The organism is Kitasatospora sp. NPDC057015, from assembly GCF_042673745.1.
GTDB lineage: Bacteria > Actinomycetota > Actinomycetes > Streptomycetales > Streptomycetaceae > Kitasatospora.
This window is the reverse complement of sequence record NZ_JBHUSG010000052.1, coordinates 1-57,671: the sequence shown is the minus strand read 5'-3', so window position 1 is coordinate 57,671 and position 57,671 is coordinate 1. Positions and strand designations below refer to the sequence as shown.

The window sequence follows — 57,671 nt, the reverse complement described above, 5'->3', positions numbered from 1 at the left end:
GGACCTCGACTTCGGTAGGTGCTTCGGGAGTGGGCGTCTCCGCACGATACGGACGAAACGGGCGGGAGCACGGGCGGCGCACAGTGCCGTCCGGGCGATTCGGGGCCGGGCCGTCGCCGCCGGGAGCGGCGGCGGTCCGACCCCGGGTCCGGGGCGGCTCCCGCTACAGGGCGCGGCGGGCCGCGGCGATGCCGCGCGGGTCCCAACCGGGCCGCGGGACGGAGTCCAGCAGCAGCCGGGTGTAGGGGTGCCGGGGGTTGGCGAGGACACTGGCGGTGGGCCCCGACTCGACGACGGCTCCGTGACGCATCACGATGACGTCCTCGGTCACGCAGCGCACCACCCCGAGGTCGTGGGTGATGAACAGGTACCCGATCCCGGTCTGCTCCCGGATGTCGGCGAGCAGGTTGAGGATCTGCGCCTGGACGGAGACGTCGAGCGCCGCGACCGCCTCGTCCAGTACCAGGACCGCCGGCTCCACCGCGAGCGCGCGGGCGATCGCGACGCGCTGGCGCTGGCCCCCGGACAGCTGGCGGGGCAGCGCGGTGGCCTCCCGCCGGCCGAGGCCGACCTGGTCGAGCAGTTCGGTGGTCCGCCGGGCGTGGTCGGTGCCGGGGAAGTGCAGCCGCAGGGTCTCGTGCAGCACGCTCTCCACGGTGGTGCGGGGGTCGAGGGAGAGGTACGGGTCCTGGAAGACCATCTGGACCTCGCGGGCCCGGGCCAGCCGTCGGGCGCGCCCGCGCCGCCGGTCGGTCCGGTCCTGCCGGTGGACCAGCACCCTGCCGGAGTCCGCGTCCTCCAGGCCGACGACGATGCGGGCGGTGGTGGTCTTGCCCGAGCCGGACTCGCCGACGATGCCCAGGGAGCCGCCCTCGGCGAGGGTGAACGAGACGTTGTCGACGGCCTGCACGCTCCCGTAGGCCCGGTGCAGGCCGAGGACCTCCAGCACGGTCTTCCTCACCGGTGGACTTCCCTTCGAGTTCTGCGCGCCGGCGGGCTCCCGCACGGTCCTAGGCATCGGCGGTCACCTCCGCGAGCCGGTCGCCGTGGTGGCAGGAGGCGAGGCGGAGCGGCTCGCCCGGTACCGGGAGCAGCGCCGGTGCCTGCTGGGTGCAGAGGAACGTCGCGAGCGCGCAGCGGGGGGCGAACGGGCAGCCGGTCAGCTCCTCGCGCAGGCTCGGCGGCTGTCCGTCGATGGCGGCGAGCCTGCCCCGGGGCGCGTCCAGGCGGGGGGTGGAGTTGAGCAGCGCGGCCGTGTACGGGTGGCGCGGCCGGCTGAACAGGGCTTCGGCGGGGCCGGTTTCGGCGATCCGTCCGGCGTACATCACGTAGACCCGGTCGCTGATGGCGGCGGCGAGGCCCAGGTCGTGGGTGACGAACAGCAGGCCGGTGCCGAAGCGTTCCTGGAGGTCGCCGAGGAGGGCGACCACCTCGGCCTGGGTGGTGACGTCGAGCGCCGTGGTGGGCTCGTCCGCGAGGAGCAGGGCCGGGTCCCCCATGAGTGCCGCGGCGATCATGACGCGTTGCAGCATGCCGCCGGAGAGCTGGGTCGGGTACTTCCGCAGGGCCGCCGGGGTGAGCCCGACGGCCTCCAGCAGGTCGCCGGCCCGCTCGGCGGCCGCCCCGGAGCCCATCGCCCCGTTGAGCCGCAGGCTCTCGGTGAGGAAGTCGCCGATCCGGCGCAGCGGGTTGACGGCGGCCCTGGGGTCCTGGAAGACCATGGCCGCGGTGGCGGTGCGCAGGCGGCGCAGCTGTTCGGGGGCCATGGTCAGGACGTCGTCGCCGTTGACCCGGACCGTCCCCTCGGTGCGGGCGCCGGCGGGCAGCAGGCCCAGCACGCTGCGGGAGGTCAGGCTCTTGCCGGAGCCGGACTCGCCGACCAGGGCGACGGTCTCCCCGGCGTCCACGGTGAGGTCGACGCCGCCCAGGACGGGCCTGGCGGTGTCGGGCAGGCGCAGCCGGTAGTTCTGGATGTCGAGGGCTCTCGGGCGGGCGGCGTTCATCGGTCCCTCCTGGCGACCTGGTCGGCCCAGCGCTCTCCGACGACGTTGAAGGCGACGACGGTCAGCACGATGGCGACGCAGGGAAGGATCGCCGACAGGGGGTAGCCGTGCTGGATGGCGGACTGGCCGTCGAAGACCATGCGGCCCCAGTCGGGGGTCAGCGCGGGGACGCCGAGCCCGAGGAAGGAGAGGCCTGCCAGGTCCATCAGGGCGTAGCCGAAGTTGATGGTGGACTGGGCGAGGACGATCGGGGCGATGCCCGGGATGACGTGGCGCAGGCAGATCTGCAGGCCGGAGTGGCCCTGTACCCGGTACGCCTCGACGTAGGGGCGTTGGCGTTCGGCGAGCACGAGCGAGCGGGTGAGTCGGCTGACGTAGGGGAGGTAGGCGATCGCGAGGGCGATCACCGGGGCGAGCAGGCCCTCCCCGTAGACGGCGACGATCAGGATCGCGAGCAGCATGCCGGGGAAGGCGAAGACGAGTTCGGTGCTGCGGGAGAGCACGGAGTCGAGCCAGCCGCCGCGCCAGGCGGCGGTGACGCCGACGGCGACGCCGGCGACGGTGGAGAAGGCCACCACGCCGAGCGGGCCCAGCAGCGAGGTACGGGCTCCGACGATCAGACGGGAGAGGGTGTCCCGCCCGGAGGCGTCGACGCCGAGCAGGTGGTCGGGGGACGGTCCGGCGAGCGCGTTGCCGAGGTCGACGGCGTTCGGGTCGGCGGGGGCGAGCCAGGGGGCGAGCACCGCGGTCAGGACGATCAGGGCCACGAAGGCGAGACAGAGCAGGTAGAGCGGTGCGCGGGTGGTGCGGATCCGCGCGAGGCCGGGCCGGCGCAGGGCGGTGAGGCTCATCCGCGCCTCGCGGTGATTCGCTCGTTTCGGTCGCTCATGCGGCGGACCTCCTCGATCCGAGGGTGACTCGTGGGTCGACCAGCGGGTGGAGCAGGTCGACGACGAGGTTCACCGTCATGAACAGCCCCACCATGATCAGGGAGATGGCCTGCACGGTCGGGAAGTCCTTGGTCGTGGTGGACAGTTCGAGGAGTTGGCCGATGCCGCCGACACTGAACGCGGACTCCACCAGGACGGTGCAGATCAGCAGGGTGGAGACGATCAGGCCGCCGGTGGTGAGCACGGTGCCGAGTGCGTTGCGGAACACGTGCCGGCTGATCACCCGGCGTTCGGCCACGCCGCGGCTGCGGGCCACCGTGACGTGCTCCTGGCCGAGGATCTCCAGCATCGCGGCGCGGGTGACCCGGGCGAGCATGCCGATCAGGTAGAGGGCCAGCGCGACGGCGGGCAGGGTGAGGTGCCAGATCATGTCGCCGAGGCCGTCACCGGTGCCGCTGGTGGGGAACCAGCCCAGCTTGACGGCGAACAGGCCCTGCAGCAGGACGGCGGCCACGAACGACGGGGTGCCGACGGCGAAGGTGGTGGTGACCAGGATCGTCGAGTCGACGGCGCCGCCGCGGACGGCGCCGATCCGGCCGAGCAGCAGACCGACGACGAGGACCAGGACGAGCGCCATGGCCACCAGCAGCAGGGTGCTGGGCAGTCGGTCGGCCAGCAGCCGGGAGACGTCGGTGCGGTAGGTGATCGAGCGGCCGAAGTCGCCGTGCAGTACCTGGCCGAGCCAGCGCAGGTACTGCACCACGAACGGGTCGTCCAGGTGGTACTGGTCGTTGATCGCCCTCAGGGCCTCGGGCGAGGCCGACCGCCCCGAGAGCAGGAAACTCGCCGGGTTGCCCGGCGCCAGGTACATCGCACCGAAGATCAGGAAGGAGGCGCCGAGCAGGGTGGCGGCCATCTCGGCCAGCCGTCGAGCGGCGAATCTCAGGAAGTTCACCGGGCCGCCCCGACATCGGCCGCCCACGGGTAGTACATGTAGGAGATGGTGGTCGGCGCGCCGGTGATCCTCTTGTTGAGGAAGACGGCGGTGGGCCACTCGGCGACCGGGATCCACAGCAGCTCGGTGGAGGCGATCTTCTGCAGCTGCGCCTCGATGGCCGTCCGCCGGGCCGGGTCGTAGGCGGTGGTGGCCTGCTTGACCAGGTCGTCGTAGGCCGGGTCGCTGAAGCCCGCGTAGTTCTGGAAGGCGCCGGTCTTGAAGTTGGCCAGCAGGTCCAGCGGGTCGGTGACGGAGTCGTAGTACGTCTCCGGGAACATGTCGATGCCCTCGCGCGCCTTGGCGTCGGTGAACAGCGAGGTGAAGGCGTTGGGCGCGATCGTCTTCAGCTCGACGTTCAGGCCTATCCTGGCGCCGGCCGCCTGCACGGCGGTGGCCAGCAGGGAGACGTCCTGGCCGATCGAGCTGGTCGCCACGGTGACGGTCTTTCCCGCGGCGCCGGCTTCCTTGATCAGGGCCTTCGCCGCCTCGACGTCCTGCGTGGTGGGGGTGAGGCCCTCGAAGGCGTCCTTCCTGACGTCGTCCGGGGCCGCCGCCCAGGCGGCGCGCGTGGTGAGGGATCCGGTGACGCTGCCCGCGCCGGCCAGGCCGGTCTTGACGAAGCCGGCGCGGTCGAGGGCGAGCGACAGCGCGCGGCGCACGCGGACGTCGCCGAGTACGCCCTGCATGTTGGTGACGTTCACGTTGACGGTGCTCAGGCCCTCACCGAAGTAGAGGGTGCCGGCGCCGCTGCTCCGCAGCCGGTCGTAGCTCTCGGTGGGGATGAGGTATCCGCCGTCGGCCTCGCCGGTGAGCAGGGCGTTGGTGCGGGCGGACGGGTCGGTGAGGAAGGTGAAGACGGCCTTCTTCGACTTGGCCCTGGTGCCCCAGTAGCCGTCGAACCGGTCCAGCTCGATCGACTGGCCCTTGTTCCAGGCGCCGAGCTTGAAGGGGCCGGTGCAGTCCAGGCCGCCGCTGGTGCCGTAGTCCTTGCCCGCGGCCTCCACCCCGGCCCGGGCGGCGACGACGCCGGCGGCGGTCGCCATGTACTGGGGGAACTGGGAGTCCGGCTGGGTCAGCTTGACGGTGACCTGGAGGGGCCCGGTCTTGGTGACGGTGCTGACGTTCTGGAACACCTGGGCCCAGGCGGCGCCGTTGTCCGGGTTCGTCTGCCGGCCGAGGCTGTACACGACGTCGTCGGCGGTCATCACGGTGCCGTCGTGGAAGTGCACGTCCGGGCGCAGGTCGTAGACCCAGGTGGTGGGGTCCGGGTTGGTGGCCTTCTGCGCCAGGCCCGGGGCGAGGGTCAGCTGCGGGGTCCACCGCATCAGGCTCTCGCAGACGTTGGAGAGCACGGTGTTCTGCGGGTAGTCGAAGGCGGCGATGTAGTCCAGCGTGGGGGGTTCGGCGTAGACGGCCCAGCTGAAGGAGTCGAGCTCGCCCTTGGCCGCGGGGGTGTCCGCGGAGAGCTTGACGGCGGCGTCCGCGCCGGTGCTCCCGGCTCCGGGGGGCCCGGAACAGGCCCCGACCAGGGCCAGGGCGGTGAGGGCCGCGAGGGGCAGGGCGTGTCGGCGGCGCGGGGATCTGCGGACACTGGGCCCGCGTGGGGTGGTGGGCATCGGTGCTCTCTCTTCCGTGGTCGAACGGGGGGTGTGACGGCGGGCCGGGGGCGGGCTACCCGACCGCGTCCGCGGACGGCTCCTGCCGGGTGGTGTCCGCGGAGGGCATCTGCTGGGTGATGCAGTGGACCCCGCCGCCGCCGTAGGCGATCACGCGGCTGCGGACGCCGACGACCTTGCGGCCGGGCAGCGCTGCGGCGATGACGGCGAGCGCGCCCTCGTCCTCGGGGATGTCGGCGACCGGCACGACGACCCCGCCGTTGGCGATGTAGAAGTTGAGGTAGCCCACCTCGGTCTTCCGGCCGTCCACCTCGACGAACGCGCTCTGCGGCAGGTCGAGGATCTCCAGCCTGCGTCCGCGGGCGTCGGTCGCCGCCTCCAGGACGGCGCGGTTCGCCCGCATCCGCTCGTAGTCGGGGTGGGCGGGGTCGCTCGGGAGCTGGACCACGACCTTGCCGGGGGCGACGAACGCGCAGACCCCGTCCACGTGCCCGTCGGTCTCGGTGTCCTCCAGGCCGCCGTAGGGCAGCCAGATGATCGTGGTGACCCCGAGCCGGGCGATCAGCTCGGCCTCGATCTCCTCCCGGCTCATCCCGGGGTTGCGGTTCGGGTGGAGCAGGCACTGCTCGGTGGTGATCAGCGTGCCCTCGCCGTCCACGGTGATCGCCCCGCCTTCGAGGATCATCCGGGAGTCGATGCGCTCGACGTCGAAGCGCTCCAGCAGGGCGGCGGCGATCTTGTCGTCGGTGTCGTAGGGGTGGTGCTTGCCGCCCCAGGCGTTGAAGCGGAAGTCCACGCCGGCACGCCGCCCGTCGGGCCCGAGGACGAAGATCGGCCCGGAGTCGCGGAACCACGAGTCGTCGATCGGCAGTTCCACCACCTCGACGCCGTCACCGCACAGGTCGCGTGCCTCCTCGCCCCGCCCGGGCAGCGCCACCATGGTGACCGGCTCGAACTCGGCGATCGCCCGGGCGACCAGCGCATACTCCCGCTTGATCTCCTCGAAGGTGGCACCCCACAGGTCGGGCCGGGTGGGCCAGGCCATCAGGCAGCGCTCGTGCTGGGTCCACTCGGCCGGCATGCGGTACGTCATGGGACATCCTCTTTCAGTGAAAATTCAGTCAGGGTGATGGGCCGGGGTCCGCCCGGACGCGGCAGCGGTCCGACCGGGGCCCTGGGCGTGCGCCCCGCCGCCCCACAGCGGCGGGGCACACACGGCGGGGGCCTCCCGGTCAGGCGGGTACGGCCGGCTGCGACTGCGTGGAGCAGTGGATGCCGCCACCACCGGCGGCGATGTTGTCGATGTCGATCTGGACGATGTCGCGGCCGGGGTACTCGGCCTGCAGGATCGTGTACGCCAGGCCGTCGGCGTAGCCGTCACCGAACTGCGGCACCAGCACGGCACCGTTGACGACGCAGTAGTTGGTGTAGCTGGACAGGAACTCCGTGCCGCGCCCGCGGATCTTGGCGCGATCGGGGTTGGGGAGCTCCGTGACGGTCAGCCGGCGACCCCGGGCGTCGGTGGCGCTCGCCAGCACCTTCTTCGCCTCGTCGTAGACCGCGACCCACTTGGGGTCGACGCCGGGGCCCGGCTTGTCCAGGAGGACCTGGCCGGGCGCGGTGAAACGGGCCAGGCAGTCGATGTGGCAGTCGGTGATGTCCTGGCCGGCCAGACCGGGCAGCCAGACGACCTTCTCGACGCCGAGCGCCGACTTCAACGCCTGCTCGACCTGGCCCTGGGACATCCCCGGATTGCGGTTGGCGTTCACCAGCGAGCTGACGGTGGCCAGCAGCGTACCCTGGCCGTCCGTCTCCAGGGCGCCGCCCTCCCCCGCGAACGAGGCCTGGACGCGGTCCACACCGTACTGGGAGAGGATCGTCGCGGCAGCCGCGGCGTCGTTGGCGAAGGGCTGGTAGTAGGGCGTTCCGGTCTTGCCCCAGCCGTTGAAGTTGGTGTCCACGCCGGCGATGGCGCCGGGGCCGACCACGAAGGTGGGGCCGAAGTCGCGGATCCAGAGGTCGTCGTTCTCGATCTCGACGACGGTGATGCCGTGGTAGGCGCCGCTGCCGCAGACGTAGCGCGCGTCGTCGGCCTGGTGGGCACGGGCGAGCATCACGACCGGCTCGTAGCGGGAGATCTCGTACGCGACCTTCGCGATGTCGCCTCGCACGGCGTCGAGCCGGCTGCCCCAGACGGACGACAGCGCCGGCCAGGCCATGAAGGTGCGGGTGTGGCGGTCGCCCTCCGCAGGCATCCGCAGCGTACCGGCGGCTTCGGCGGCCGTGGCGGCCGAAGCCGCCGTGGCCGCGGGCAGAGCCGCACCGAAGGCCATCAGGGGCAGGGCCGCCGCCCCGAACTTGAGCAGACCGCGTCGGGATGTGACTGGCATGTCCATATGACTCCCTAGTGAGGGACGGGGAGATGTGGTGTGCCCCGCATCTTTCACCGAACTGAAAATTCAGTCAAGGCTTCGCGGTCGGGAAACCCCCCGTTCACGCGGACGATCGCCAACCTGCCCGGGTCGGCTCTGTACGCACCGACCGCAGCCGACTCCGGACCAGCTGCTCAGCGGGCACGTCCGCACGGAGAGCGATGCGACCACCGGCTGATCTTTACGTCAGGAAATGCCCCCGCCGGCCCCCGGAGCCGGTAGAGTGACCGCTCGTGTCGGACCGTCGAACAGAGATACTCAGAGCCGCGACCCGCGTCATCGCGCGCCGCGGCGTGCGCGGACTGCGCGTGGGGGAGCTGGCGAGCGAGGCGGGGGTCTCCACCTCGCTGATCTACTACCACTTCACCGATCGCGCCGGGATCCTTCGCCAGACCCTGGAGTTCATCAGCGATCGCGCCGACCGCTACACCGCCGAACGGGACCCGGGGGCACAGCCGGCCGACCCGCGGAGCGACCTGGAGCAGGTCCTGCTCCTGGAGCTCCAGGACACCCCCGAGGTGCGGGAGAACAGCACGGCCTGGGGTGAGTTGCGAGCCAGCGCCGTCTTCGACCCGGATCTGCGCGAGGACCTCGCCAAGGCCACCCACACCTGGGTGCACGAGATCGCCGAGCTGCTCGGCCGCGCCCACCCCATGGGCACGGCACCCGCGCACGCGGCGTCCGCCGAACGCCTGACCGCCCTCCTCGAAGGCCTCAGCGTCCGCTGGCTCAGCGGCTCACTGCCCCTGGAACACGCGCGCCGGCTGCTCACGGACGCGATCGGTGCGGAGCTGCACCGCGCCTGAGCCCAGCCCGGCCACCGGTCGCGCCTCGACCCGCATTCCCTTCGCCCGTGATATTGACTGACTTTTTAGTCAGTGCGAGAGTGGAGCCTGCGGCGACCCGCCGCGGGGGGCCGAACACACCGGGAACGGAGACCCTCCGATGCTCTCTCCTGTGGTGAACACGCCCGACGCCGGCACGTCCGACTTCAGGTTCGACCTCCGCCCGGCCATGACGGCCGACGGGGTGGGAACCGTACGACGGCTGCTCCGTGACCGGCTCGTCGCCGGCGGGATCGACCCGGACACGCCGTGCCTCCTGCTCTCCGAACTGCTCACCAACGCGCTGCTGCACGGCCGCGGGGCAACGGTGCTCCTGGAGTTGCGCGCGGGCCGGCTGCTGATCGCGGTGGCGGACGGTTCACCGGGCCGGGTGGAGATCAAACCCGCCAGTGCGACCCGGACCACGGGCCGGGGCATGGTGCTGATCGAAGCCCTGGCCGACGACTGGGGGGTCACGCCCATCAGCCCGCACGGCAAAGCCGTGTGGGCTTCGGTCGCTGCCGTCGGCCCGGCACTCCCCGTGCGACCCGGGGCGGGGCCGGCCGACCTGCTCGGGCGGGCCAACCTCCTCGGGCGGGCCCGGCCTCGACGGACGGACCCGCCCGACATCGCCTCAGCCGCGAATCCGACGGGACCGACGCGACCGACCCGACCGACGAATCCGACTCATCTCACGAAGGAAGGTGGGACCACATGTTCCGCAACGGTCTGGAGCCCTGGCACGCCCTCATCATGCTGGCCGTCCTGATCCTGCTGTTCGGCTCGAAGAAACTGCCCGACATGGCCCGTGGACTGGGGAAGTCCATGCGCATCCTGAAGGCGGAGACCTCCGCCCTGCGCGAGGACGGCGCCGCGGCGGACGACGCGACTCCCCCGCCGGCCGAGTCGGCCCGGCCCGCGGTGACGCCCGCCGGTGCGCCGACGGCTCCCGCCCCGGCGGAGGGCTCGCACCGGTCCGCCCGGACCACCTGACCGGACCGGGCCGCCCGATCGCCGGTCGGCGCCGAGCAGTGCGGAGCAGAGCCGAGCGGCGGCGGACCGCAATCGCGCTAGTCCGCCGCCGCGCTCGCGGCTGCCACGGCGGCGGGCACGTTCCAGGTGCCGATCACGGGCTCGTCGTGCTCGGTGCCGAGCGTGCTGAGCGTCCCGGTGCCCGGGTGCCGGAGCAACCGCCCGGCCTCGGGCGGCAGGCCGAGCCACCGGGCGGCGAGCACCCGTTGCAGGTGCCCGTGCAGGACCAACGCCACATCGCCACCGGCCAGCAGTGGTCTGACGCGGTCCAGTACGGCGTCCACCCGCGCACCGACCTGGGCGACGCTCTCACCGGGGTACCCGGCCTCACCGGGGACGACGCCGTCGTGCCAGAGGTTCCAGCCGGGCCGGGCAGCCGAGATCTGCTGCTCGGTCAGACCCTCGTAGCCGCCGTAGTCCCACTCCCACAGGTCGGCGTCGGTGCGCACCTCGGCGAGGCCGATCAGGCTCGCGGTCTGCACCGCCCGGCCGGCCGGGCTGGTGAAGGCCGCGATCGGGCGCCGGGCCGAGAGCACGGGAGCCAGCCTGCGGGCGGCAGTCCGCCCGGCCTCCGTCATCGGCACATCGGTCCTGCCGGCGTACCGGCCGGTTCGGCTCCACTCGGTCTCGCCGTGCCTGACCAGTATCAGCTCCCCCATGGTCCGGCTCCGTACCAACGGCCTTCGAGCACCACCACGGTGGCGTCGAACCGCTCGGCCCGGTCACCGTCCGGAGCACCGGCACGGCGGGTGTCCCGGTGAGCACCCGAGGGATCAGGAGCACCGCCGGGTACGCCGACGGCGCCCGACACACTCGTGTCGGGCGCCGTCGTGCACCGGGTCGGTCGTGGCCCTGACCCGCCGTCGGGCCCGGCGGGTCAGGAGGCGGGTGTGCCCGGCTGGTCGTGGGTCGAGCAGTGGATCCCGCCGCCGCCGGAGGCGATGTTGTCGATCTTCAGCGGGACGATGTCCCGCCCGGGGAAGTGGTCGCGAAGGATCTGCTGGGCCCGTGCGTCGGCGTCGCCGTCACCGAAGCGGGGCACGAACAGCGCCTTGTTGGCGACGTAGAAGTTGATGTACGAGGAGACGAAGGCGTCGCCGCGGCCGGTGATCCGGTCGGGATCCGGCTGGGGGAGCTCGATGACCTCCAGCGGCCGGCCGTTGGCGTCGGTCGCGTCCCGGAGCACCTCCTTGGCCTGCGCGGCGGATCGCGACCACACGTCCTCGGGTGCTCCGGGGAAGGGCTGGTCCAGCAGCACGACACCCGGAGCGGCGAACCGGACCAGGCAGTCGACGTGCGCGTCGGTGATGTCCTGGTCGCGGACGCCCGCGAACCAGATCACCTTGGTCACGCCCAGCGCCTTCTTGAGCTCGCCCTCGATCTCGTCCCGGCTCCGGCCCGGGTTGCGGCGCTCGTTGACCACCGAGCTCTCGGTCACCAGCAGGGTGCCCTGACCGTCGGTCTCGAACGAGCCGCCCTCCGCGACGACCGGGGTGCCGATCCGCGGGATCCGGTGGCTCTCCAGGAGTGCGGCGGCGAGCCTGGTGTCGTTGCCGTGCTCCTTCTGCTTGTTGCCCCAGCCGCTGAAGTTGAAGTCGACGCCCTTGAGGGTGCCGGAGTCCTCGACGAACACCGGCACGGTGTCGCGGGCCCACAGGTCGTCGACGGCCAGCGGGACGACCTCGACCTGGGATCCGCAGGCCCGCTGCGCGGCCTCCGCCTGCTCGGGGCGGGCGAACAGGACGACCGGCTCGTAGCCGGCGACGGCGCGCGCCAGACCGGCGATGTCCTGGCGGACGTCCGGGAGTTGGCTGTCCCAGATGCCGGTCGAGGCGGGCCAGGCCATGAAGGTACGGGCGTGGCTCTCCCACTCGGCGCCGAACCGGCGCCCGGGCGTCGCGCCCTGCGGGGGCGGCTGCTCCGTCGGCTCGTCGTCGAACGGGGCGCACGCCGCGCCGCCGAGGGCCAGCAGGCCGACACCGGCCGCGGATCGCAGCACGGTTCGGCGGGAGGGGGAGAAGTCTGACACGGAACGCTCCGACGGAGGGTGGGTGGATGGTCGTCGCGGGGCGGGCACGCCCCGGCTCGTCCGGCCGGCGGGCAACCGAACCGCCGCACGGGTGCCGGCCTTTGCCGGCCTGCACGCCTTCGGGCGGGCCCGCCGGACCGCCGGCTACGGCAGCGGCTCGTGCATCGTGGAGCAGTGGATCCCGCCGCCGCCGGCCATCAGTCGGTCGACGTCGATCTGCACCACCTCGCGCCCCGGATAGGCCGCCGCCAGCGCCCGCGCGGCCTCGGCGTCCTTCGGCCGGTCGCCGAACTGCGCCGTGATCACCGCGCCGTTGACGACGTGGAAGTTGAGGTAGGAGTCGACGAAGTTCGCGTCCTTCGACCGGACGGTGTCCGGCCCCTCGACCCGGATCACCCGCAGGCGCCGGCCCCTGGCGTCGGTGGCCGCGGTCAGGAGGGCGAACTGCTCGCGGGCGTCGCGGGCCCAGACGTCGTCGCGGCCCGCCGGCGGCACCTGCACCATGACCACGCCCGGGCGGACGAACCGGGAGGTGACGTCGATGTGGTCGTCGGTGATGTCCTTGCCCTTGATGCCCGGCACCCAGATCATCTTGTCGGCGCCGTAGGCGTCCAGGACGGCGTCCTCGATCTCGGCCCGGCTCATCCCCCGGTTGCGGTTCTTGTTGACCAGGCTGCTCTCGGTGGCCATCACGGTGCCGTCGCCGTCCGTCTCGATCGCCCCGCCCTCGCCGACGAACTCCGTCGCGCTGAAGGACAGGCCCTCGCGGTCGGCGACGCCCCAGGCGACGTGGGCGTCGTCGCGGTGGGTCTGCTTCCCGCCCCAGCCGTTGAAGTTCAGGCCGATGGCGTCGCGCCCGCCCCGGCCGTCGCGCCGGAAGACGGGTGCGATGTCGCGCATCCAGAGGTCGTCGGTGGGGATCGAGGTGATCACGGTGACCCCGGGGCCGCACCAGGACCTGGCGGTCGCGGCGGTCTCCTGGTCCGGGGCGCACATGATCACCGGCTCGAAGCGGGCGATCGTCCGGGCGATCAGCGCGATGTCCTGCTGCACGCCGCTCAGCTGGCGGCCCCAGACGGACTTGCGGGAGGGCCAGGACATCCAGGTCCGCACGTGCGGCACGTCGTCCGTGTCCACCCACCAGCGCCGGGTCGCCGCACCCGCCGGCTGCGAGGAGCCCACGGCCGTCCCGAGCACCGCCCCCGCCACGCCGAGGCCGGCGGCGGCGAGGACGCCCCTGCGCGAGGGCCGGTCGCCGAACAGTCGGCTGCCGAGCGAGCGGCTGACACCGTACGAGTCACTCATGAGGGTCTCCAGATCGATTATCGCGCCGACGGGCTCCGGCCGGCTCGCGCGCCGTCACCGGCGGCACCCGGCCACTCGGACCTGGCCCGTCCCTGTCCACACTCTGACATTGACTGAAAATTCAGTCAAGGTGAGGGGCATGCGAGAGCCCGCCCGCGGAGTGCGCAGCTGCAGCACCCCGGCGGGCGGGCCTCGGCGACACCGACCGGTCGGGTCGTCGGATCAGGGGGACACGGGGTCCGGGGCGGACCGGAGCGTCCGATCCGCCCTCACCGCCCTACCCGCGAAGCCGCTCCAGCTCGGCGTCGACGGCCTCCGCCATCAGGTCGCGGGCGTGCGCGAGCGGCAGGCTGCCGCTGAGCCAGCGCACGCTCAGGCCCTCGACGAGCGCCGTGAGGCGCTCCGCGGAGCCGGCCAGCGCGGCGGCCCCGCCCATCGGCCGGACGCGTCCGAGCAGCTCGGCGACCTCCTGCACCCACACCAGCGTGGCCCGCGCCAGGTCCTCGCGGAGCTCGGGGTCGAAGACGGCGCTCGCCCGCAGCTCACCCCAGGCCGTGCTGTTCTCGCGCACCTCGGGGGTGTCCTGGAACTCCAGCAGCAGCGTCTGCCGCAGCTCGCCCAGGGCGTCCAGCGGCGGTTCGTCGGGGCCGCGTTCCGTGGTGTAGCGCCCGGCCCGGTCGTTGATGAACTCCAGCGTCGCGTGGAGGATCCCGGCGCGGTCCTTGAAGTGGTAGTAGATCAGCGCGGTGGACACGCCGGCCTCCGCCGCGAGCTCCTCCACGCGCAGGCCCCGGACTCCGCGGCGGGCGATGACCCGGGCGGCCGCTTCCATGATTGTCGTTCGACGGTCAGCCACAGGCCAACACCCTACCCGGGGATCGGTCGGGGACAGAACCCCGTTCCTGACTGAAACTACAGTCGGATAGGATCCGGTGCCATCCCGCCCAACAGGCCCGATCGCGCCGCCCGTGCCCACCACCAGCCGGGGCGGCCCCGCACCGTCCCCAATCGCCGGGAGAGCCACCATGACCACCGACCGTCCCGGCGCGCTCCTGGCCCCGACCTTCCAGCCGCTGTCGGCGGACGACCCCCGGGAGGTCGGGGGCTACCGCGTGTTCGCCCGGCTCGGCGTCGGCGGAATGGGGCGGGTCTACCTGTCGTACACCCCGGGCGGGCGGCCGGTGGCGCTCAAGGTCGTCCGGCCGGAGCTGGCGGAGGACACCGAGTTCCGCGAGCGGTTCGCCCAGGAGGTCGCCAGCGCCCGGCGCATCCACGGCCTCTACACGGCCCAGGTCGTCGACGCCGGGGTCGAGGCCGCGACCCCGTGGCTGGCCACCACCTACGTGGCCGGCCCCTCGCTGCACGAGGTCGTGCTGCGGCACGGCCCCCTGCCGCAGCAGACCGTGCTCCTGCTGACGGCCGGCATCGCCGAAGCCCTCCAGGCGATCCACGCCGCCGGTGTGGTGCACCGCGACCTCAAGCCCGCCAACGTACTGATCGCCGCCGACGGCCCGCGCGTCATCGACTTCGGCATCGCCCGCGCGGCGGACGCCAGCGCGCTCACCGCCGTCGGCCTGCGGATCGGATCGCCCGCCTTCATGGCACCCGAGCAGGCCCTGGGCCGGCCGACCTCGCCCGCCACCGACGTCTTCGCCCTGGGCGCGCTGGCCGTCCACGTCGCCACCGGGACGACGCCGTTCGGGACGGTCCCGCAGTCCGCCCTGTACCGGGTGGTGCACGAGGAGCCGGACCTCGACCGGGTGCCCGGGGAACTGCGGGCACTGCTCCGGCACTGTCTCGCCAAGGATCCCGAGCAGCGCCCCACCACCGCGCAGGTGATCGAGGCCGCGCACCACGCACTCGGCGGGCAGCTCCGCTTCGCCGAGGACTGGCTGCCGCAGCAGATCAGCACCGAGATCCACCGCCGCACCGAACTGCCCACCGCCCCGGCGGCGCCCCCGACCGTCCTCGACCCGGCGCCGGCGGCGACGGCCGACCTCCCCACGGTCCGCGTCCCCAGGGCGGCGCCGGCCGGGCAGCCGGAACCCCACCCGTACGGCCGTGCGGGGTCGAAGCGACCCGGCGCCCGGATGGCGTTGGCGGCCACCGCGGCCCTGCTGGCGGGCGCCGTGGGCGCCTACGTCCTGCTGGACCCCGGCGCCGACGACGGCGAGCAGACCGATGCCGGCGCCCGTCCGCCCGCCACCGGCCCGTCCGCCACCGCCCCCGCCTCGACCGGGCCGGCCACCCCGACGGGCGGCACGCCCGCCGCGCCGCCCGCCGCACCGCCCGGCTACACCGCCGTCTACACCGGCACCGAACTCACCTCCCCCGACCACTCCTACGAGTTCGACATCAAGGCCGGCAGCCTGGCGCCCCAGGACACCGCGGCCTGGTACGTGGGACGCAGCGCCACCGAGTTCTACGTCCCCGAGGACAGCGACGCGTTCATCGCGCCACCGGGCGGCCGGCTCGACCCCGCCGACTGCCTCCGGGGCGTCGAGAGCCGACCCGACGCCGCACTCCCCTTCACCACTCTGGGCCCCGGCCGGACGTTCTGCGTCCGGGCCCAGGGCAGCCGGGACCTCGCCGTCGTCCGCGTGCTCGCCACCAGCACGGGCGACGGGCCGGTCAAGGTGTCCGTCGACTTCTACCGCCACGACACCTGACGCCGCCCGCTCCGCCCCCGCCCTCGGCCCCGCTCCCGGCCCGGGCCCCGCTGCGCACCGCCCGGTGTCGGCGGCGGTGCGTAGGGTGTCGGCGTACCGCACCCCCTCCACCGATCGGCAGGCCGCCATGCAGGATCCGTACTCCGACGTCCCGGAGCTCAACCTGATCGCCGAGTTGGAGCGCGAACTGGACGGCTCCTACGCCGCCGAGGGCTTCGCGCTGACGGACTACCGCGACGACTCCGGCCTGACCGCCGGCTGGTCGGCCGACCCCGCCTTCCTGTCCCGACTGGTCCCGTTCGCCCAGGCCAACGGCTCGGGCTCGATCTACGCGCTCTGGCGGGTGGACGACCGTTCGGACCTGGCCGCCCTGCCGGTGGTGGTGTTCGGGGACGAGGGCGGGCAGCACGTGGTCGCGCGCGACCTGCGGGAGTTCCTGCGACTGCTCGGGTACGACACCGAGATCTCGGTGGACCACGACAGCGCGTACTTCCACCGCCTCGACGACCACGAGCCGAGCGACGGCCATCCGGCCTACCTGGCCTGGCTGGAGGAGCGGTTCGGGCTGGCGCCGGCCGACGATCCCGACGAGGTGGTCGCGGCGGCGCAGGCCGAGTTCGGCGGGCCGTTCGCCGACTGGGCCCGGCCGTTCCTGGCGCACTGGGGGTGACCTCGGGGCCGCCGCCTGCCGGGCCCCTCCTACGGCGGGCGCGCGGGCCTGCCCCGGCCGGGCCGCGCAACAGCCGTTCGCTACCCGCCCGGTGGCGGTGATGGCACCATGTCAGAGGTCGAAGGTGGCGTGGAACCGAGGAGGACGCATGCTCGCCGAGTCGTTGGTGGCGCTGGCCGGTGCGGGAGGTACGGCCCTGGTCGGGGCGATGGCCACCGATGCCTGGCAGTCCGTCAGGTCGGGTGCGGCCGGGCTCTTCGGGCGCGACGGTGAGGGCCGGCACCACGCCGTCGCGACCCGGCTGGACCACGACGCCGAGTTGGTCGTACGGGCCGCGGACCCGGACCGGGTACGCGGCGCCCTGGCGCCCGCCTGGCAGGTCGAGTTGGAGTCGCTGCTCACCGAGCGCCCCGAACTCGCGGAGGAACTGCGGGCGTTCGTGGCCCGTACCGTCGCCTCCCTCCCCCGGGCCGCGCAGCACTGGACCCTGAACGTGACCGCCCGGGACCACGGCCGGGCCTACGGATCGCTCGGCGGCAACGTGGTGGTGCACGAGTCGGGGCGGGCCGAGCCGCCCCGGCCGCCGTCACCCGAGGGGGCGGCCGAGGGGTCGTCGTGAGGATGCCGGGAGACTCCGGCCCGCCGGACGGGCCGCCGCAGCGGATGGACCAACGGGTGGTCGCGGAGGCCGGCTTCGCCTACGGCGCGATCGGCGCGGACATCCACGTCTTCGGCGACGGCACACCCGTCTACCTGCTGCAGAACTGGCACCCCGAGGATCCCCCGGACGGCGACTGGCTGCGGGAGCTGCCGAGCCGGATGCTCAACGCCCGCTGGGAGGTGGTCGGTTTCACCGGGCGGGACGAGGAGCTCGCCGGGTTGCGGACCTGGTGCGCGCAGGGCCCCCGGCTGGCCGTCCGGTGGCTGCACGCGCCCGGGGGGCAGGGCAAGACCCGGCTGGCCGCCCAGCTGGCCCGGGAGTTGGCCTCGGAGAGCTGGAAGATCGTCACCGCCACCGAGGGCCCGGGCACCGTCCTGCCGCCGCCGGGCAGCCAGGATCTGCGCCTGGACGGCGCCGCCGGCCTGCTGCTGCTCGTCGAGTACGCCGACCGGTGGCCGCTGTCCCACCTGACCTGGCTGCTCAGCAACGCGCTGCTGCACCACCCGTCCGTCCCGGCGCGGGTTCTGATGATCGCCCGCGACACCGGACCCTGGCCCGCGGTCCGCGCGGCGCTGGCGGACCACCGGGCCGGCACCTCGTCCCAGGCGCTCGCCGCGCTCGGCGAGGGGGACGACCCCGAGGGCCTGCGCGGCCGGATGTTCACGGCCGCCCGGGACGGCTTCGCCGCAAGGTACGGGGCCGCGCCGCCAGGGGGGCCGCCACCCTGGCTGGACGGACCGGAGTTCGGGCTGACCCTGGCCGTGCACATGGCGGCGCTGGTGTCCGTCGACGCCCGGTCGACGGGGCGGCGGACACCGACCGACCTGGCCGGGCTGACCCTCTACCTGCTGGACCGCGAACACCTGCACTGGGCCCGCCGGTACGGCGACGGCACCCACCGGCTCGGCGGCCGGACGTCACCCGGGGCGCCCTGGGCCACCCCGCCCGGGGTGATGAACCAGGTGGTGTTCACGGCCGCCCTCACCGGCCCCCTGACGCCGACGGCCGGTGAGCAGGTGATCGGACGCCTCGACCTGGCCCTCCCCGCGGAACGCGTGCTGGCCGACCACGCGAGCTGCTACCCACCCGCCGATCCGGCCCGCGCCACCGTGCTCGAACCGCTCTACCCCGACCGCCTCGCCGAGGACTTCGGCGCCCTCACCCTCCCCGGCCACCTCGCCGACTATCCGGCCGGCCCGTGGGCGCCGCGCACCCTCCACGTGCTCACCGAAGGGCTGCCGCCGCCCGGCTGGGCCCGGCGCACCGTCAACCTGCTGGCCGCGGCCGCCGACCGCTGGCCGCACGTCGGGGCCGGGCACCTCTTCCCGCTGCTGCGCGAGCGGCCCGAACTCGCCGTCGAGGCCGGCAGTTCCGCCCTCAGTGCGCTGGCCGCGCTGCCGGACGCCCCGCTGGACGTGCTGGAGGCCGTGGAGTCGCGCCTCCCCGCCCGCGACCGCACCGACCTGGCCCCCGGGGTGGCCGACCTGGCCTGCGCGCTGGCCCGGCGGCGGCTGGCCCGGACGGAGGACCCGGCGGCGCGGGCCGCGATCCACGCCCGCCTCGCGAGCGCCCTGGTCGGCGCGGGCCGCTACCGCGAGAACCTCACCGCCCTGGAGGAGGCGGTCAGGCTCTACCGACCGCTCGCGGAGGCGGATCCGCAGGCCTTCGAACCGCAGCTCGCCATGGTGCTGTCCAACCTCGGTACCCGCCTCGGGCGGTACGGCCGGCAGCAGGAGTCTCTCGCCGTCTCCCGCGAAGCCGTCGACATCGCCCGGCGGACCGGCTTGCTGGACGCCGACGCCCCGAAGTCGGCCGGCGGCGCGCTGCTGGTCAACCTCGCCAGCCGGCTGCGCGCCGCCGGCCGCACGGTGGAGGCCCTGGAGACCGAGCACCGGGCGTTGGAGATCTTCTGGCGGCTGTCCGCGACCGACCCGACCCAGGCCGTCCACCTGGCACCCTGCCTGGTCAATCTGGCCTCGCTGCTGCCGCTGAACTACCTCCGCGGCGGGGGCGCGCTCGCGGCCCTCGAACAGGCCGTCCGGCTGAACCGACGCCTCGCGGCGGACGATCCGCGCCAGCACGAGGCGGGCCTCGCGTACGCCCTGACGGTGCTGGCCGGCCGCACCGTCGGCTACCACAAGCTGGCCGAGGGGTTCGCCGCGGCGACGGCGGGCAGGGCCGGCGGCCCGCCCGTCACCCCCGGCTGGCGGCAGCGGGCGGTGGACCTCGCCGCGGAGGCGGTGGCCGTCGACCGGCGCCTGGTGCCCGCGAATCCGGCCGTCATGGAGCTCCAACTGGCCGACGGGCTGCAGGTGCTGTACAGCGCCTTGGTCGCCGCCGACCGACCCGCGGAGGCCGCCGCCGCGCTGGCGGAGAGCACCCTGGTGCGGTCCCGCCTCACCGAACCGGACTCGGCCACCGCCGAGGACCCGACCGCGGAGAACCCGACCGCCGAGTGGGAACCGGCGGACCACCGGGCGCACACGATGGCGGGCGTCCGCGCCGGCGTCACCCTCTTCGCCTACCTGGCGGAGACCGACCCGCAGACGTACCGTGACGGGCTGGCCGAGGCCCTCCAACAGGTCACCGCCGCCGCCACGTTCGACCGGGCGGGGCTGCCCGACCGGGAGGCCGTCCTCCCCCGCTGGCGGCAGCTCGCGGACGGGGACCTCACGGCGTACGGCCCGGGCCTCGTCCGCGCGCTGGCCGTGATCCGCTCCATCCAGCGCACCGCGGGCCTGCACGAGGCCGCCGCGCGGACCGCCGAGGAGTCCGAGCGGTGGGCGGCGCGGATCGCCGTCGTCGAGGAGGAGAAGGAGCGGCGGCGCCATGCCGACCGGATCCCCTGGGGGACGACCGAGGACGTCGACCGCGAGGCGCACCGCCTCACCACCGCCGGAGACCTCGCCGGGCTCTGGGCGCTGACCCTGGCCGTCCCGCTCGCGGACGGCATCCGGCTCGCCCGTACGCTCCTGCACCGCCTGCCCACGCCCGACGCCACCGCCCGGTCGCTGGCGGAGCGGCTGGCGGCGGCGCAACCACCCGCGTTCCCGCCGCCCGCCGGCGTCGCGGCGCCGCGCACGGCGCTGCCGCCCTACTACGGCAGCGGCACGGGCATCTCCTTCGCCCACGGCCGGCCCGCACTCACCCTGCACGGCGTCCAGTCGGACGGCGCCTGGGCGCTCAACGCCCTCGACCTCACCAACGGCCGACTGAAGCGGCTCCACCGCGGAGACCGGTACGAATGGACGTCGGTGGCCTGCCTGGGCCCGCGCCGCGCCGTCGCCCTGCGCAGCCTGCCGGATCCCCCCGACGAGGAACTCGTCCTGCTCGGTCGCGGCGGCGGGCAGCGGCTCGCCTGGGGGGACGCCCTGCGCGGTGCCCGCGTGGCGGCCACCGCGGACGGGTACGTCGTGGGCCTGCGCCTGATGCGTGCCGTCCTGGTCGGCACCGGCGAGGACTTCCCCGTGTCGATCCCGCTGGCCGACACCGGGCTGCACCGCTGCGACCGCATCGCCGTCGACCCCTCGGGCACCCGGATCGCCCTCGCGGACGGCCGGCGGATCGTGGTCGCCGCGCTGCCCGAGGCGCGGGTCGTCGCCGCCACCGAGGTGGACGGCCCGGCGGAGCCCCTCTTCCTCGGCACCGACGGGCTGCTCACCGCCGGCGCGAACGGCGGGCTGCGCCGGTGGGAGCTGCACGACGGGGAGCTGTCGCCCGCCGGCGAGGTGGCGACGCCGATCCTGGAGTCCCTGTTCTCGGTGCCCGCCTGGCGGGTGGTGGGCGGTTGGACGTTCGACCGGCCGCAGTTCTTCGACTCGCGGACGCTGCAGCCGGTGCCGGAGCCTCCGGCGACCGCCGGGTTCCAGGACCTGAGCACGACCTGGAAGGCCTCCGCCGACGGCCGGTTCGTCGCGCACGGCGGCTGGCCCCCGCAGTCCGAGGCCCAGGAGGGGCCGCGCACCGTGTGGTACGACCTGCGGCACCCGCTGGCCTGGCTCGCCCGGCCCGCGGCGGCGGTCACCCCGGCCGACCTGCCGGCCCTGGAGGATGCCGCCCACCGCGCCGACCGCCGGCTCCGGCCGCTGCTGCGGCTCCTGCGGGACGTCTGCGTCCACCGCTTCACGGCGGGTCGGCCCGCCGGCTGAGCCCGTCCGGCCGGAAGCCCGGGAGCCCGCGGTGCCGGGCCGAACACCGGTGCCGGGCCCGGCGATCGGGTGCCGGGCCCGGCGGCGAGGGTGAGCGTCCGGGCCCGCCGGTGCGACGGCGGGCCCGGCCTGCTGCACCGTCAGGCGAAGGTGAACCAGTTGAGGTTGACGAAGTCGGCGGGCTGCCCGCTGTCGAAGGTCAGGTAGACGTCGTGGACGCCGGTGGTGCGGGCGATGTCGGCCGGCACGGTGCGCCAGTTCTGCCAGCCGCCGGTGGAGGCGACGGCGAAGCTCCCGACCGGCTGCGCGGTGCGACTGCCCAGCCTGACCTGGACCAGGCCGCTGACGCCGGCCGCGGCGCCGGAGGCGACCCGCGCGTTGAGGCGGGTGGCGCCGGCGCTGCCGAAGTCGACCGCCGCGTACCTGAACCAGACACCGTTGGCCAGGCTCCCCATGTCGGTGCCGCCGCCGCTGTCCGAGCAGGGCTCGGCGCGCCCTCCGGAGCTCGCGCTGAAGGCCTCCGCCTGGATGGTGCTGAACGCCCCCACCCCGGTGCCGCCGCCGGTGCCCGGGGTGCCGGTGGCGGTCGGCGCGGGGGTGGCGGTCGCCGTCGGCGCCGGGGTGCTGCCGCCGGCCGCCGCGCCGCCCACGGAGATGGTGAACAGGCGGGGGCTCCCCGACTGCACCTTGCCCTCGAAGTCCACGCCGCCGGGATGCACGTCGTCGTACGGGAAGGCGTAGCCCAGCCCGTCGGGGGTCGTGGTGTGCAGGATCCGGGCGTAGTGGTTGGTGCGGGGGCGCGCGTAGAAGGCGGCCGGGTTCTCGGCGGTGGGCTGGTTCGGGTTGTCCAGCAGGGTGGTGCGGTTGAAAGCGGCGGCCAGCCGCGCGCTCAGGTTGCCCATGACGTCGTTGCCGGTCGTGAAGGGCGCGTCGCTGCACGAGAAGATGGCCCGGGTGGAGGGCCGGCCGAAGCTGCCGACCCCGGGGAAGGTCAGGGTGTCGCCGTTCACCCGGCCCGTCACGGCGCCCCAGGTGAACTGGGTGTCGATCCGCAAGTCGGTGGAGCGGTAGCGGTTCCACACGTCGTCGACGTAGCTGTCGAAGTAGCCCGCGAACAGCGACGTGTTGCCCCGGATCGCCAGGTTCGGGCTGAGCACCCGGAGGTCGGCGCCGTTCCTGGTCACGATCAGGCGGCTCCAGTCGCTGCCGTCGGCGGCGGACTGGGCGCGCAGCGCGGCGGCGACCCGGGCGATCCCGTCGCCGGGGAGGCCGCGAACCGTCTGGGTGGCCTCCCCGGTCTCCAGGCGGAAGGAGATCGGGAGGCCGACCATGTCGACGAAGGTGATGTTGGCGTACAACTGGTCGCTGTTGTAGGTGAACTCGCAGAAGTCGTGCCGGACGTCCACGTTCGGATCGGTGGGGTTGCTGACGGACGGCAGGGCCAGCCCGCCCCCGCGGTTCGTCAGGAAGGTGAGCTTGGCACCGACGGAGAAGTAGATCCGCCCGCTGTCCAGCCGGGGCAGGGTCACCCTGCGGGCGGCGGCCCCCGGCTTGTTGAGGGCGATCGCGCAGTCGACGCCCAGCGGCGTGCCGTCGTTCGCCGGGGCCGGCGGGTGGTGCAGGGTCGCCCCGTCGGACTGGATGAAGGCCCAGTTGCCGCCGGCCGAGGGATCGCGGCCCAGTACGTAGGCGTACACGGTGTCGCTGCCCGTGGTGCTGACCAGGTCGAGCGGGAGGGTGGTGAGTGTGGAGGCGGTGGCGGACGACTCGATCCACTTGGCGGCCGCGGGCACGGAGAGGGCCAGGGCGGCGGCGCCGGCGAGGAGCTTTCGGCGGGACAGCGGCCGATGGTGACGGGCGGTCATGGCAGGCGCTTCCTTAGGTCTGGGGGTCGGGCGCAGGGTGTCGGGCGCAGGGCGTGGAACCGCGGGCCACGCGGCGCCGGTGTGGGGTCCGGCGGCCGGGTGGTGCGCCTGGGCGATGCAGGTGAGGGCGGTGCGGACGGGGGCGGGCCGGCCGGGGCCGGCGCCGCCGGTGATCAGCCGAGTGTCCACTTCTGGTTGGCGCCGCCGGTGCACGTCCAGATCTGCAGCCGGGTGCCGTCCGCGGAGGAGTTGCCGCGGGCGTCCAGGCACTTGCCCGAGCCGGTGTTGGTGAGGTCGTGCGCGGCGGTGTACGTCCACTTCTGCGCGCCGGTGCCGTTGCAGGTGTAGAGCTGGACCGCAGCCCCGTCCGCCGTCGAACCGCCGTCCACGTCGAGGCACTTGCCGAGCGCGCGGACCGTTCCGTCGGTGCCGACGGTCCACTGCTGCGCCGGGTTGCCCGAGCAGCCGTGGAGCTGGACGGGTGTCCGGTCGGCGCTGGAGGCGCCGGCCACGTCGGCGCACATGCCGCCGATGCCGCGGATCGCACCCGTCCTCGCGGGCGCCGTCGAGGAGTTGTTCCAGGCGGAGGCTCGTACGTAGTCGACGGTCATGGTCTGCGGGAGCGAGGTCGAGCCGTCCGGGCTGCCGGGCCAGTCGCCGCCGACGGCCAGGTTGAGGACGAGGAAGAAGGGGTGGCCGAAGACCCAGGTGTGGCCCGCGGCGTCGGCCGGGGTGCGGGTCTCGTACGCGACGCCGTCCACCGACCAGGTGATGGCGGTGGGGCTCCAGTCGACGGCGAAGACGTGGAAGTCGTCGGCGAAGGCGCGGCCGTCGGGCAGGGTGTAGGCGGCGCCGAGGCCGCCCGCGCCGGAGTAGCCGGGCCCGTGGATCGTGCCGTGCACCGTCCCCGGCTCGCGGCCGATGTTCTCCATCACGTCGATCTCGCCGCTGTTCGGCCAGCCGGCGCTGCCGAGGTCGTCACCGAGCGCCCAGAAGGCCGGCCAGATCCCCTGCCCGCGCGGGATCTTGATGCGGGACTCGAACCGGCCGTAGGCCTGGGTGAAGGTCCGGGCGGTGTTCAGCCGGGCCGAGGTGTACGTGCACGGCCCGTACCAACAGGTCAGCCCGGAGTCGGAGTTGGGGCGTGCGGTGACCACCAGGTTGCCCCGGCCGTCGAGCGCGGCGTTGTCGGTGCGGTTGGTGTAGTACTGCAGTTCGTGGTTGCCGTTGCCCGAACCCCCGGTCTCCAGCGTCCACTTCGCGGAGTCGGGAGCCCGGCCGGCCGGGCCGTCGAACTCGTCGGACCAGGTCTGCGCGGTGGTGGCCGCGCCGGCCTGCGAGGTACCGGGGCTCGATGCGGAGTAGGCCCCCGCCAGCACCAGTGCGGAGGTCAGTGCAAGCACGACTCCCCCGAGCGACCATCGACGTGCACGATGAGCAGCCATGGCAGTGCGCACCCTTTCGTAGGGATTCGTCCAGGACGGTTCCGGGTGGGTCCACCGAGGGGGCAGGGAGCCGCCGCACAGGGACCGCCGCCGTGAGAGCGCTCTCTCATCGGCTCCACCCGTTCCGTGGGCCCAGATGCTACGCACGGCCGGTCGGCCGGGACAACGCCGACGTTCGCTGACGCATGGCCGCTGACCTGCGACGACACCGTTGAAACGCAGCCCGTTAAGGCGCCCTTAGGGCGGGCTTGACCCCTGCCGAAGGATCGGCGGCCCGCGATCGCGACGGCACGTGTACTGCCGAGTAGCCGAACGGGTGCACGAAGGGCCGCGCGCCGTCGGCGTGCGGCGATCACCGGGCCGTCGGATCACCTCGGGTGCACCGGCGAAGGATCCTGACGGTCCGTCGGCGGCCTTCGGCGACCCGGGGCCGGAGCGGGCCCGCCTGCCGGGCGGGAGGCCCGCCGCGGCATCCGCCACCCGCCGCGCGGGGCCTCGGGGTTGCACCCTCCCACCAGTCGTCGAGTCAGGACCGTTGACAAAGTGGTCACTTGATAGAAACCTGTCACCCTGACAGCGCAAATAATTGACCAAGGAACGCAAAAGGCTTTCGCAAGCGTTGTCATTCTCCGCCGAACCCCTGGCAAACGGCTCGGCGGGCCCTCTCCCACCCCGTCAGACCGGCGCACCGCAACGCCCGTCCCGTCACCCGACTCCCCCGGCCCGAAGCCCTCGGCGACCGGCGGGCCCGGTCACCCGACGGGCGCGGCGCACGACTGCCCGGCACACGAACCAGAGGACTCCCACACCATGAGATGGAAACACCACGGCCGGCGGCTGATCACCGGCACGCTGGTCGCAGGTCTGGTCACCCTCGGGCTGACGCCCCTGACGGCCGCCCACGCGGCCACCGGTCCCAACCTCGCGCTCGGCAAGCCCGCCACCGCCAGCGGCGCCAACGGCGGCTACCCGGCCGGCAACATCACCGACGGCAGCCAGGCCTCCTACTGGGAGAGCCCCTCGGGCACGTTCCCGCAGTGGGTGCAGGTCGACCTCGGCAGCAGCATCAGCGTGAACGAGGTGGCACTGAAGCTCCCCTCGTCCTGGGGCGCCCGCACCGAGACGCTCAGCGTCCTCGGCAGCACCGACGGCGCGGCCTTCAGCACGCTGGCCGCCTCCTCCGGCCGGGTGTTCGACCCGTCCGGAGCGAACACCGTGGGCATCGCCTTCCCGTCCGCCACCGTGCGCTACGTACGGGTGCAGGTGACCGGGAACACCGGGTGGAACGCCGGGCAGATCTCCGAGCTGGAGGTCTACGGCCAGGGCGGCGGCCCGGTCGACCCGCCGGTCACCGGCTCGAACCTGGCGCGCAACAAGCCGATCGAGGCCTCCTCGACCACCCAGAGCTACACCGCCGCCAACGCCGTCGACGACAACACCGCCACCTACTGGGAGTCGGCCGGGTTCCCGTCGACCCTGACGGTGAAGCTCGGCTCCAACGCGGACGTCGAGGCCGTCGTGGTCAAGCTCAACCCCGACCCGGCCTGGGGGGCCAGGACGCAGGCGATCCAGGTCGAGGGCCGCGAGCAGTCGGCGACCGCCTTCACGGCGCTGCGCGCACGGGCGGACTACGCGTTCAGCCCGGGCAGCCAGAACACCGTGACGATCCCGGTGACCGGCCGCTACGCCGACGTCCGGCTCACCTTCTCCTCCAACACCGGCGCCCCCGGCGCGCAGGTCGCGGAGCTCCAGGTGGTCGGCACCGCCGCGCCCAACCCGGATCTCACCGTCACCGACCTGACCTGGTCGCCCACCGCCCCGAGCGAGGCGGACACCGTCACCGTCAACGCGACGGTGCGCAACGCCGGCACCGCCGCCTCCCCCGCGACGACCGTCAACGTCAGCCTCGAAGGCGTCGTGGCCGGTTCGGCCGCGGTGGGCGCGCTGGCCGCCGGCGCCTCGGCGACCGTGCCGGTCGTCGTCGGCAAGCGCCCGCAGGGCAGCTACACCGTCTCGGCGGTGGTCGACCCGACCGACACCGTCGCCGAGCAGGACAACTCCAACAACAGCCGGACGGGCGCGGCGAAGCTCACCGTCACCCAGGCCCCGGGCCCCGACCTGACGGTCACGGGCATCGCCACCAACCCGGCCTCCCCGGCCGTGGGGGCCTCGGTCGGCTTCACCGTCGCGGTGCAGAACCGCGGCACCACCGCCGTGGCCGCCGGCACGGTCACCCGGCTGACCGTGGGCTCCACCACGCTGAACGGCACGACGGGGGCCATCGCCGCCGGCGCGACCGCGCAGGTGCCGGTCAGCGGCACCTGGACCGCCACCAGCGGCGGCGCCACGCTCACCGCCACGGCGGACGCGACCGGCCTGGTCGCCGAGACCAACGAGAACAACAACGTCTTCGCACGCTCGGTCGTGGTCGGCCGCGGCGCCGCGCTGCCGTACACCGAGTACGAGGCGGAGGACGCGCAGTACAACGGCGTCCTGCTGCAGTCGGACCAGAAGCGCACGTTCAGCCACACCAACTTCGCCACCGAGTCCTCGGGCCGCCGGTCGGTGCAGCTCAACTCCCAGGGCCAGTACGTGGAGTTCACCTCCACCAACGCCTCGAACTCGATCGTCGTGCGCAACTCGATCCCGGACGCCGCGGGCGGCGGGGGCCAGTCGGCGACGATCAGCCTCTACATCGACGGCACGTTCAACCGGAAGCTGACCCTGTCCTCCAAGTACAGCTGGCTGTACGGCAGCACGGACAGCCCCGAGGGGCTCACCAACACCCCCGGCGGCGACGCGCGCCGACTGTTCGACGAGGCCAACGCGCTGCTGCCGCAGTCGTACCCGCCGGGCACGAAGTTCCGCCTCCAGCGGGACGCCGGTGACAGCGCCGCCTACTACATCATCGACCTGGTCGACCTGGAGCAGGTCGCCCCGGCCGCCGCCCAGCCGGCCGGCTGCACCTCGATCACCGCGTACGGCGCCGTGCCCAACGACGGCATCGACGACACCGACGCCATCCAGCGGGCGGTCACGGCCGACCAGAAGGGCGAGATCGGCTGCGTGTGGATCCCCGCCGGCCAGTGGCGGCAGGAGCAGAAGATCCTCACCGACGACCCGCTGAACCGCGGCCAGTTCAACCAGGTCGGCATCAGCAACGTGACGATCCGCGGCGCGGGCATGTGGCACACCCAGCTCTACACGCTGACGGCGCCGCAGGACGCGCACGGCATCAACCACCCGCACGAGGGCAACTTCGGCTTCGACATCGACGACAACACCCAGATCTCCGACATCGCGATCTTCGGCTCGGGCACCATCCGCGGCGGTGACGGCAACGCCGAGGGCGGCGTCGGCCTCAACGGCCGGTTCGGCAAGAACACCAAGATCAGCAACGTCTGGATCGAGCACGCCAACGTCGCCGTCTGGGTCGGCCGCGACTACGACAACATCCCCGCCCTGTGGGGTCCGGGCGACGGCCTCGAGTTCACCGGCATGCGCATCCGCAACACCTACGCCGACGGCATCAACTTCGCCAACAGCACCCGCAACTCGACCGTCTTCAACTCCTCGTTCCGCAACACCGGCGACGACTCGCTCGCCGTCTGGTCCAACAAGGCCGTGAAGGACCAGTCGGTCGACATCGGCCACGACAACCACTTCCGCAACAACACCGTCCAGCTGCCGTGGCGCGCCAACGGCATCGCGGTGTACGGCGGTTACGGCAACACCATCGAGAACAACATCGTCTCCGACACGATGAACTACCCCGGCATCATGCTGGCCACCGACCACGACCCGCTGCCCTTCTCCGGGCAGACCCTGATCGCCAACAACGCGCTGTACCGCACGGGCGGCGCCTTCTGGGGCGAGCAGCAGGAGTTCGGCGCCATCACCCTGTTCGCCTCCTCGCAGGACATCCCCGGCGTCACCATCCGTGACACCGACATCTACGACTCCACCTACGACGGCATCCAGTTCAAGACCGGCGGCGGCTCCACGCCGAACGTCCAGGTCAGCAACGTGCGGATCGACAAGTCCGTGAACGGCTCGGGCATCCTCGCCCACGGCGGCGCCCGCGGCTCCGCCACGCTCAGCAACGTCACCATCACCAACTCGGCCCAGGGCAACGTCCTGATCGAGCCCGGCTCGCAGTTCGTGATCACCGGGACCCCGAACACCCCGGCCCCGTAACGGCCCCGGCGCCGTAACCGCCGTACCGCGGCACCGCCGCATCAGTTGAGGGCCTCCGGGCCGTGGGATCCGCGTCCACGGCCCGGAGGCCCGTGCGCTTCCCGCGAACCCGCGTCCCGGGCGCCGCCGATCCCCAGCGCAGGCGCCGGGGCCGCGACGGGTCGTACCGTGGTGAGCGGGGCCGGCCGCGGAACGGCCGGGCGCAAAGGCGCCGTTGCCGACGGAACCGCACGGGTGACGGCCGGCACCGAAGCCGGACGGACACCGCTCCGAGGCGGAGTCCGCCCACCGCCCGGTTCGGCCGGATCCGGCCCCGCGCCCCGGGAGCCTCCGACGGGGCATGAGGGCGAAGCACGCCGACCATCGGGACGGAGCGTGTCCGGCACCGGGGCGGCAGCAGGGAGCGTGGCGCCGATGGACCGGTCACCCGCAGTCGGCGCGTGGTTGCGCCGCCGCGATCCCCGGCTGACCGCCGTGCACCGCGCCCTGCGGGTCACCCTGGTGGCCTGCGCGGCCTTCTACGCCTGCCGGTACGGCCTGCACGACGACACCATGGCCACCTACGGGCTGTTCGCCGTGGTCGCCGCCGGTGTCCTGTCCCAGCTCGGCGGCGGCGCCGCGGACCGCGCCCGCACCCTGCTCGCGGTGCTGCCGGCCTCGTACCTGCTGGTCACCGCCGGGACGTTGCTGGCGGTACGGGCCTGGTCGGCGGCGCTCGGCATGCTGGTCATCGGGTTCGCCGTCGCGTACGGGTCGGTGGGCGGGCCGCGGCTGGTCGGACTGGCCAACGGGCTCCAGCTCTTCTACATCCTGCCCTGCTTCCCGCCCTACGCGCCGCAGGCGCTCGCCTCCCGGCTGGCCGGGGTCACCATCGGGCTGGTGCTGCTGGCCGGTGCGGAGCTCGCCCTCTGGCCGGAGCGAAGACCCCTGCGCTACCGCGACCGGGTGGCCCGCGCGGCGTACGCGGTGGCGCGCCTCGCCGACGGCGCGGCCCGGGCCTGCACCGCGCCGGACGCGCCGACCGACCGCACCGACCCCGCCGAAACCGGCCGGAACCGGCGCGCGAGTGAGGGCGCGGACGAACCCCTCGCGGCGAGCCGGACGGCGGTCGACCGCCTGCGGCCGTCCCGGGTCCCCGTCCTGGAGCGCCCCGCGTCCGCGGGCGCGGTGGACCGCTCCCTCACCCACTGCGCCGCCGCCCTGCGCTACACCAGGACGCAGCTCGCCCGGGTGGTGACGCTGGACGCGGCGGGCGGCCCGACCCCGGACACCGCCGTCCTGCTGCGGGCCACGGCCGAGGCGCTGCGCGAGGCCGCACCCGGCGTCCGCGCCCAGGCGGCGCCGCCCCGAACCGACCGGCTGGAAGAGGCCATCACCGTCTTCGAGACGGCCCGCGCCGCGCCGGCCGAGGCCTCCTGGCCCGCCTCGCCCGAGGCCGCCGAGGCGAAGCTGCGGCTCGGCTGCATCGCCCTGGACGCCGCCGAGGGCGCCCGCTTCCTGCTGCTCGCCGTCCGGATCAGCCGCGGCGCCCCCGTGCCGCCGGGCCCGCACCCGACCGACCGCCGGCGCAGCCCGTTCTGGTACGCGCGGGTGTCGGCGCCGATGCTCTGGTGGCACCGGTTCCGGGGGCACCTGACCCCACGGTCGGTGTACTTCCAGAACGCCCTGCGGATCGCGCTGGCCCTGGCCGCCGCCCGGCTGGTCGCCGGCGCCCTCGACCTCTCCCACGGCTTCTGGGCCCTGCTCGCCACCCTCACCCTGATGCGCACCTGCGCGGCCGACACCCGGATGACGCTGCGCCCGGCGCTGACCGGCACGCTGCTCGGCGCCCTCGCCACGGCTCCGCTGCTCTTCGCCGTCGGCGAGCAACCGGCGTTCTACGCGGCCGCCCTGCCCCTGGTCATGCTGGCGGCCTTCACGGCCGGGCCGCTGCTCGGCGTGGCCTGGGGGCAGGGGCTGTTCACCGTGGTGGTCGCGATGATCTTCACCCAGCTGGCCCCGACCAGCTGGCGGCTGGCCGAGACCCGGCTGATCGACGTGCTGATCGGCGCCACCGTGGGCACCCTGGCCGGCCTCTGCGCCTGGCCGCGGGGCGCGGGCAGCGAGCTGCGGCGCTCGATCGCCGGACTGCTCGCCGACAGCGCCCTGGCACTGCGGGAGACCGTCGCCCTGGTGTCCGGTACCACCGACGGGACGGGCGCGCTGCGCCGCACCCAGCACACGCTGTTCCTCGCCGAGGCGTCGTACGCCCAGTTCCAGGCCGAACGCCACGACCCGGCGATGGACGGCCCCAACTGGCAGGCCGCACTGGTCGCCTGCCAGCACACGAGCCGGGGCGCCGAACAACTCCTCACCCGCTGCCCGCCCGGCTCGCTCGCCCCCTGGCCCCGGACGGTGGGGCAGCTGGAGCAGGACGCCCGGCGGGTGGCGGCCGCCTTCCAGCAGCAGAGCCGCGGGCTGCTGCTGAAGCGCCGCCCCGACCGGGCGGACCTGCGGATCACCGAGGCCGGCGAGGTGCTCCTCGGCGAACGCACCCTCACCGCCCATCCGCCCGCCGACCCGCTGCTGCTCGACGCCACCGACCTCAGCGTCTGGCTGAGCGGCCTGCTCGACGACCTCGCGGCCGTCTCGCCGCCCGACCCCGAGCCCGAGCCGGCGGCGGCGAGCCGCCCACCGTGACCTGAACGCCCACCCGTCCAGGGCCGCCGACAACGCCGAGCCTGGCCCTGACAGGGCCAGGCCCCGGACCGGCACGGCCGGGGAGAATGGCCCCATGAGCACCTCCACGACCGGCCTGGGCGCCTTCCTGCTGACGCGCCGCTCCCGCCTGCTCCCCGAAGACGTCGCCCTGACCCGGTTCGGCGGCCGGCGCCGGGTCGCCGGTCTGCGCCGCGAGGAGATCGCCCAGCTCGCCGGCGTCAGCGTCGACTACTACACCCGGATGGAACAGGGCCGGGTGCCCAACCCCTCGCCGGCCGTCCTGGACGCCCTGGCCCGCGCGCTGTGCCTGGACGCGGACGAGACCCGGCACCTGCACACCCTGGCCCGGCCCCGCACCGCCCAACGCCGTACCCCGCAGCCCCGGCCCGAGCAGCAGGTCCGCCCGATGCTGCGGCGGCTGCTCGACGAACTGCACGACCTGCCCGCGCTGGTCATGGGCCGCCGGATGGACATCCTGGCCTGGAACTCCGCCGCCCTCGCCCTGTTCGGCGACTACTCCGCCCTCGAACCCGGCCGGCGCAACCTCGCCCGGATCACCTTCCTCGATCCCGCCTCCCGCGAGCTCTACGCCGACTGGACCGACTGCGCCCGGGGGAACGTCGCCTACCTGCACCTGGACGCCGGCCGCAACCCCGACGATCCGCAGCTGGCCGCCCTGATCGGCGAACTGTCCGTCAAGAGCGCGGACTTCCGCCGCTGGTGGGCCGAACACCCCGTTCAGGACAAGACCTCCGGGGTCAAGCACTTCCGCCACCCCCTGGTCGGCGACCTCGACCTGACCTACGAGACCCTGCGCGCCGCCGACGATCCCGACCAGGCCCTCATCACCTACGCCGCCCCGCGCGGCACCCCCCACCACGACGCCCTGCAGATGCTGCTCGCCTGGACCGCCGACGGCGCCACCGACGACCGCCACGGCACCGCACCCGCCCCGCTGCGCCCGCGCGCCGCACCCTCCGGCCCGGCGGACTGACCGCCCTTGCGGGCAGGGGCCGGACCGTCCGCGGGGGCACCGACCGCGGGCCGCGACGCGGTGGCCGGCCCCCCGGCACGCGCTGAGCGGGAAGCTACGATGCCGACATGCCCGCCTCGCAGACCAGCACGCCGCCGCAGACCGCCCCGGGCGCCCGCCCGCGTCCGCAGCCGCTGCTGACACCGTCCGGCCTGCCCGCCATCACCGACTGGTCGCTGGACCCGGCGGTCCGGCACCTCAACCACGGTTCGTTCGGCGGCGTCCCGCTGGCGGCCCAGCGGGCCCAGGCCGCGTACCGGGCGACGATGGACGCCAATCCGTGCGGCTGGTTCCCGATGCTGCACGAACGGGTCGCCGCCGCCCGTGCCGACATCGCCGCCCACCTCGGCGCCGATACCGCCGCGACCGCCCTGGTACCGAACGCCAGCGCGGGCGCCGCCGTGGTCTTCGCCGGGGTGCCGGCCCGGCCGGGCATGCGGATCGTCACCACGGACCACGGCTACGGCGCCGTCGTGATGGGCGCGGAGCGCCTGGCCCGGCGCTGGGGCGGCTCGGTGACCACCGTGCGGATCCCCCTCGACGCCACCGAGGACGAGGCCTACGAAGCGGTCGCCGCCGAGATGACGCCGGACGTGGCGTTGGTCGTCATCGACCAGATCACCTCCGCCACCGCCCGTGAACTGCCCGCCGGCCGGGTCGCCGCGCACGGCCGCCGGCTCGGCATCCCCGTGCTCGTCGACGCGGCGCACGCGCCGGGGCTCGTGGCGGCGCCGCTGGCCGGCGTCGACGCCGACTTCTGGGTCGGCAACCTGCACAAGTTCTCGTGCGCGCCGCGCGGCACGGCGGCCCTGGTCACCTCCGGTCCGCACACCGACGCCCTCCACCCGACGATCGACTCCTGGGGCGCCCGGCTGCCGTTCCCCGAGCGCTTCGACCACCAGGGCACCCTCGACGTCACGTCGTACCTGGCCGCACCGGTCGCCTTCGCCGCCGTCGAGGAGCACTACGGCTGGGACGAGGCCCGCCGGTACCTCACCGAACTCGCCGACTACGCCGAGGACATCGTCGCCCGGGCCCTGTCGGAGGCGACCGGCGCCGACGCGTCGGCCGAGGTCGGATGCCCGGTCAACGGCCTGCGCCTGGTGCGGCTGCCCGAGGGGCTGGCCACCGACCACGCCGACGCCCACGCGCTGCGGCAGGAGCTCTCCGCGCGCCTGGGCGTCGAGACCGCCGTCACGACCTTCGGCGGCCGGGGGTTCGTGCGGCTCTCCACCCACGTCTACAACACCGCGGAGGACTTCGAGGACTTCGTCGAGCGGTGCGTGCCGTTCCTGGTGGCACGCGCCCGCGCGACCGCCGGACGCTGACACCCGGGGCGCCCGGCCGTCACCCGGGGCGTCGGCGTACGCGCGCCCGGACGGCCACGGCGACGCGGTTGCGGGCCGCCGGACCGGGCAGGAGCCCGGACCCGAGCGGGACCGCAACCGCGTCGGCTCCGACCCGCGGCGGGATCAGCCCTCGGCCGGGAGCTCGTAGACGTGGTCCGGGGTGACGATCGAGGTGATCGCCTTCGCGAACAGGGTGCTCGGCTCGAAGCCGTCGTGCAGGATGTCGGTGTTGAGCAGGATCACCATGGTGGCCTTCTGCTCCGGCAGGTACATCGTCACGCTCTCGTAGCCCGGCAGCGAGCCGTTGTGCCCGATCCAGCCGTGGGTGTCGAACAGGCCCAGGCCGTACCCGGCGCCGTCGAAGCCGGGCACCGTGATGAACTTCTCCCGCTCCGCCTGGGTGGCCGGCGAGAGCAGGGTGCCGGTGGCGACCACCCTCGCCCAGCGGTGCAGGTCGCTCAGGTTGGAGATCATCGCGCCGGCCGCCCAGCCCCAGCTCGGGTTCCAGTCGGTGGTGTCGGCGACCTCGCCGGTCAGCGTCTGGTCGGTGTACCCGTGCGCGTGCGGTGACGGGAACTCGGCGCCCGTGGGGAACAGCGTGCGGCGCAGGTGGGCCGGGCCGGTGACGCGCTGGTGGATGAAGTCGGCGAGGGGGGTCCCGCTGAGCTTCTCCACCAGCAGGCCGAGCAGGATGTAGTTGGTGTTGGAGTACTGGAACGCCGTGCCCGGGGCGAAGACGTTCGGGTGGCGGAAGGCGTACGCCAGCAGCTCCTGCGGGGTGAACGGCCGGGTCGGGTCGCTGAGCAGGGCCTGCACGAAGTCCGGGTCGGCGCTGTACGAGAACAGGCCGCTGCGCATCTCCAGCAGCTGCCGGACGGTGATGTTGCCGCCGTCGGGCACGCCGTCGAGGTAGCCGGCGATCGGGTCGTCCAGCCCGACCAGCCCGTCGTCGACCAGCTCCAGGACGGCGGTGGCGGTGAAGGTCTTGGTCTCGCTGCCGATCCGCATGTTCAGACCGGGCTTCATCGGCGCCCCGGTCGCCTTGTCGGCCACGCCGGTGGAGCGCACGTAGCTGCCGCGGCCGGGGAACCACAGTCCGACGGTCACCCCGGGGACGCCGGTCTCCGCCTGCGTGCGCGCGATCGCCTCGTCCAGCCGGGCCACCAGGGCGGGATCCAGGCCGTGCGGCGGGCAGTCGTCGGCGTACGGGTCGGCGGTGCTCGCGGCGGCCGACGTCGCGGTGGCCGACGTCGGGGCGGCCTGGGCCGGGAGCGCGGTCAGGGTCAGCGGGACGAGCGTGGACAGGGCGAGCAGGGCGGTGGTGAGCCTGCGGGTGGGGGCGCGGCGCATGGCGGGCGTCTCTTCCTGGGGGTGGGGGACCTTGGGAGCCCAAGGTCATCACCCGCCCCGACCTCGGGGCCCCCGCCCGAGGCCCCCGCCCGGCGAGTCCACCCGTACGGACCCGGCGCGGGGAGTCCGTCCGTCCGGACCGGGCGCGGGGAGGGACGGATCCGTCCGGCGATCCGGTCGGGCGGGCCTACCCGCGTGCGGTCACCGCCGCGGCGGGGCGGCGGGCGAGCACGTGGGCCAGGAAGCGCTGCGTCGCCGGGAGCCCGGCGAGGGAGGAGAGGTCGGGGGCCGCGACGGACACCTCCGGCGCGGGGAGCGTCCCCGGGCGGGTCAGGACGAGAGCCGCCCGCGCGTGGTGCTGATGGGACGGCTCCCAGCCCGCGGGCTCGAAACCCTGACGGCGCAGGTACTCGATCGCGGGGAGCGCCCCACCCCCGTCGACGATGTCCTGCTCGACCACGATCCGGTCGCTCAGCCCGGTGGAGCGGTGCGTTCCGTCCGGCCCGACGACGTACGGGACGGCGTCCACGGGACGCCCGGTGAGGGCGGGCCGTCGGCTGAGCAGGTAGCGGGACTCGACGGCCGGGTCGGCGGCGGCGAGCTCGCGCAGGTGCCCGGTGAGCAGCGGGGCTCCGGCGGGAGGCTCGGGCGCGGGCGCGTACCGGGGCTCCACCCCGCAGGTCTCGGCGAGCATGGCGCCGAACAGCCGTTGCGCGGGGTGGTCGGGAAGTCGGATCCGCTGGGCACGCACCGCGGTCCGCCAGGCGGCCCGGTCGAGCGGGAGGCAGGTGCTGACGAAGGGTTCGGCGGCGGTGCGGGCGACGATGTGGGAGTACCCGGCGTGGGTGGGCACGCAGCCGTCCTGCGCGAGCAGTCCGGCCAGGAGCGGGCCGACCGGTGGCCGGCCCGGCGCCGCGCGGGCCACCCGGGTGTGGGACACCACGTGGCCGGCGCGGCCCAGGTGGTCGACCGCCCAGAGCAGCCGCGCGCGCAGCAGGCCCGCTGCCAGGCGGGGTTCGGCGCCCGGCCGCTTTCCGGTCCGCCCGACCTCGTGGCGGCCGCCCTCCGCCCCCGGGAACAGCGGCTCGATCCTGGTGAACCGGGTGGTGGCCGTGACCGCACCGCGGTCGTCGAGGAGGACGAGCAACCGGACGCGGCCGTCACCGACGGCGTCGGCCAGCCGCCGGGCCTCGTCGGCGAGGGTCTCCGGCGCCCGGCCGTAGACCTGGGCGAGCAGCCCGACCACCTGCCCGGACACCCGGTGCAGTTCGGTCCGGCCGAGTCGCGACACGTCCTCGGGCAGGGCGAGTTCGTAGCCGCGGGCCCGGTAGGCGGCTCGGATGTCCGCGGTCTGCCGGTCGCGGCGGCGCCGGACTTCCCCGCCCGGCGTGCTCTCCACCCCCGGCTCCTCAGCCGGCCGTGGCGCGGATCTTCTCCACGCAGGCCGTGACCGTGAGCGCGGCCGACGGCCCGAGTGCCGCCGGAACAGCGTGTCCGCCTCGCATGATTCCGTCTCTCCGTCCAGTGCCGGGGGTTGCCGCTGCTGCCGGGAACAGGCGGCGGTCGGTGCCCCGGCGTCCGGCTGACATGCTGGCACACGGGTACGACGGCGATCAGCCGATCAGCCTGATCCTCACCATATGTGATGATCCGTCAATCCGGTTCATCGTCACGGACCGGCGGACGGAGCCCACGGACGCGGCCGGCTCACTCGGCGACCGGGGGGTGGTCACCGCGCGAGCCGGCCGCTCCGGCCCACTCCCGATCAGGAGGCGAGGAACTGCTCCACGGCGCCCAGGGTGAGGGTGTCGGTGAGGAAGCCGATGTGGGTCTGGCAGGCGACGAGGTGGTTGGTGGCGCCGCTCAGCGCGGTGCTGGTGTAGGGCAGGATCACGCCGTCGCACGGCGAGTACCAGGTGGCGTACCCGGTACCGCCCGGCGTCTCGTCCCCCGACGTGACCGTGGCGAGGAAGGCGGAGCCCGGGTACATCTCGACGCAGGACGCGTAGACCAGGCAGGCCGAGGCGTAGGTGGTGCCGTGGTTGGCGCCGGCGATCGAGGCCAGGCGGCGGACGGAGGGCTGACCGCCCAGCTGCTTGACGTACCAGTCGCTGACCAGGCCGCCCATCGAGTGGTTGACGATGTCGACCTGCTTGGCACCGGTCCTGGCCAGCACCTGCTTGACGTAGGCGGCCAGGTTGGCGGCACTGGTCTTGTTGGACTGCGTCCAGTCGTAGTCGAAGGCGAACAGCTCGCCGCCGCCGTAGCCGCCCGCCTGGAAGACGGCCTCGGCGGTGGTCCAGTTGGAGGAGCTGCCGCTGAAGCCGTGGACGAAGACGACCGGGGTGTGGGCGGTGGCGGCGCCGGCGGCGGGCAGCGCCGTGGTGAGACCGACGGCGGTCAGTGCGGCCAGCAGGAGTGCGGGTATCCGTTTCACAGGGGCTCCCTGTCGAGTGGGTGGTGGCAGCAGTCTCGGGGGCGGCCCGGGCCGGCGGACCGGTGGAATCACCGGTCTTCGTGGTTGTCATGGGCAGAACCGCGTGCCGGCCTATTCCCCTCGCGGCAACCCGGGGCCGACACTGGCGCCATGGACGCTGGGCCGACGTGGCGCTGGGCGCCCGGACAACCGCTGCGCGGACGCGAGCACGAGTCCGCGGCGCTGGCGGACGCACTGTCAGGAGCACGTGCCGGGCACGGCGAAGCCGTCCTGCTGGTCGGTGATCCGGGGGCGGGCCGCACGTCCGTGCTGGCCGCTGCCGCGCGCGCGGCGACCGGCTTCGCCCCGCAGTGGGTGGCGGGCACCGAGGCCGAGAGCGCGACCGCGCTGGCCGGGCTGCAGCGGCTGCTCCTGCCGCTGGCCCCGCGGATCCGGGAGCTGCCCGCCGGCCAGGCGCGGCTGCTGGACGAGGTGGCGGCCGGCCCGCCGCCCGGGCCCGGGGAGTCGGGTCTCGCGCTCGCCGTCCTCGGCCTGCTCGGCCGCGCGGGCCGGGAGCGGCCGGTGCTGTGGTGCGTGGACGACGCGCAGTGGCTGGACGCGCCCACCCTGCGGGTCCTGGGGTTCGTGGCGCGTCGGCTGGTGGGCCTCCCGGTCGTGCTGGCGTTCGCGGCCGAGCCGGGCGGCCGGGCGGTGGCGGAGCTCGGCGACCTCCGTACAGTGCCGCTGGACCCGCTGCGGCCGGGCGCCGTGGCCGAGCTCCTGGCCGACCTGGGCGGCCGGCACTGGGAGCCGGAACTGCTGGGCGAGATCACGGACCTGGCCGAGGGCAATCCCCTGGCCCTGGTCGAGCTGGCCGCGTCGGCGGCGGCCGGTTCACCGGGGCCGCCGGCACTGCCCCCGGCCGGCCGCCTGCGGGCGCGCTACCGCCGCCGGCTCGGAGCCCTGTCCGCGGCGGCCCGGGGTCTGGTGTGGCTGGTCGCGATCGGGGACCGGCTGCCGGTGGCGGAGCTGCTGGCGTCCGCACGGGCCGCGGGGGCCGGCCCTGAGGCACTCGACGAGGCGCGCGCCTCGGGGCTGGTGCTGCTGGACGCGTCCGTGGCCACGGTGCCGGGACGCCTCGTCCGGTCCTGCCTGCTCGCCGACGTCCCGCTGGCGGACCGGCAGGCCGCCCACGCCGCACTGGCCCGGGCGGCCGGCCCGCACGCCTCGCCGCTGCTGCGGGCGGTGCACCGACTCGCCCTCGCGCAGCAGCCCCTGGACGACCTGACGGCGGCGCTCGACCTGGCGGCCGCGGCGGCCCGCGGCGCCGGCGACCCCGGCGCGTCCGCGGCCGCCCTGGAGCGGGCCGCCGAGGTGCTCGCGCACCCGCAGGACCGGGCGCGCTGCCTGGTCACGGCGGCGGCCGACCGGCTGGCCGCGGGCGACCCGCGGCGCTCGCGGGCGCTGCTGCGCCGGGTACCGCCGCAGGGCGCGGCGCCGGCCACCGGCGGCCTGCGGATGCTGGTGCGGGGCGAGATCGAACTCCGGGACGGTGTACCCGCCACGGCCCACCGGGCGCTCTGCCGCGCCGGGGCCCTGCTCGCCGGCGCCGCCGAGCGCGGGCCGAGCGTGCGCGCGCTGGTGCTCGCGGGTGAGGCCAGCTGCCTGGCCGGTGACTTCCGGGGCTACTTCGAGCTCGCCGAACGCGCGCGGTCGATGCGGCGCGAGGACGACCCGCCGCAGGTACGGCTCGGCTTCGACCACATCGCCGGGATGGCGGCGACCTACCAGGGGCGGCACCACGAGGCGACCCGGGCCCTGCGCAGGGTGGTGCGGCTGGCCGAGGCGGTGCCCGACCCCGAGTCGGCGATCTGGGCCAGCCAGGCCGCCTACACGCTCGGTGACGCCCGGCGGGCACACGCCCTGGCGGTCCGTGCGGCCTTCGCGGCCGGGGAGCTCGGCGCCGTCGCCCTGGTGCCGGGGGCCCTGGTGTACCAGGCCCTCGCCGCCCTGATGCTCGACCGGCACGCCGCGGCCGAGGCGGCCGCCACCGAGGGGCTGCGGCTCGCCGAGGCCACCGGGCAGCGCAACCTGGCGGTGGACCACGTGGCCGTCCTGGCCCTGTCGGCGGCGCTGCAGGGCGACCGCGCCGCCGCCGCGCCGCGGCTGAGGGCCGCCGCCCCCGAGGTGGCGACCCGCGAGCTCGGCCGGCCGAGCGCCTTCAACTGCTGGACGTCGGCCTGCCTGGACCTCTCCGACGACCGACCGGCCGACGCGCTGGACCGCTTCGCCCGGATGGCGTCGGGCGCGGGGCAGACCAACCTGGCGATCAGGGGGATGGCCGCCCCGCACTTCGTGGAGGCGGCGGCCCGCTGCGGCCAACGGGCCAGGGCCGAGGGGGCGCTGCGCTCCTTCGAGGCCTGGGCCGCGAGCTCCGGCAGCGCCGCGCGGCTGGCGCTGGCGCACCGCTGCCACGGGCTGGTGGCCGAGACGGACACGGTGGCGGAGGAGCACTTCCGCGAGGCCCTGCGGCTGCACCGCGACGACGACGCGGCCCTCGAACTCGCCAAGACCGAGTTCTTCTTCGCCCGCCGGCTGCGGCGGGCCCGCAGGCCGAGCGCCGCACGCGGCCTGCTGCGTGACGCGGTCGCCGTCTTCCAGCAGTTCGACGCGCGGCCGTGGGCGGACCGGGCCACGGCGGAGTTGCGGGCCGCCGGCGCCGGCGTGAGCCCCGCCGCCGTGCCCGCGGGGACGGACCTGACCGCGCAGCAGAGCCGGATCTGCGGCCTGGTCGCCCGCGGGGCGACCAACCGGGAGATCGCCGACGTGCTGCTGCTCAGCACTCGTACCGTCGAGTACCACCTGCGCAACGTCTTCAGCCGGCTCGGCGTGCGCTCCCGGGTGGAGCTGGCGGCGCTCTTCCACTGATCCCCCGCCCGGAACCCCGCCTGATCCCCGCCCCGGAACCCGCCTGATCCCCGCCCCCGAAACCCCGTCGCCGGCGGGTCGGCCCCGGCAGTAGGGTCACCGGCATGTGGGTGGGACTGGTGGGACTGGTGGGGCTGGACGCGGTCGACTGGGCGTCGTTGAGGCACAACTACGGGTCGGCCGAGGAGCTGCCCGGCCTGCTGCGCCGATCCGCGGGGCCGGATCCGCAGGACGCGGAGGAGGCGGCGGCGGACCTGCTGAACAACCTCTACCACCAGGGCGGCTGGATCTGCCCGGCCGCGCCGGCCGCGCTGCCGTTCCTGCTGCACCTGGCGGCTGGGCCGAGCGTGCCGGTCCCGAGCCGTCGCATGGTGCTGGAGCTGGTGTGGCGCCTGGCCGCGGAGGCCGGGCGGGTCGCGGAGCGGTTCCTGGCCCCCGACTGGCAGCCGGCCTGGGAGCGGACCCTTCCGCAGGTGCTGGCCCTGCTCGCCGATCCCGAGCCGGAGATCCGGCGGGACGCGGCCCGGGCCCTCGGTGCCTGCGGCACTCCGGGCGAACGCGTACTGCCGGCGCTCCTCCGGTGCTGGCGGGCGGAGACCGATCCGGCCACCCGACTCGACCTCGTCCTCGCGCTCGGCGACGCGGCCGGGCGGGAGCCCGGCGGCGCACCCGCCGTCGAGGCCCGCGCTCTGCTCCGCGGGCTGCTGCACTCTGCGCAGGCGCAGACCCGCCTGGCGGCGGTGCACGCGCTCGCCCCGACCGACCCCGGGCTTCCGGTCCGCCACCTCGACCAGCTGCTGACGGCCGTCCGGGCCCCGGACGTCGAGGTGTGGCGCGCTACCAGTGCGGTGGAGGCCGGGATCCTGGGCGTCCAGCACTGGACGGCGGCGCTGTTCACCGGTCCGTTCACCGCGTTCACGCTCGGCCTGCTGGACGACCACCCCGACGCCGAGCAGCGGGCCGGCGCCCTGGCCCGGGCGGGCGGCCTGCTGGCGCGTTGGCGCTCGCCGGGCGCCGCGCTGCTGCCACGGCTCGCCGCACGGTTGGACGACCCGGCCCCCGAGGTCCGGTTCCGGGCGGCCGAGCTGCTGGCCTGCCTCGGCCCGGCCGCCGCGGCCCACGCCGACCGGGTCGCCGCGCTGCTCGGCGACGACTCCGCCCGAGCCACCCGGGGTCGGGAGACGGTGGCCGAGGCCGCCGTGTGGGCCCTGGCCCGGATGAACGACCCGCGCTGCCTGCCGGAGCTGGTCGAGCTGCTGGCTGCTCCGCGCTCCGGCTTCGCGTCGGCCTCCGCCCACTACCCCGCCACCGCCGGCCTGCACCACTGCGTCCTCCCGGCCCTCGACGAGGTGCTCGGCCCGCTGGCCGACCACGCCGGGCTGCTGCTGCCCGCGATCGCCGAGCAGCTCGACGTCACCCGCACGGACGCCCGGACGCTGTACCGGCTCTGCCAGGTGCTCGCCGAGTGGGGGCCCGCCGCGGCGGCGGCGGTGCCGCAGCTGCTCGGCCTGCTGGCGGACGACCGGACCTGGGCCGCCGCCGCGGAGGCACTGGCCGGGATCGGGCCGGCGGGGATCGGGGCGCACGACCTGCTGGCGGCCCGATCGCACGACGGCGGACCGCAGGCCGAACTCGCGGCCTGGGCCTGCTGGAAGGTCGGCGGCGATCCCGGCCCTGCCCTGGAGGCCCTCGGGGGCGCCGTCGCCGGGGAGTCCGTCCGGCACCCCGAACTGCGGATGCTCGCCGACCTCGGCCCGCTCGCCGCCCGCCACGCGGACCGGCTGCGGACGCTGGCCGCCGACCCCGACGCCTGGACCCGGGTCCAGGCGGCGCACGCCCTGTGGGCCGCGACCGGCGACACCGCGGTCGCCGTCCCCGTCCTGACGACCGCCGTCGAGGGGCTCGCCGACGGGACGTACCTGCCCGTGATGCTCCCCGCGCTGCGCCACCTGGTCCGGATCGGATCCCCCGCCGGGCCCGCCGCACGGCTGCTGCGCGAGGTGCCGACCCGTGACGAGCGGCTGCACTGCAACGGCGGCTGGCGGGGATTCACCGAGGACGAGGCCGTCCGCGCCGCCGTCGGGGAGCTCCTCGCCCTGGTCGGCTGAGGCGGCTCCGCTCCGCCCCCGTCCGAATCCGGTCGCGCGGCCCGGGAGGCGGCATCGGGGTCCGCAGGCAGAGAATCGGTGGGGAGGCGGAGGGCGGTACGGGTCCCGGCCGGCCGCCGCCGGGTGCGCGGTGGTCCGTGACCGGCGGGACTGCGACGCGCAGGGGTCGGCGACAGGCAGGAGCCCGCACCGGGGCACGGGCCGGCGACAGGCAGGGGACAGCGATGGCCGAGAGCGGCGAGGCACCGAGGACCGTGATCCTCACCGTCGACGACGACCCCGGCGTCTCACGGGCCGTCGCCCGGGACCTGCGGCGCCGCTACGGGGGCTCGCACCGGGTCGTCCGGGCCGAGACGGCGCAGTCCGCCCTCGACGCGCTGCACGAGATGAAGCTGCGCGGCGACCTGGTCGCGGTGATCGTCGCCGACTACCGGATGCCGCAGATGAACGGCATCGAGTTCCTGGAGCGGGCGATGGACGTGTTCCCCGGCGCCCGCCGGGTGCTGCTCACCGCCTACGCCGACACCGGGGCGGCGATCGACGCCATCAACCTGGTGGACCTCGACCACTACCTGCTCAAGCCGTGGGACCCGCCGGAGGAGAAGCTCTACCCGGTGGTCGACGACCTGCTGGACAGCTGGCTGGCCTCGGACCACCGGCCCGTGCCGGAGACCAAGGTGGTGGGCCACCGCTGGTCCGCGCACTCCTCCGAGGTCCGCGAGTTCCTCGCCCGCAACCAGGTGCCGTACCGGTGGTACCCGTCGGACGAACCGGAGGGCGAGCGGCTGCTGGCCGCCGCCGGCGAGGACGGGCGGCGGCTGCCGCTGGTGATCACACCGGACGGCCAGGTCCTGGTCGAGCCGGACCCGCGGGAGCTGGCCGGACGGGTCGGGCTGGCCACGGCGCCCTCCGCCGAGTTCTACGACCTGATCGTGATCGGCGGCGGGCCCGCCGGGCTGGGGGCGGCCGTCTACGGCGCCTCCGAAGGCCTGCGGACCGTGCTCGTGGAACGCACCGCGACCGGCGGCCAGGCCGGCCAGAGCTCGCGGATCGAGAACTACCTGGGCTTCCCCGACGGCGTCTCCGGGGCGCAGCTGACCGAGCGGGCCCGCCGTCAGGCCGCCCGGTTCGGCGCCGAGATGCTGACCGCGCGCGAGGTCGTCGGCCTGGAGGTCGACGGCCCGGCCCGGACGGTCCGGTTCGCGGACGGCTCGGCGATCGCCGCGCACACGGTGATCCTGGCGACCGGTGTGTCCTACCGGCAGCTGGAGGCGCCCGGGGTGGCGGAGCTCACCGGGCGGGGCGTCTACTACGGCGCGGCGCTGACCGAGGCGGCGGGCTGCGCGGGCAAGGACGTGTACATCGTCGGCGGCGCCAACTCGGCGGGTCAGGCCGCGGTGTTCCTCGCCAGGGGCGCCCGCTCGGTGACGATCCTGGTGCGCGCCGCCGACCTGACCCGGTCGATGTCGTACTACCTCGTCCAGCAGATCGCGGAGCTGCCGTCGGTCACCGTCCGCAGCGGCACCGAGGTGGCGCGGGCCCACGGGAGCGACCACCTGGAGCGGCTCACCCTGCGGGACACGGCCACCGGCGCCACCGAGCAGGTCGACGCCCAGTGGCTGTTCGTCTTCATCGGCGCGGCTCCCCTGACGGATTGGCTGGAGGGGGTGGTGGTCCGGGACGACGCCGGTTTCGTCCTCGCCGGTCCTGACCTCGCGCCGGGCGGCGCGCTGCCGAAGGGCTGGCCGCTGGAGCGCGTCCCCTACCACCTGGAGACCAGCGTCCCCGGGGTGTTCGTGGCCGGCGACGCGCGGTCGGAGTCGGCCAAGCGGGTCGCCTCGGCGGTCGGCGAGGGGGCGATGGCCGTGATGCTGGTGCACCGCTACCTGGAGAGGCTGTGACGGCGTGACCCGATCGGTGTCCCTCTGCAGTCCGGACGAGCTCCGCACGCTCTTCCTGTTCGAGCGGCTGAGCCCCGAGCAGCTGGCCTGGCTGTGCCGCGAGGGCCGGGTGGAGAGCTGGGACGCCGGGCCGGTGTACGCCGAGGGCGACCCGGCGACCTGCTTCTTCGTACTGCTCGACGGCACGATCGTGCTCTCCCGACGGGTGGGCGTCGACGACGTCGAGGTGAACCGGACCTCGCAGCGCGGCGTCTACAGCGGCGCGTTCCAGGCCTACCTGGGCGACCGGGTGCCGCAGGTGTACAACAGCTCGCTGCGGGCCGTCGAGCCGTCGCGGTTCTTCGTGCTCTCGGCGGACTCCTTCGCGGGGTTGATGAGCGACTGGTTCCCGATGGCGGTGCACCTGCTGGAGGGGCTGTTCCTCGGATCGCAGGTGGCCAAGGAGGCGATCGGCCAGCGGGAGCGACTGCTCGCGCTGGGATCGCTGTCCGCCGGCCTGACCCACGAGCTGAACAATCCGGCCGCCGCCGCGCTGCGGGCCACCGCAGCCCTGCGGGAGCGGGTCGCCGGCATGCGGCACAAGCTGGGCAAGATCGCCGGCGGCCTGCACCCGCAGGAGGGTCTGGACGCGCTGATCACGCTGCAGGACGCCGCCGTCGAGCAGGTCGCGGCCGTCAAGGCCGTCTCGCTCGGCCCGCTGGAGGCGGCCGACCGCGAGGACGCGGTGGAGGACTGGCTGGACGAGAAGGGCATCGCGGACGGGTGGCAGCTCGGACCGGCCTTCGTCCAGGCCGGTCTGGACCTCGACTGGCTGCGCCGGGTCGAGGACACGGTCGGCGCGCCGAGCCTGGAGGGCGCGCTGCGGTGGCTGCACTACACGGTGGAGACCGAGCTGCTGATGAACGAGGTCGAGGACTCCACGACCAGGATCTCGGACCTGGTGGGCGCGGCGAAGCAGTACTCGCAGCTCGACCGGGCCCCGCACCGGGTCGTCGACGTCCACGAACTGCTGGACAGCACGCTGCTGATGCTCTCGGGCAAGATCCCGGCGGAGGTGAGCGTGGTCCGCGAGTACGACCGGTCGCTGCCCCCGGTGCCCGCCTACCCGGGGGAGCTGAACCAGGTGTGGACGAACCTGATCGACAACGCGCTGTCCGCGATGGCGGGTTCGGGGCGGCTCACCGTGCGCACCGCGGTCGACCACGACAACGTGCTGGTGGAGTTCGGCGACACCGGGCCGGGCGTGCCCGACGACATCCGCGACCGGATCTTCGAGCCGTTCTTCACCACCAAGCCGGTGGGTGAGGGGACGGGTCTCGGCCTGGACATCTCCTGGCGGATCGTCGTCAACCGGCACCACGGGGACCTCCGGGTCCGGTCGGTGCCGGGCGACACCCGCTTCCGGGTGCTGCTGCCGATCACCACCCGGGAGCCGGATCCCGCGGCAGGGGCGGCGGATCCCGCGGCAGGGGAGCCGGCGGAGCCGGCCGGGGAGTCAGCTCCCGCCGACACCGGCACCGCTGAGGGCCCGGCCCCGGCCGCCGGTTGACCGAAGCCGTCCGGGCCGTCCTCCCGGCCGCAACGCGTCACCCCTCGGCGTGGAGTCGCGGCAGTACGCGGTCGGGCGCCTTCTGGACCGGATGCACCTCGACCTGCCGGCCCTCCGGCAACCAGTCCGCTCCGCGGCCGAGTTCGACGGCGGCGGCGAAGAGCGCCTGCGTGTCGAGGCGGTGCGACCCGTCCTCGGCCGGCTCCTCCTGCATCACCGCGTCGGTGACGGGGACGGAGACGTAGGCCTCCTCCACCGTCGTGCGCTGCAGCCGGACCGAGATCGAGTAGCTCGTCATGTCTCCCCCGGAGTCGACCACCGCGGACCGGAACCGCCGAAGTCGAACCTACCGGCGGGGTGGGGCCGTCCGCAGCCGATCGTCACCAGTCCTCGACACCGTCGCCGCCTCGGTCGGATGACGGCACGACCTTCCGGCGCGCCCCGCCGGGTGCGTACGTCACGATTCGACGGCCGGGGGCGGGGGCGTCCTTGTGCGGGCGCCCGGCATGCCATTAACTACCGGTGCTAGTTGTGCCAGACGAGGGAGCGCCCGTGCGACCACCGGCCCCGGCTCCGCCCGCCACCGCCCCGACCACCGACCACGCACCCGCCCGCCGGCCCGCCGGCCTGCCGGAGCACCCGCCCGCCCGGCGCCCCGTCCGGAGCCGGGCCGACACCGAGGCCGAACGGCTGCTGCGCCGCACGGCCCACTGCCTGCTCGACGAACTCGACGGCCTCGCCCGGGAACTGGCCGCGCTGATCACCGAACGGGAGCCCGCCTACCGGCCCGCCGGCGGCGGCACCGAGGAGCTGTACCTGGAGGTGCGGACCTCGCTGGAGAGCTCGGTCCGCACCCTGATGGACCCGGCCGGCACCTGGGAGAGCGCCAGACGGTGCTCCTGGCGGATCGGCGCCGGCCGCGCCCAGCACGAACTCCCCCTGGACGCACTGCTGCACGCCTTCCGGCTCGGCGGCGGGCTGGTCTGGCGGCGCCTGGTCGAGACCGCCACCCGGCGCGAGCCCGAGCACGCCCACCTGCTGGTGCACAGCGCCGCCGGCATCTGGAGCTTCGTCGACGAGCACTCCGGCCTGATCGCCGAGGCCTACCGGGCCGTCGAGAGCCAGAGCGCCCGCGAGCACCGCGAACGCGCCCGGGCCATGCTGCGGTCGCTGCTGGACGGCACCACCCGGATCGCCGACCTCGCGACCGTCGCCGCCGCCCTCGACCTGCCCGGGCGCGGCCGGTACCTGGTCGCCGCGCTGGCCGCCCCGGACGGCCCCCGGCACCGGCCGCGGCCGGCCGAGCCGCCCGCCGAGCCGCCGGCGGGCCTGCGGATCCTGCGGCACGTCGGCGCGGAGCGCGAGTACGCGCTCGTCCTGCTCGCCGACGGCGTCGAACCACCGGCGGTCGCGGCGCACCTGGGCCGGCAGCGGGCCTACCGGGTGGGCATCGGGCCGGTGGTCGGGGAACTCGCCGAACTCGGCGCCGCCCGGCGCGCCGCCGACATCGCCCTGCGCACCTGCACCGGTGACGGCGACGTCGCCGTCCTGCACGAGCGGCTGCCCGCCGCCCTCGTCGTCTCCCTCCCCGACCTCGGCGCGGCCCTGGTGGCCCGCGCCCTCGGCCCCGTCCTCGAACTCGACCACCCTGAGCGCGAGTCCATGCTGACCACGCTGGTGGCCTGGCTCGACTGCGCGGGCTCCGCCCAGCAGGCGGGCGCCCGCCTGTACTGCCACCGCAACACCGTCCTCAACCGGCTGCGCCGCTACGAGCAGCTGACCGGTCGCGACCTGCACCACCCGCGGGACGTGGTCGAGCTCTCCCTCGCCCTGGACTCGCACCGGCTCCGCGCCGCCTGACCGCCCTGCCTGACCGCACCGGCTGACCGCACCGGCCGACCCGGCGCGCGACCCGGGCCGCCGGGGGCGGCGTCGCCACGCGCCGGCCGCCCACACGACGGCCGGCGCCCGCGCTCCCCGCCCGGCACTCTCCCGCACCGGCACACCCCCGTGACAGCACCGGGGCCATCTCTGGTCGGCGTCACAACCGGGCCCGCCCGGCGCTGTGCGGCCGCAACCCATCCCGGCTGCGCCGTGGCTCCGGCCGCGCCGCCGTGGTGTTCTGCCGATCGTCCGCAAGCCGGGCGGACACCTGCCGCCCCGGCGCCTCCCACCCTCCCGAACGGCCGCGGCCGCTGCCCGCCCGCTCGGATCCAAGGAGCACCATGAGCCCACCCCAGCCGCCCGCCGCGCTCGGCATCGAGGACCTGCACGTCGTCTACGGGCGCGCCGTCGAAGCGCTGCGCGGCGTTTCCCTGGAGGTCCCGGCCGGCCGGATCGTGGCCCTGCTCGGCTCCAACGGGGCCGGCAAGAGCACCCTGCTGCGCGCCGTCTCCGGCACCCTCGGCCTGCGGGGCGGCGCGGTGGTGCGCGGCACCATAAGGCTCGGCGGGCGGGCGCTGACCGGTGACCCGGCCCTGGCGGTGCGGGCCGGGGTCGTCCAGGTGCCCGAGGGCCGCCGGGTGTTCGCCGGCCTCACCGTGGAGGAGAACCTGCGCGCCGGCGGGCTCGGCCGGGGCCGCCTGGGCGCAGCCGCCCGCCGGCAGGCCTACGAGCGGGTCTTCGAGCTGCTGCCGGTGCTGGCCGAGCGGCGCCGCCAGCGGGCCGGGCTGATGTCCGGCGGCGAGCAGCAGATGCTCGCCATCGGGCGGGCCCTGATGGCCGGCCCGGGCGTGCTGCTGCTGGACGAGCCCTCCCTCGGCCTGGCACCCCGGATGGTCCGTCAGATCGGCTCCATCGTCCGGGAGATCAACCGGCAGGGCACCTCGGTGCTGCTGGTGGAGCAGAACGCCGCCATGGCGCTCGCCGTCGCGGACCGCGCCTCGGTGCTGGAGAACGGCCGGGTGCGGCTGGAGGGCCCGGCCGCCGAGCTCGCCGCCGGCGAGGAGGTGCGGCGGCTCTACCTCGGCTCCGCCGAGGCCGCGGCCGATGCCCTCGACCCGGGCGAGGTCGGCACCGGGCCGGCGGCCCGCCCCGCGCTGAGCAGGTGGACGGGTTGAGCGCGCCGGTCCCCCGCCTCACCGTCCGGGACGTCACCGTACGGTTCGCCGGCCTGACCGCCCTGGACGCCGTCTCGTTCACCGTGGAGCCGGGCACCGTCCACGCGCTGATCGGCCCGAACGGCGCCGGCAAGTCGACCTGCTTCAACGTGCTGTCCGGGGTCTACCGGGCCGCGTCCGGCAGCGCCGAGTACGCCGGCCGCGACCTCACCCGGCTGGCGCCGCACCGGATCACCGGTCTGGGCGTCGCCCGGACCTTCCAGAACATCGTGCTCACCGAGGGCAGCGTCGCCGACAACCTGATGCTCGGCCGGCACCGGCTCACCCGGGCCGGCTTCACCTCGACCGCGCTGCGGCTGCCCGCAGCCGTCCGCGAGCAGCGGCGGCACCGGGCGCGGGTGGCCGAGATCGCCGGGTTCCTCGGGCTGGCGCCGTACGTCGACCGGCCGGTCGGCTCGCTGCCGTACGGCGTGCGCAAGCGGGTGGAGATCGCCCGGGCGCTGTGCACCGAACCGCGGCTGCTGCTGCTCGACGAGCCGGTCGCCGGGATGAACCCGACCGAGCGGCTCGCCATGGCGGCCACCGTCGCGGCCGTCCGGGACGACCTCGGCATCTCCGTCCTGCTGGTCGAGCACGACATGGGGATGGTCATGCGGCTCGCCGACACCGTGACCGTCCTGGACTTCGGCCGGCGGATCGCGGACGGCCCCCCGCAGGCCGTCCAGCAGGACCGCGCGGTGATCCGCGCCTACCTCGGACCGGAGGAACCCGCATGACCACCCTTGCCGAGACCGTACTGAACGGTGTCGCCCTCGGATCGGTCTACGCCCTGATCGCGCTGGGCTTCGTCCTCGTCTTCAAGGCCTCCGGGGTGATGAACTTCGCGCACGGCTCCGTGCTGCTGCTCGGCGGCTGGACCACAGCGGCGAGCCACGGCGCGCTGGGCTTCCCGCTCGCCGCGCTGCTGGGCGCGGCGGTCGCCGCCGGCGCCGGCGGGCTGCTGTACCTGACGGCCGCGCGGGGGGTGCGCGGCGCCGGGGTGCACGTCGCCACCATCCTGACCATCGGCGTCGACCTGGTGCTGGTGACGGCGCTGGCCCGTGGCATCGGCGCCGACTACCTCGCCACCGGCGACCCCTGGGGCACGGCGGTCGTCCGGCTCGGCGGGGTGTCGGTGGCGCAGTCCCGGCTGGCGGGCGTCGCGGTGTCCGCGCTGCTGATCGCGGCGTTCTTCGCGGCCTTCCGCTGGTCGCGCTGGGGACTGGCGATGCGGGCCGCCTCCGCCGACCAGGAGGCCGCCGCGCTGATGGGGGTGCGGCTCGGCCGGGTGCGGCTCACCGCCTGGTGCGCGGCCGGGGCGCTGGCGGCGGTGGCCGCGGTGTTCCTGGCGGCCTTCCCCGCGCCGGGGCTGGACCGCTCCACCGGCCAACTCGCCCTCGCCGCCTTCCCCGCGGCGATCCTCGGCGGGATGGACTCGGTGCTCGGCGCGCTGGCCGGCAGCGTCGCGATCGGCCTGGCGGGCGCCCTCGCCACCGGCTACCAGGACAGCCTCGGCGCGCTGGGCGAGGGCCTGCCCGGGATCGCCCCGTACCTGGTGATGATCGTGGTGCTGCTGGTGCGGCCCGCCGGACTCCTCGGCTCGAAGGAGACCTCGCGTGTCTGACCTGCTGTCACCACGACGGACCGGCTGGGCCGCCGGCGCCGTGCTGCTGGCCCTGCTGCCGCTCCACGCCGACGGCTTCTGGCTGCAGAGCGGGCTGTTCGCGATGGCCGCCGTACTGGGCGCGATCGGCCTCAACCTGCTCACCGGCACCGCCGGGCAGCTCTCGCTCGGCCACGCCTTCTTCCTCGCCGTCGGCGCGTACGGCTACGCCTGGTTCGCCGGTGAGCCCGCCGGCGGCGGCGCCGGGCGGGTGTCCGGGCTGGGACTGCCACCGGTGGCCGCCTTCGTCCTCGCGATCGCGCTGGCCGGCGCCGCGGGCGGCCTGTTCAGTCCGATCGCCGGCCGCCTGCGGGGCATGTACCTCGGGGTGGCGACCATCGCCCTGGTCTTCCTCGGCCAGCACGCGATGCTGAACGCGCCCGCGGTGACCGGCGGCTTCAACGGACGCGCGGTGCCGCCGATGGAGGTCCTCGGCTTCTCCTTCAGCGACTCCTCCCCGCACGGGCTGACGGTGCTCGGCGTCCCGTTCGGCGGCGTCGAGCGGCTCTGGTACCTCGGCCTCGCCCTGGTCGCCGTCGGCCTGTTCACCGCGCACGGCCTGCGGCAGGGCCGCCCGGGGCGGGCCCTGGCCGCCATCCGGGACAGCGAGACGGCAGCCGCCGTGACGGGAGTGCCGGTGGCCCGCTACCGCTGCGCGGCCTTCGTCGTGTCCTGCCTGTACGCGGGCGCCGCCGGGGCGCTGACCGCCCTGGTCTTCAGGCGCGTCGTCCCGGACCACTTCGGGCTGGCGCTGTCCGTCGACTACCTCGCGATGATCGTCATCGGCGGCCTGGGCTCGGTGGGCGGCGCCGCCGCCGCGGCCGTGCTGGTCTCCCTGCTGCCGCAGGTGCTCAGCACGTACGCGGACCGGCTGCCGCTGCTCGCGCCGACCGGCTCGGACGGCTTCGGCGCCACCCCCGGCGAGGCCGCCCGCTACCTGTACGGCGCGGCGATCGTCCTGATCCTCGCCTTCGCACCCGGCGGGCTGGCCGGCCTCGCCCGCCGCCGGCGCCCGAACTCCACCGCGCCGCCGGCGCCCGCCCGTACCGGCGCGCCCAGCCCTGCCACCCAGCCCTCGAACGGCAAGGAGCCGACCTCGTGAAGCGCAACCGACTCGTCAGATCCGCCGCCGCGGCGACCGTCCTGCTGCTCGCCGCCACCGCCTGCAGCACCAAGGCCGACACCTCCGCGGAGCGGATCGGCAGGGGCGGCGTGGCGATGGGGCCGGGGGTGACCGACAGCACCATCACGCTCGGCGCCCTCACCGACCTCACCGGTGTCTACGCCTCCCTCGGCAAGAGCATCGTCAACGCCCAGCAGCTGTGGGCCGAGCAGACCAACAAGGCCGGCGGGATCTGCGGCCGTACGGTCGAGATCAAGGTCAAGGACCACGGCTACGACGTGCAGAAGGCCGTCGCCGCCTTCGCCGAGATCGAGCCCGGGTCCGCGATGCTGACCCAGGTGATCGGCTCCCCCGTCGTCGCCGCCCTCAAGCAGGACATCGCGGACCGCAGGATCCTCACCCTGCCGCTCGGCTGGTCGTCCACCCTGCTGGGCCAGGAGTACGTCCAGGTGGTCGGCCCGACGTACGACATCGACATGGTCAACGGCATCGACTTCCTCTCCCGCAAGGCCGCCCTCGCCTCCGGCGACCGGATCGGGCACGTCTACTTCGAGGGCGAGTACGGCGAGAACGCCCTCGCCGGGGCCGAGTACGCGGCCGCGCAGCACGGCTACCGGATCGTCGGCCAGAAGATCAAGGCCACCGACACCGACCTCGGCGCCCAGGTCACCGCGCTCCGGCAGGCCGGCGTCAAGGCCGTCCTGATCAGCGCCGGACCCAAGCAGACCGCCTCCCTGGTCGGCCTCGCCGCCGCGCAAGGCCTGCTGGTGCCGGTCCTCTCCAGCGCCCCCGGCTTCGCCCCGCAACTGCTCGACAGCGCCGCCGCCCCCGCGCTGGAGAAGCTGCTCTACCTGACCAGCGGCTACCCGGCGGCCAGCGCCGAGACCTCCCGGATGCGCCAACTCGTGCTGGACTACCAGGCCCGGTACCCCGGCGCGCCGGTCGACAGCGGCGTGGTCAGCGGCTGGGTCGCCGCGCAGGTCGCCGCCGAGGCTCTGAGCGACGCCTGCACCACGAAGAAGCTGACCCGCGAGGGCATCGCCGCCGCGCACCGCGGTCAGAAGGCCCTGAACATCCTCGACGTGGCCTTCGACTTCACCGACGCCGCGAAGCCCTCCACCTACGCCTCCTTCGTGCTGCGGCCCTCCAAGGAGGCCACCGGCGGACTCGCGGTCGTCGAACCCGCCCACGAGGTCGCCGCCGGCCGCGGCTACCCGCTGCCGAAGGGCTGACCGGCTCCCGACCCGGCCGGCCGGGTCGGGCCCCGCACCCGGCCGGCCCGCCCGGCTCCCGAGCCCTCCCCCGTACCGCCGCAACCCCTGACCACGACTCCCCCGAAAGGGCCTTCCGTGACCCTGTCCCTCGCCTGCGTCCTCGCCGAGGCCGCCCGCAGGTACCCAGACCGCACGGCCGTCGTCGACGGCCCGCTCCACGAGACCTACGCCGCGCTCTGGGCCGGCGCGCTCGCCCGCGGCGCGGGCCTGCGCGAGCTCGGCGTCGGCCCGGGCGACCGGGTGGCGCTGATGGTGCCCAACACCGTCGACTTCCCCCGGGCGTACTACGCGATCCTCGCCGCCGGCGCGGTCGTGGTGCCCGTCCACCTGCTGCTCACCCCGGCCGAGGTGGCGTACGTGCTCAAGGACAGCGGCGCCCGGCTGCTGGTCGTCGACCGCTCGCTCGCCGGGGCCGGCGCCGAGGCGGCCTGGCTGTCCAGCGTCCCGGCCGTCAGCGTCGGCGTCCCCGCCGACGAGGCCCGCAGCGGCCCGCCGATCGCCCGGGAGGACGTCCCGCACCCCGACCCGGCGTGGGGCGGCGTGCTGCCCCGCCTGGAGGACGCGGCCGCAGCCGCGGTACCGCTCACCACGTACGCCACCCGGCAGCCCGGGGATCCGGCGGTGATCCTCTACACCAGCGGCACCACCGGACGGTCGAAGGGCGCCGTGCTCACCCAGCTCAACCTGGTGATGAACGCCGTCGTCAACGCCTTCGACGCCAACGACGTCACCGCGGACGACGTGGTGCTCGGCTGCCTGCCGCTGTTCCACGCGTACGGGCAGACGGTCGCGATGAACGCCACCTTCCGGGTCGGCGCGACCCTCGTGCTGATGGGCCGCTTCCGCCCCGAACGGGCGCTGGAGCTGATGGTCGAACACCGCGCGACCGTCTTCCACGGCGTGCCGACGATGTTCCTCGCCCTGACCGAGTCCGCCGCCCGGCACCGGCCCGGCCCGCTCGCCCTGCGGATGTGCGTCTCGGGCGGCGCCGCCCTGCCGCTCGCCGTCCTCGAAGCGGTCGAGAAGCACCTGGGCGCCCCGGTCTTCGAGGGCTACGGCCTCTCCGAGACCTCCCCCACCGCGGCCGTGAACCAGCCCTGGTTCGGCCGCCGGGCCGGCACGGTCGGCCACCGGGTCTGGGGCGTCGAGGTGGAGATCGCCGCCCCCGACAGCACCCCGCTCGCCTTCCTGCCGGACGGCGAACTCGGCGAGATCGTCATCCGCGGCCACAACGTCTTCGCCGGCTACCACGGCCTGCCCGAGGAGAGCGCCGCGACCGTGGTGGACGGCTGGCTGCGCACCGGCGACCTCGGCACCCGGGACGCCGAGGGCTTCCTCACCGTCGTCGACCGCACCAAGGACGTGGTCATCCGCGGCGGCTTCAACGTCTACCCGAGCGAGGTGGAGGACGTGCTGATGCGCCACCCCGCCGTCGGGCAGGTGGCCGTGATCGGCCTGCCGCACCCCGTGCACGGCGAGGAGGTCTGCGCCGTCGTGGTGCCCGCCGACCCGGCCGCACCGCCGGACCCGGCCGCGATCATTTCCTGGGCCGCCGAGCGGCTCGGCCGGCACAAGTACCCCCGCCAGGTGGAGATCGCCGAGAGCCTCCCGCTCGGCCCGAGCATGAAGGTGCTGAAGCGCGAACTGCGCCGTACGGTCACCCCCGCGAGCGGGACCTGAGGCCGGGGCCGAGCGGGGCCGTGGCCGGGCGGGGCCGGGGCCGATCGGGCCCGTGGCCGGGCGGGGATCCGTGCTCAGGCACCGCTCCCGTCCACGGCCGGTTCCTCCGCGGCCGGCCCGGGCGCCGGGTGGCGGAGGTCCCGCGCGGGCTCGGCGTGCCGGATCGCGACCATCGCGACGTCGTCGCCCAGGCGCGCCCCGACGTGCGCCCGCAGGTCGGTGTGGACGGCGTCCAGGAGTTCCGCGGGCGGCAGCGAGGTCCAGCGGCCCAGCCGCTCGGCCAGGGGGTAGAAGTCACCGTCCCGGTTGCGCGCCTCGACCACGCCGTCGGTGTAGAGCAGCAGGGTGGACCCCCGGGGGAACTCGAAGACGTCGATCGGTGGACGCGCCCCGGTCAGATCGCCCAGGCCGAGCGGCGGGGTGGCGCTGCTGGGCTCCAGGGCGCCGACGGCCCCCGCGTGCAGCAGGAGCGGCGGCGGGTGACCGAGGTTGGCCACCTCGATCCGGCTGCCGTCGTCCACCGGCACGCCCAGGAACACGGCGGTCACGAAGTCGGCGTCGTCGAAGTCGTCCGCGGCGACGGAGCGGTCCGCGGCGTCGGAGTCCGCCCCCCGGGCCGCCGCGGCCTCCTGCGAGTCCAGCCGGAGGCTCTCCTCCACCTCGGCGACCAGGCCCGCCAGGCTCGTGTGGTACCTGGCGGCCCGGCGGAAGGCCCCCAGCACCTCGCCCGCCGTCTCCAGCGCCGTCAGACCCTTGCCCTGGGCGTCCCCCAGCACGATGCGCACCCGCCCCCGGGCCGAGGTGGCCGCGTAGAGGTCGCCGCCGACCGAGGACTCCTCGTCCGCCGTCAGGTAGAGGCAGGCCAGGGTCAGCGGGCCGACCCGCTCCGGCAACGGGCGCAGCAGGGTGCGCTGCAGCACCTCGACGGCCGACCGGGACCGCGCCAGCTGCCGTTCGCGCCGCCGCCGGACGGCGCTGGCGACGAGCGCGGCGATGCTGATCAGCAGGATGGTGCTGAGCTGGACGGGAAAGTTCGGCGACCCCAGCTGACCGTTGGCGCGCGCGGACAGGATCACGCAGGGGAACATCACGAGGATCACCACCAGCACCCCGGCCGGGCCGCAGAACGCCGCGGAGAGCGGCGGCGCGGACACCATCAGCGGACCGAACCGGATACCGGGCCCGGTCAGCTCGTCCGCCACCAGCAGCAGGGTCGGCACCGCCGTCATCGCCACGACCGGCGTCCACCGGTGCCGCCAGACGCGGGCACGCCGCAGACGCCGACCGATACCGTCGGTCACCCGCGCCACCTCCCGAGAAGCCGCCGGCCCGCTGAGCCCGGTCCCAGTTTCCCGCACGCAGCCACCGGGGGCCGTTCGGCAGCGCTCACCCGGAGCAACGGGGGCCGGGCGTCGCTGCTCTCCCGACCACCGGAGCCGGCCGTCCCTCCGGCCGGGTACTCTCGCGACCGTGATCGATTCCACTGTGCAGGTCCGGATCGCCCGTCCCTCCCGCGACCTCGCGGCTGCCGAACGCTTCTACGTCGACGGGCTGGGGCTCGCGGTGCTGTGGCGCACCACCGAGCGGGTGCCGGGCGAGCACGACCTGCTGATGGTCGGCCCGGCGGGCGGCGGCTGGCACTTCGAACTGACCCGCGACCCGGACCATCCGATCGAGCCCTCGCCGACGGTCGACGACCTGTTCGTGGTCTACCTCGGCCGTCCGGTGGACCGGGAACTGGTCGAGCGCCTGACCGCCTCGGGCGGCACCCGGGTGACCGCCCACAACCCCTACTGGGAGGAGTTCGGCGTCACCGTCGCCGACCCGGACGGCTACCGGCTGGTCCTGTGCTCCCGCAACTGGACCTCCTGACGGCGGGTACTCGTTCGGGCGGGTCCGATCCGACGGGTCCCCGGGCTCAGCCCGGCCCCTGCGGTGAGGCCGGCGCCCCGACGGAGGCTCGTCGCGCGGGCGGTTCACCCGATCTTCGTCCGATGAAGCGGGTGAGCAGGATGACCTTCCGCGGGGCGGAACGGTCGCCGTCTATGCGGGAGAACAGCAGATTGGCCGCGGTGCTCCCGACCGCGACCGGGTCCTGGCTGACGACGGTCAGCGGCGGGTCGAGTTGTTTGGCGAGCGGCAGGTCGTCGAATCCGACGATGGACATCGGGGTGGGGTGGTCCAGGCCGTCCAGCACGCCGAGGGTGATGACGTCGTTGCTGCTGAACAGGGCGGTCGGCGGATCGGCCAGGGCGCGCAGGTCGGCCAAGGCGCCCTGCGCGTCGCCGTGGGAGCGCAGCCCGTGCCGGACGAGGTCGGGGTCGACGGAGAGGCCGTGGACGGTGAGGGCGTCCAGGTAGCCAGCGTAGCGCTCGCTCTGGGTCCAGATCTCGTAGCGGTCGCCGAGGTAGGCGATCCGGGCGTGGCCGTGGCCCAGCAGGTGGGCGACGGCACCCCGCGCGCCGTCCCGGTTGTCGACGGTGACGGTGTCCACGTCGAGGTCCCTGGCCGGACGGTCCACGCAGACCACCCGGGTGCCGGCCTCCATCGGGGGTTTGAGGAATCCGTGGCCGCCGATGGTGGGGACGATGATCAGGCCGTCCACCTGCCGGGCGGTGAAGGCGGCGATGACCTCGCGCTCCCGGCGCGGCTCGTCGTTGGTGCTGCCGACGAGGACCACGTACCCGCGGCGGTGCGCCTCGTCCTCGACCGAACG

Annotated in this window: 42 protein-coding genes; 23 read left to right on the top strand and 19 right to left on the bottom strand. The window is 74.8% G+C overall.

Annotated features, from left to right (window positions below):
• Positions 1-163: 163 nt before the first annotated feature.
• The 7 genes from ACFTWP_RS34335 to ACFTWP_RS34305 all read right to left on the bottom strand — a co-directional run bounded on the left by ACFTWP_RS34335 (position 164) and on the right by ACFTWP_RS34305 (position 7,896).
• The gene (locus ACFTWP_RS34335; RefSeq protein WP_380268928.1) at positions 164-961 is read right to left on the bottom strand and encodes an ABC transporter ATP-binding protein; all 798 of its coding nucleotides are present in this window, start codon (positions 959-961) and stop codon (positions 164-166) included.
• Positions 962-1,010: 49 nt separating this feature from the next.
• On the bottom strand, positions 1,011-2,003 hold the full coding sequence (locus ACFTWP_RS34330; protein WP_380268927.1) for an ABC transporter ATP-binding protein: 993 nt from the start codon (positions 2,001-2,003) through the stop codon (positions 1,011-1,013).
• Positions 2,000-2,854, bottom strand: coding sequence for an ABC transporter permease (locus ACFTWP_RS34325; RefSeq protein ID WP_380268926.1), 855 nt, complete (start codon positions 2,852-2,854; stop codon positions 2,000-2,002). The genes ACFTWP_RS34330 and ACFTWP_RS34325 overlap by 4 nt, the downstream gene beginning before the upstream one ends.
• A 34-nt stretch (positions 2,855-2,888) precedes the next feature.
• A complete protein-coding gene (locus tag ACFTWP_RS34320; protein WP_380268925.1) occupies positions 2,889-3,848 on the bottom strand; it encodes an ABC transporter permease in 960 nt (319 codons plus the stop codon).
• Positions 3,845-5,506: an ABC transporter substrate-binding protein gene (locus ACFTWP_RS34315; protein ID WP_380268924.1), complete on the bottom strand. Its 1,662-nt coding sequence runs from the start codon at positions 5,504-5,506 to the stop codon at positions 3,845-3,847. Before ACFTWP_RS34315 ends, ACFTWP_RS34320 begins: the two co-directional genes overlap by 4 nt.
• A 55-nt stretch (positions 5,507-5,561) precedes the next feature.
• Positions 5,562-6,599, bottom strand: coding sequence for an agmatine/peptidylarginine deiminase (locus ACFTWP_RS34310; RefSeq protein WP_380268923.1), 1,038 nt, complete (start codon positions 6,597-6,599; stop codon positions 5,562-5,564).
• Between the two features lie 139 nt (positions 6,600-6,738).
• On the bottom strand, positions 6,739-7,896 hold the full coding sequence (locus ACFTWP_RS34305; RefSeq protein ID WP_380268922.1) for an agmatine/peptidylarginine deiminase: 1,158 nt from the start codon (positions 7,894-7,896) through the stop codon (positions 6,739-6,741).
• Positions 7,897-8,171: 275 nt separating this feature from the next.
• Here ACFTWP_RS34305 and ACFTWP_RS34300 point away from each other — a divergent pair, with 275 nt between their 5' ends.
• From ACFTWP_RS34300 to tatA, 3 genes are all read left to right on the top strand, one after another.
• Positions 8,172-8,744, top strand: a complete 573-nt coding sequence (locus tag ACFTWP_RS34300; RefSeq protein ID WP_380268921.1) for a TetR/AcrR family transcriptional regulator — start codon at positions 8,172-8,174, stop codon at positions 8,742-8,744.
• Positions 8,745-8,895: 151 nt separating this feature from the next.
• Positions 8,896-9,531 carry an ATP-binding protein gene (locus ACFTWP_RS34295; protein WP_380268920.1) on the top strand — a complete coding sequence of 212 codons (636 nt, stop codon included), beginning with the start codon at positions 8,896-8,898 and terminating at the stop codon, positions 9,529-9,531.
• Positions 9,477-9,755 (top strand): Sec-independent protein translocase subunit TatA, encoded by a 279-nt coding sequence (tatA, locus tag ACFTWP_RS34290; RefSeq protein WP_380268919.1) that lies wholly within the window; start codon positions 9,477-9,479, stop codon positions 9,753-9,755. The genes ACFTWP_RS34295 and tatA overlap by 55 nt, the downstream gene beginning before the upstream one ends.
• A 77-nt stretch (positions 9,756-9,832) precedes the next feature.
• On the opposite strand, the gene ACFTWP_RS34285 is transcribed toward tatA, so the two are convergent.
• The 4 genes from ACFTWP_RS34285 to ACFTWP_RS34270 all read right to left on the bottom strand — a co-directional run bounded on the left by ACFTWP_RS34285 (position 9,833) and on the right by ACFTWP_RS34270 (position 13,960).
• Positions 9,833-10,453, bottom strand: a complete 621-nt coding sequence (locus ACFTWP_RS34285) for a histidine phosphatase family protein (protein ID WP_380268918.1) — start codon at positions 10,451-10,453, stop codon at positions 9,833-9,835.
• A gap of 218 nt (positions 10,454-10,671) precedes the next feature.
• Positions 10,672-11,823, bottom strand: coding sequence for an agmatine/peptidylarginine deiminase (locus ACFTWP_RS34280; protein WP_380268917.1), 1,152 nt, complete (start codon positions 11,821-11,823; stop codon positions 10,672-10,674).
• Positions 11,824-11,967: 144 nt separating this feature from the next.
• The gene (locus tag ACFTWP_RS34275) at positions 11,968-13,128 is read right to left on the bottom strand and encodes an agmatine/peptidylarginine deiminase (protein WP_380268916.1); all 1,161 of its coding nucleotides are present in this window, start codon (positions 13,126-13,128) and stop codon (positions 11,968-11,970) included.
• A 277-nt stretch (positions 13,129-13,405) separates the two neighbouring features.
• Positions 13,406-13,960 carry a TetR/AcrR family transcriptional regulator gene (locus ACFTWP_RS34270; RefSeq protein ID WP_380268915.1) on the bottom strand — a complete coding sequence of 185 codons (555 nt, stop codon included), beginning with the start codon at positions 13,958-13,960 and terminating at the stop codon, positions 13,406-13,408.
• A gap of 193 nt (positions 13,961-14,153) precedes the next feature.
• Between ACFTWP_RS34270 and ACFTWP_RS34265 the strand changes: the two genes are divergently transcribed.
• The 4 genes from ACFTWP_RS34265 (at position 14,154) to ACFTWP_RS34250 (ending at position 21,276) form a co-directional block, all read left to right on the top strand.
• A complete protein-coding gene (locus ACFTWP_RS34265; protein ID WP_380268914.1) occupies positions 14,154-15,797 on the top strand; it encodes a serine/threonine-protein kinase in 1,644 nt (547 codons plus the stop codon).
• A 127-nt stretch (positions 15,798-15,924) separates the two neighbouring features.
• The gene (locus ACFTWP_RS34260; RefSeq protein ID WP_380268913.1) at positions 15,925-16,467 is read left to right on the top strand and encodes a hypothetical protein; all 543 of its coding nucleotides are present in this window, start codon (positions 15,925-15,927) and stop codon (positions 16,465-16,467) included.
• A 148-nt stretch (positions 16,468-16,615) separates the two neighbouring features.
• Positions 16,616-17,086, top strand: coding sequence for a hypothetical protein (locus ACFTWP_RS34255; RefSeq protein ID WP_380268912.1), 471 nt, complete (start codon positions 16,616-16,618; stop codon positions 17,084-17,086).
• Positions 17,083-21,276: a hypothetical protein gene (locus ACFTWP_RS34250; RefSeq protein ID WP_380268911.1), complete on the top strand. Its 4,194-nt coding sequence runs from the start codon at positions 17,083-17,085 to the stop codon at positions 21,274-21,276. Before ACFTWP_RS34255 ends, ACFTWP_RS34250 begins: the two co-directional genes overlap by 4 nt.
• Positions 21,277-21,416: 140 nt before the next feature.
• Here the strand turns inward: ACFTWP_RS34250 and ACFTWP_RS34245 are convergent, their stop codons facing one another.
• Both ACFTWP_RS34245 and ACFTWP_RS34240 read right to left on the bottom strand, forming a co-directional pair.
• Complete coding sequence (locus ACFTWP_RS34245) at positions 21,417-23,141, bottom strand: beta-1,3-glucanase family protein (RefSeq protein ID WP_380268910.1); 1,725 nt, start codon at positions 23,139-23,141, stop codon at positions 21,417-21,419.
• 173 nt (positions 23,142-23,314) lie between these two features.
• A complete protein-coding gene (locus ACFTWP_RS34240) occupies positions 23,315-24,586 on the bottom strand; it encodes a ricin-type beta-trefoil lectin domain protein (protein ID WP_380268909.1) in 1,272 nt (423 codons plus the stop codon).
• Positions 24,587-25,396: 810 nt separating this feature from the next.
• Here ACFTWP_RS34240 and ACFTWP_RS34235 point away from each other — a divergent pair.
• From ACFTWP_RS34235 to ACFTWP_RS34220, 4 genes are all read left to right on the top strand, one after another.
• Positions 25,397-28,783: a CARDB domain-containing protein gene (locus tag ACFTWP_RS34235; protein ID WP_380268908.1), complete on the top strand. Its 3,387-nt coding sequence runs from the start codon at positions 25,397-25,399 to the stop codon at positions 28,781-28,783.
• Positions 28,784-29,197: 414 nt separating this feature from the next.
• Positions 29,198-31,462: an FUSC family protein gene (locus ACFTWP_RS34230; protein WP_380268907.1), complete on the top strand. Its 2,265-nt coding sequence runs from the start codon at positions 29,198-29,200 to the stop codon at positions 31,460-31,462.
• 94 nt (positions 31,463-31,556) lie between these two features.
• Positions 31,557-32,477: a helix-turn-helix transcriptional regulator gene (locus ACFTWP_RS34225; protein ID WP_380268906.1), complete on the top strand. Its 921-nt coding sequence runs from the start codon at positions 31,557-31,559 to the stop codon at positions 32,475-32,477.
• 107 nt (positions 32,478-32,584) lie between these two features.
• Positions 32,585-33,844 (top strand): aminotransferase class V-fold PLP-dependent enzyme, encoded by a 1,260-nt coding sequence (locus tag ACFTWP_RS34220; protein WP_380268905.1) that lies wholly within the window; start codon positions 32,585-32,587, stop codon positions 33,842-33,844.
• A gap of 144 nt (positions 33,845-33,988) precedes the next feature.
• Here the strand turns inward: ACFTWP_RS34220 and ACFTWP_RS34215 are convergent, their stop codons facing one another.
• From ACFTWP_RS34215 to ACFTWP_RS34205, 3 genes are all read right to left on the bottom strand, one after another.
• Positions 33,989-35,215 (bottom strand): serine hydrolase domain-containing protein, encoded by a 1,227-nt coding sequence (locus ACFTWP_RS34215; RefSeq protein ID WP_380268904.1) that lies wholly within the window; start codon positions 35,213-35,215, stop codon positions 33,989-33,991.
• A gap of 187 nt (positions 35,216-35,402) precedes the next feature.
• Complete coding sequence (locus ACFTWP_RS34210) at positions 35,403-36,614, bottom strand: hypothetical protein (RefSeq protein ID WP_380268903.1); 1,212 nt, start codon at positions 36,612-36,614, stop codon at positions 35,403-35,405.
• 366 nt (positions 36,615-36,980) lie between these two features.
• On the bottom strand, positions 36,981-37,652 hold the full coding sequence (locus tag ACFTWP_RS34205; protein WP_380268902.1) for an esterase/lipase family protein: 672 nt from the start codon (positions 37,650-37,652) through the stop codon (positions 36,981-36,983).
• A 150-nt stretch (positions 37,653-37,802) separates the two neighbouring features.
• Here ACFTWP_RS34205 and ACFTWP_RS34200 point away from each other — a divergent pair, with 150 nt between their 5' ends.
• From ACFTWP_RS34200 to ACFTWP_RS34185, 4 genes are all read left to right on the top strand, one after another.
• On the top strand, positions 37,803-40,559 hold the full coding sequence (locus tag ACFTWP_RS34200) for an AAA family ATPase (protein WP_380268901.1): 2,757 nt from the start codon (positions 37,803-37,805) through the stop codon (positions 40,557-40,559).
• Positions 40,560-40,663: 104 nt separating this feature from the next.
• The gene (locus ACFTWP_RS34195; RefSeq protein ID WP_380268900.1) at positions 40,664-42,667 is read left to right on the top strand and encodes a HEAT repeat domain-containing protein; all 2,004 of its coding nucleotides are present in this window, start codon (positions 40,664-40,666) and stop codon (positions 42,665-42,667) included.
• Positions 42,668-42,891: 224 nt separating this feature from the next.
• A complete protein-coding gene (locus ACFTWP_RS34190) occupies positions 42,892-44,568 on the top strand; it encodes an FAD-dependent oxidoreductase (RefSeq protein WP_380268899.1) in 1,677 nt (558 codons plus the stop codon).
• Positions 44,569-44,572: 4 nt separating this feature from the next.
• On the top strand, positions 44,573-46,117 hold the full coding sequence (locus tag ACFTWP_RS34185; RefSeq protein WP_380268898.1) for an ATP-binding protein: 1,545 nt from the start codon (positions 44,573-44,575) through the stop codon (positions 46,115-46,117).
• 37 nt (positions 46,118-46,154) lie between these two features.
• Here the strand turns inward: ACFTWP_RS34185 and ACFTWP_RS34180 are convergent, their stop codons facing one another.
• A complete protein-coding gene (locus ACFTWP_RS34180; protein WP_380268897.1) occupies positions 46,155-46,415 on the bottom strand; it encodes a hypothetical protein in 261 nt (86 codons plus the stop codon).
• 254 nt (positions 46,416-46,669) lie between these two features.
• On the opposite strand from ACFTWP_RS34180, the gene ACFTWP_RS34175 reads away from it, so the two are divergent.
• The 7 genes from ACFTWP_RS34175 to ACFTWP_RS34145 all read left to right on the top strand — a co-directional run bounded on the left by ACFTWP_RS34175 (position 46,670) and on the right by ACFTWP_RS34145 (position 54,955).
• A complete protein-coding gene (locus tag ACFTWP_RS34175) occupies positions 46,670-47,977 on the top strand; it encodes a PucR family transcriptional regulator (RefSeq protein WP_380268896.1) in 1,308 nt (435 codons plus the stop codon).
• A 365-nt stretch (positions 47,978-48,342) separates the two neighbouring features.
• Positions 48,343-49,176, top strand: a complete 834-nt coding sequence (locus ACFTWP_RS34170) for an ABC transporter ATP-binding protein (RefSeq protein WP_380268895.1) — start codon at positions 48,343-48,345, stop codon at positions 49,174-49,176.
• Entirely contained in the window at positions 49,164-49,952 is a 789-nt protein-coding gene (locus tag ACFTWP_RS34165; protein ID WP_380268894.1) for an ABC transporter ATP-binding protein, read from the top strand. The genes ACFTWP_RS34170 and ACFTWP_RS34165 overlap by 13 nt, the downstream gene beginning before the upstream one ends.
• Positions 49,949-50,839: a branched-chain amino acid ABC transporter permease gene (locus ACFTWP_RS34160; RefSeq protein ID WP_380268893.1), complete on the top strand. Its 891-nt coding sequence runs from the start codon at positions 49,949-49,951 to the stop codon at positions 50,837-50,839. The genes ACFTWP_RS34165 and ACFTWP_RS34160 overlap by 4 nt, the downstream gene beginning before the upstream one ends.
• Complete coding sequence (locus ACFTWP_RS34155) at positions 50,832-51,980, top strand: branched-chain amino acid ABC transporter permease (RefSeq protein WP_380268892.1); 1,149 nt, start codon at positions 50,832-50,834, stop codon at positions 51,978-51,980. The genes ACFTWP_RS34160 and ACFTWP_RS34155 overlap by 8 nt, the downstream gene beginning before the upstream one ends.
• A complete protein-coding gene (locus tag ACFTWP_RS34150) occupies positions 51,977-53,233 on the top strand; it encodes an ABC transporter substrate-binding protein (protein ID WP_380268891.1) in 1,257 nt (418 codons plus the stop codon). Before ACFTWP_RS34155 ends, ACFTWP_RS34150 begins: the two co-directional genes overlap by 4 nt.
• Before the next feature lie 117 nt (positions 53,234-53,350).
• The gene (locus tag ACFTWP_RS34145; RefSeq protein ID WP_380268890.1) at positions 53,351-54,955 is read left to right on the top strand and encodes a long-chain fatty acid--CoA ligase; all 1,605 of its coding nucleotides are present in this window, start codon (positions 53,351-53,353) and stop codon (positions 54,953-54,955) included.
• 74 nt (positions 54,956-55,029) lie between these two features.
• On the opposite strand, the gene ACFTWP_RS34140 is transcribed toward ACFTWP_RS34145, so the two are convergent.
• Positions 55,030-56,256 carry a PP2C family protein-serine/threonine phosphatase gene (locus ACFTWP_RS34140; RefSeq protein ID WP_380268889.1) on the bottom strand — a complete coding sequence of 409 codons (1,227 nt, stop codon included), beginning with the start codon at positions 56,254-56,256 and terminating at the stop codon, positions 55,030-55,032.
• A 169-nt stretch (positions 56,257-56,425) separates the two neighbouring features.
• On the opposite strand from ACFTWP_RS34140, the gene ACFTWP_RS34135 reads away from it, so the two are divergent.
• The gene (locus tag ACFTWP_RS34135) at positions 56,426-56,827 is read left to right on the top strand and encodes a VOC family protein (RefSeq protein WP_380268887.1); all 402 of its coding nucleotides are present in this window, start codon (positions 56,426-56,428) and stop codon (positions 56,825-56,827) included.
• A 46-nt stretch (positions 56,828-56,873) separates the two neighbouring features.
• Here the strand turns inward: ACFTWP_RS34135 and ACFTWP_RS34130 are convergent.
• The coding region (locus ACFTWP_RS34130; protein WP_380268886.1) for a substrate-binding domain-containing protein at positions 56,874-57,671 on the bottom strand (798 nt) is incomplete at its 5' end.

Coding starts and splice junctions, on each gene's coding strand:
- ACFTWP_RS34215 (WP_380268904.1), bottom strand. CDS start 35,215: ATGCGCCGCGCCCCCACCCGCAGGCTCACCACCGCCCTGCTCGCCCTG.
- ACFTWP_RS34240 (WP_380268909.1), bottom strand. CDS start 24,586: ATGGCTGCTCATCGTGCACGTCGATGGTCGCTCGGGGGAGTCGTGCTT.
- ACFTWP_RS34255 (WP_380268912.1), top strand. CDS start 16,616: ATGCTCGCCGAGTCGTTGGTGGCGCTGGCCGGTGCGGGAGGTACGGCC.
- ACFTWP_RS34195 (WP_380268900.1), top strand. CDS start 40,664: ATGTGGGTGGGACTGGTGGGACTGGTGGGGCTGGACGCGGTCGACTGG.
- ACFTWP_RS34265 (WP_380268914.1), top strand. CDS start 14,154: ATGACCACCGACCGTCCCGGCGCGCTCCTGGCCCCGACCTTCCAGCCG.
- ACFTWP_RS34220 (WP_380268905.1), top strand. CDS start 32,585: ATGCCCGCCTCGCAGACCAGCACGCCGCCGCAGACCGCCCCGGGCGCC.
- ACFTWP_RS34160 (WP_380268893.1), top strand. CDS start 49,949: ATGACCACCCTTGCCGAGACCGTACTGAACGGTGTCGCCCTCGGATCG.
- ACFTWP_RS34260 (WP_380268913.1), top strand. CDS start 15,925: ATGCAGGATCCGTACTCCGACGTCCCGGAGCTCAACCTGATCGCCGAG.
- tatA (WP_380268919.1), top strand. CDS start 9,477: ATGTTCCGCAACGGTCTGGAGCCCTGGCACGCCCTCATCATGCTGGCC.
- ACFTWP_RS34230 (WP_380268907.1), top strand. CDS start 29,198: ATGGACCGGTCACCCGCAGTCGGCGCGTGGTTGCGCCGCCGCGATCCC.
- ACFTWP_RS34170 (WP_380268895.1), top strand. CDS start 48,343: ATGAGCCCACCCCAGCCGCCCGCCGCGCTCGGCATCGAGGACCTGCAC.
- ACFTWP_RS34310 (WP_380268923.1), bottom strand. CDS start 6,599: ATGACGTACCGCATGCCGGCCGAGTGGACCCAGCACGAGCGCTGCCTG.
- ACFTWP_RS34305 (WP_380268922.1), bottom strand. CDS start 7,896: ATGCCAGTCACATCCCGACGCGGTCTGCTCAAGTTCGGGGCGGCGGCC.
- ACFTWP_RS34325 (WP_380268926.1), bottom strand. CDS start 2,854: ATGAGCCTCACCGCCCTGCGCCGGCCCGGCCTCGCGCGGATCCGCACC.
- ACFTWP_RS34245 (WP_380268910.1), bottom strand. CDS start 23,141: ATGACCGCCCGTCACCATCGGCCGCTGTCCCGCCGAAAGCTCCTCGCC.
- ACFTWP_RS34270 (WP_380268915.1), bottom strand. CDS start 13,960: ATGGAAGCGGCCGCCCGGGTCATCGCCCGCCGCGGAGTCCGGGGCCTG.
- ACFTWP_RS34235 (WP_380268908.1), top strand. CDS start 25,397: ATGAGATGGAAACACCACGGCCGGCGGCTGATCACCGGCACGCTGGTC.
- ACFTWP_RS34285 (WP_380268918.1), bottom strand. CDS start 10,453: ATGGGGGAGCTGATACTGGTCAGGCACGGCGAGACCGAGTGGAGCCGA.
- ACFTWP_RS34225 (WP_380268906.1), top strand. CDS start 31,557: ATGAGCACCTCCACGACCGGCCTGGGCGCCTTCCTGCTGACGCGCCGC.
- ACFTWP_RS34180 (WP_380268897.1), bottom strand. CDS start 46,415: ATGACGAGCTACTCGATCTCGGTCCGGCTGCAGCGCACGACGGTGGAG.
- ACFTWP_RS34190 (WP_380268899.1), top strand. CDS start 42,892: ATGGCCGAGAGCGGCGAGGCACCGAGGACCGTGATCCTCACCGTCGAC.
- ACFTWP_RS34330 (WP_380268927.1), bottom strand. CDS start 2,003: ATGAACGCCGCCCGCCCGAGAGCCCTCGACATCCAGAACTACCGGCTG.
- ACFTWP_RS34200 (WP_380268901.1), top strand. CDS start 37,803: ATGGACGCTGGGCCGACGTGGCGCTGGGCGCCCGGACAACCGCTGCGC.
- ACFTWP_RS34315 (WP_380268924.1), bottom strand. CDS start 5,506: ATGCCCACCACCCCACGCGGGCCCAGTGTCCGCAGATCCCCGCGCCGC.
- ACFTWP_RS34275 (WP_380268916.1), bottom strand. CDS start 13,128: ATGAGTGACTCGTACGGTGTCAGCCGCTCGCTCGGCAGCCGACTGTTC.